Source organism: Sphingomonas aerophila (assembly GCF_014199305.1).
GTDB classification, from domain to species: Bacteria; Pseudomonadota; Alphaproteobacteria; order Sphingomonadales; family Sphingomonadaceae; genus Sphingomonas; species Sphingomonas aerophila.
In genome coordinates this window covers 57,672-107,822 of the sequence record NZ_JACIJK010000012.1, presented here as the reverse complement: position 1 = coordinate 107,822, position 50,151 = coordinate 57,672, and the positions used below count along the sequence as shown (strand labels likewise).

The 50,151-nt window shown below is 62.6% G+C and carries 46 protein-coding genes and 2 pseudogenes (1 of these 48 cut by a window edge); 23 read left to right on the top strand and 25 right to left on the bottom strand.

Annotated features, from left to right (window positions below; translation table 11 throughout):
• Positions 1-269, bottom strand: a 269-nt coding sequence (locus tag FHS94_RS16985) for a recombinase family protein (RefSeq protein WP_184060086.1), incomplete at its 3' end; no start/stop codon positions are given.
• A gap of 1,040 nt (positions 270-1,309) precedes the next feature.
• On the opposite strand from FHS94_RS16985, the gene FHS94_RS19965 reads away from it, so the two are divergent.
• From FHS94_RS19965 to FHS94_RS19220, 4 genes are all read left to right on the top strand, one after another.
• Positions 1,310-1,585: a DUF6959 family protein gene (locus FHS94_RS19965; RefSeq protein ID WP_425506200.1), complete on the top strand. Its 276-nt coding sequence runs from the start codon at positions 1,310-1,312 to the stop codon at positions 1,583-1,585.
• 301 nt (positions 1,586-1,886) lie between these two features.
• Positions 1,887-2,195: a hypothetical protein gene (locus tag FHS94_RS19225; protein ID WP_221234846.1), complete on the top strand. Its 309-nt coding sequence runs from the start codon at positions 1,887-1,889 to the stop codon at positions 2,193-2,195.
• 486 nt (positions 2,196-2,681) lie between these two features.
• Positions 2,682-2,804: a hypothetical protein gene (locus tag FHS94_RS19720; RefSeq protein ID WP_281396927.1), complete on the top strand. Its 123-nt coding sequence runs from the start codon at positions 2,682-2,684 to the stop codon at positions 2,802-2,804.
• Between the two features lie 79 nt (positions 2,805-2,883).
• Entirely contained in the window at positions 2,884-3,282 is a 399-nt protein-coding gene (locus FHS94_RS19220) for a hypothetical protein (protein WP_221234845.1), read from the top strand.
• Positions 3,283-4,032: 750 nt separating this feature from the next.
• On the opposite strand, the gene FHS94_RS16975 is transcribed toward FHS94_RS19220, so the two are convergent.
• Positions 4,033-4,419: a DUF6334 family protein gene (locus FHS94_RS16975; RefSeq protein ID WP_184060082.1), complete on the bottom strand. Its 387-nt coding sequence runs from the start codon at positions 4,417-4,419 to the stop codon at positions 4,033-4,035.
• A 99-nt stretch (positions 4,420-4,518) separates the two neighbouring features.
• Complete coding sequence (locus FHS94_RS19215; RefSeq protein ID WP_221234843.1) at positions 4,519-4,881, bottom strand: hypothetical protein; 363 nt, start codon at positions 4,879-4,881, stop codon at positions 4,519-4,521.
• Positions 4,882-5,043: 162 nt separating this feature from the next.
• Here FHS94_RS19215 and FHS94_RS19210 point away from each other — a divergent pair, with 162 nt between their 5' ends.
• Positions 5,044-5,745 (top strand): GFA family protein, encoded by a 702-nt coding sequence (locus tag FHS94_RS19210; RefSeq protein ID WP_221234842.1) that lies wholly within the window; start codon positions 5,044-5,046, stop codon positions 5,743-5,745.
• A complete protein-coding gene (locus FHS94_RS19495) occupies positions 5,738-6,370 on the top strand; it encodes a YdeI/OmpD-associated family protein (RefSeq protein ID WP_184060080.1) in 633 nt (210 codons plus the stop codon). The genes FHS94_RS19210 and FHS94_RS19495 overlap by 8 nt, the downstream gene beginning before the upstream one ends.
• A 1-nt stretch (position 6,371) precedes the next feature.
• On the opposite strand, the gene FHS94_RS16960 is transcribed toward FHS94_RS19495, so the two are convergent.
• On the bottom strand, positions 6,372-7,193 hold the full coding sequence (locus tag FHS94_RS16960) for a LytTR family transcriptional regulator DNA-binding domain-containing protein (RefSeq protein WP_184060078.1): 822 nt from the start codon (positions 7,191-7,193) through the stop codon (positions 6,372-6,374).
• 153 nt (positions 7,194-7,346) lie between these two features.
• Here FHS94_RS16960 and FHS94_RS16955 point away from each other — a divergent pair, with 153 nt between their 5' ends.
• Positions 7,347-8,531, top strand: a complete 1,185-nt coding sequence (locus FHS94_RS16955; RefSeq protein ID WP_184060076.1) for an acyltransferase family protein — start codon at positions 7,347-7,349, stop codon at positions 8,529-8,531.
• Positions 8,532-8,728: 197 nt separating this feature from the next.
• Positions 8,729-9,163: a GFA family protein gene (locus FHS94_RS16950; protein WP_184060074.1), complete on the top strand. Its 435-nt coding sequence runs from the start codon at positions 8,729-8,731 to the stop codon at positions 9,161-9,163.
• 868 nt (positions 9,164-10,031) lie between these two features.
• Here FHS94_RS16950 and FHS94_RS16945 read toward each other — a convergent pair.
• The 5 genes from FHS94_RS16945 to FHS94_RS16925 are packed head-to-tail and all read right to left on the bottom strand — an operon-like array spanning position 10,032 to position 16,474.
• Entirely contained in the window at positions 10,032-10,988 is a 957-nt protein-coding gene (locus FHS94_RS16945) for an N-acetylglucosamine kinase (RefSeq protein WP_184060072.1), read from the bottom strand.
• Positions 10,985-12,124, bottom strand: coding sequence for an SIS domain-containing protein (locus FHS94_RS16940; protein WP_184060070.1), 1,140 nt, complete (start codon positions 12,122-12,124; stop codon positions 10,985-10,987). Before FHS94_RS16940 ends, FHS94_RS16945 begins: the two co-directional genes overlap by 4 nt.
• Positions 12,117-13,397: a D-tagatose-bisphosphate aldolase, class II, non-catalytic subunit gene (locus tag FHS94_RS16935; RefSeq protein ID WP_184060068.1), complete on the bottom strand. Its 1,281-nt coding sequence runs from the start codon at positions 13,395-13,397 to the stop codon at positions 12,117-12,119. Before FHS94_RS16935 ends, FHS94_RS16940 begins: the two co-directional genes overlap by 8 nt.
• A 60-nt stretch (positions 13,398-13,457) precedes the next feature.
• The gene (locus tag FHS94_RS16930) at positions 13,458-14,393 is read right to left on the bottom strand and encodes a DMT family transporter (RefSeq protein WP_184060066.1); all 936 of its coding nucleotides are present in this window, start codon (positions 14,391-14,393) and stop codon (positions 13,458-13,460) included.
• Positions 14,390-16,474 (bottom strand): glycoside hydrolase family 36 protein, encoded by a 2,085-nt coding sequence (locus FHS94_RS16925; protein WP_184060064.1) that lies wholly within the window; start codon positions 16,472-16,474, stop codon positions 14,390-14,392. Before FHS94_RS16925 ends, FHS94_RS16930 begins: the two co-directional genes overlap by 4 nt.
• 130 nt (positions 16,475-16,604) lie before the next feature.
• Here FHS94_RS16925 and FHS94_RS16920 point away from each other — a divergent pair, with 130 nt between their 5' ends.
• Complete coding sequence (locus FHS94_RS16920) at positions 16,605-17,732, top strand: amidohydrolase family protein (protein WP_184060062.1); 1,128 nt, start codon at positions 16,605-16,607, stop codon at positions 17,730-17,732.
• Positions 17,733-17,758: 26 nt separating this feature from the next.
• Here the strand turns inward: FHS94_RS16920 and agaR are convergent, their stop codons facing one another.
• Positions 17,759-18,538, bottom strand: coding sequence for a transcriptional repressor AgaR (gene agaR / locus FHS94_RS16915; protein WP_184060060.1), 780 nt, complete (start codon positions 18,536-18,538; stop codon positions 17,759-17,761).
• A 229-nt stretch (positions 18,539-18,767) separates the two neighbouring features.
• Here agaR and FHS94_RS16910 point away from each other — a divergent pair, with 229 nt between their 5' ends.
• The gene (locus FHS94_RS16910; protein ID WP_184060058.1) at positions 18,768-21,650 is read left to right on the top strand and encodes a TonB-dependent receptor; all 2,883 of its coding nucleotides are present in this window, start codon (positions 18,768-18,770) and stop codon (positions 21,648-21,650) included.
• Positions 21,651-21,740: 90 nt separating this feature from the next.
• Here FHS94_RS16910 and FHS94_RS16905 read toward each other — a convergent pair whose 3' ends face one another.
• The 4 genes from FHS94_RS16905 to FHS94_RS16890 are packed head-to-tail and all read right to left on the bottom strand — an operon-like array spanning position 21,741 to position 26,682.
• Entirely contained in the window at positions 21,741-22,865 is a 1,125-nt protein-coding gene (locus FHS94_RS16905; protein WP_184060056.1) for an amidohydrolase family protein, read from the bottom strand.
• 23 nt (positions 22,866-22,888) lie between these two features.
• Positions 22,889-24,448, bottom strand: coding sequence for a hypothetical protein (locus FHS94_RS16900; protein ID WP_184060054.1), 1,560 nt, complete (start codon positions 24,446-24,448; stop codon positions 22,889-22,891).
• 19 nt (positions 24,449-24,467) lie between these two features.
• A complete protein-coding gene (locus FHS94_RS16895) occupies positions 24,468-25,925 on the bottom strand; it encodes a flavin monoamine oxidase family protein (protein ID WP_184060052.1) in 1,458 nt (485 codons plus the stop codon).
• 22 nt (positions 25,926-25,947) lie between these two features.
• Entirely contained in the window at positions 25,948-26,682 is a 735-nt protein-coding gene (locus tag FHS94_RS16890) for a c-type cytochrome (RefSeq protein WP_184060050.1), read from the bottom strand.
• Between the two features lie 1,017 nt (positions 26,683-27,699).
• On the opposite strand from FHS94_RS16890, the gene FHS94_RS16885 reads away from it, so the two are divergent.
• From FHS94_RS16885 to FHS94_RS16865, 5 genes are all read left to right on the top strand, one after another.
• The gene (locus tag FHS94_RS16885) at positions 27,700-28,812 is read left to right on the top strand and encodes a Shedu anti-phage system protein SduA domain-containing protein (protein WP_221234839.1); all 1,113 of its coding nucleotides are present in this window, start codon (positions 27,700-27,702) and stop codon (positions 28,810-28,812) included.
• Between the two features lie 144 nt (positions 28,813-28,956).
• Positions 28,957-30,084: a TIGR02391 family protein gene (locus tag FHS94_RS16880; RefSeq protein WP_184060046.1), complete on the top strand. Its 1,128-nt coding sequence runs from the start codon at positions 28,957-28,959 to the stop codon at positions 30,082-30,084.
• Between the two features lie 359 nt (positions 30,085-30,443).
• Positions 30,444-30,956 (top strand): DUF3489 domain-containing protein, encoded by a 513-nt coding sequence (locus FHS94_RS16875; RefSeq protein WP_184060044.1) that lies wholly within the window; start codon positions 30,444-30,446, stop codon positions 30,954-30,956.
• Complete coding sequence (locus FHS94_RS16870) at positions 30,956-31,369, top strand: DUF2924 domain-containing protein (protein ID WP_184060042.1); 414 nt, start codon at positions 30,956-30,958, stop codon at positions 31,367-31,369. The genes FHS94_RS16875 and FHS94_RS16870 overlap by 1 nt, the downstream gene beginning before the upstream one ends.
• Positions 31,366-33,060: a recombinase family protein gene (locus FHS94_RS16865; RefSeq protein WP_184060040.1), complete on the top strand. Its 1,695-nt coding sequence runs from the start codon at positions 31,366-31,368 to the stop codon at positions 33,058-33,060. Before FHS94_RS16870 ends, FHS94_RS16865 begins: the two co-directional genes overlap by 4 nt.
• A 23-nt stretch (positions 33,061-33,083) precedes the next feature.
• Here the strand turns inward: FHS94_RS16865 and FHS94_RS16860 are convergent, their stop codons facing one another.
• The 3 genes from FHS94_RS16860 to FHS94_RS16850 form a co-directional block, all read right to left on the bottom strand.
• Positions 33,084-33,314: a hypothetical protein gene (locus FHS94_RS16860; RefSeq protein WP_184060037.1), complete on the bottom strand. Its 231-nt coding sequence runs from the start codon at positions 33,312-33,314 to the stop codon at positions 33,084-33,086.
• A gap of 50 nt (positions 33,315-33,364) precedes the next feature.
• Complete coding sequence (locus FHS94_RS16855) at positions 33,365-33,559, bottom strand: hypothetical protein (protein ID WP_184060035.1); 195 nt, start codon at positions 33,557-33,559, stop codon at positions 33,365-33,367.
• A gap of 77 nt (positions 33,560-33,636) precedes the next feature.
• A complete protein-coding gene (locus FHS94_RS16850; protein WP_184060033.1) occupies positions 33,637-33,840 on the bottom strand; it encodes a helix-turn-helix domain-containing protein in 204 nt (67 codons plus the stop codon).
• Between the two features lie 6 nt (positions 33,841-33,846).
• On the opposite strand from FHS94_RS16850, the gene FHS94_RS16845 reads away from it, so the two are divergent.
• Complete coding sequence (locus FHS94_RS16845; RefSeq protein ID WP_184060031.1) at positions 33,847-34,488, top strand: hypothetical protein; 642 nt, start codon at positions 33,847-33,849, stop codon at positions 34,486-34,488.
• Positions 34,489-34,535: 47 nt separating this feature from the next.
• Here FHS94_RS16845 and FHS94_RS16840 read toward each other — a convergent pair whose 3' ends face one another.
• The 3 genes from FHS94_RS16840 to FHS94_RS16830 are packed head-to-tail and all read right to left on the bottom strand — an operon-like array spanning position 34,536 to position 37,831.
• Complete coding sequence (locus FHS94_RS16840; protein ID WP_184060029.1) at positions 34,536-36,011, bottom strand: hypothetical protein; 1,476 nt, start codon at positions 36,009-36,011, stop codon at positions 34,536-34,538.
• The gene (locus FHS94_RS16835) at positions 36,004-36,429 is read right to left on the bottom strand and encodes a DUF5681 domain-containing protein (protein WP_184060027.1); all 426 of its coding nucleotides are present in this window, start codon (positions 36,427-36,429) and stop codon (positions 36,004-36,006) included. The genes FHS94_RS16840 and FHS94_RS16835 overlap by 8 nt, the downstream gene beginning before the upstream one ends.
• 10 nt (positions 36,430-36,439) lie before the next feature.
• Positions 36,440-37,831, bottom strand: a complete 1,392-nt coding sequence (locus FHS94_RS16830; RefSeq protein ID WP_184060026.1) for a site-specific DNA-methyltransferase — start codon at positions 37,829-37,831, stop codon at positions 36,440-36,442.
• Between the two features lie 546 nt (positions 37,832-38,377).
• Between FHS94_RS16830 and FHS94_RS16825 the strand changes: the two genes are divergently transcribed.
• The 7 genes and pseudogenes from FHS94_RS16825 to FHS94_RS16800 all read left to right on the top strand — a co-directional run.
• A complete protein-coding gene (locus FHS94_RS16825) occupies positions 38,378-39,847 on the top strand; it encodes a tyrosine-type recombinase/integrase (protein WP_343055338.1) in 1,470 nt (489 codons plus the stop codon).
• Positions 39,848-39,871: 24 nt separating this feature from the next.
• A complete protein-coding gene (locus FHS94_RS16820; protein ID WP_184060024.1) occupies positions 39,872-40,600 on the top strand; it encodes a hypothetical protein in 729 nt (242 codons plus the stop codon).
• Positions 40,601-40,697: 97 nt separating this feature from the next.
• Complete coding sequence (locus tag FHS94_RS16815; protein WP_184060022.1) at positions 40,698-40,871, top strand: helix-turn-helix domain-containing protein; 174 nt, start codon at positions 40,698-40,700, stop codon at positions 40,869-40,871.
• A pseudogene (locus tag FHS94_RS19960) lies at positions 40,871-41,104 on the top strand (CHC2 zinc finger domain-containing protein); the annotation flags it as partial. The gene FHS94_RS16815 and the pseudogene FHS94_RS19960, both read left to right, overlap by 1 nt.
• A gap of 3 nt (positions 41,105-41,107) precedes the next feature.
• Positions 41,108-41,854, top strand: a complete 747-nt coding sequence (locus tag FHS94_RS16810) for a DUF7146 domain-containing protein (protein ID WP_246348737.1) — start codon at positions 41,108-41,110, stop codon at positions 41,852-41,854.
• A complete protein-coding gene (locus tag FHS94_RS16805; protein ID WP_184060018.1) occupies positions 41,851-43,401 on the top strand; it encodes a DUF3987 domain-containing protein in 1,551 nt (516 codons plus the stop codon). The genes FHS94_RS16810 and FHS94_RS16805 overlap by 4 nt, the downstream gene beginning before the upstream one ends.
• A 503-nt stretch (positions 43,402-43,904) precedes the next feature.
• Positions 43,905-44,106, top strand: a pseudogene (locus tag FHS94_RS16800) (transposase); the annotation flags it as partial.
• A gap of 113 nt (positions 44,107-44,219) precedes the next feature.
• Here the strand turns inward: FHS94_RS16800 and FHS94_RS16795 are convergent.
• The 5 genes in view from FHS94_RS16795 to FHS94_RS16775 are tightly spaced (at most 33 nt apart) and all read right to left on the bottom strand, a layout consistent with a single transcriptional unit that may run on beyond the window.
• Positions 44,220-44,666, bottom strand: coding sequence for a DUF488 domain-containing protein (locus tag FHS94_RS16795; RefSeq protein ID WP_184060016.1), 447 nt, complete (start codon positions 44,664-44,666; stop codon positions 44,220-44,222).
• Positions 44,653-45,288: a DUF488 domain-containing protein gene (locus tag FHS94_RS19955; RefSeq protein ID WP_184060014.1), complete on the bottom strand. Its 636-nt coding sequence runs from the start codon at positions 45,286-45,288 to the stop codon at positions 44,653-44,655. The genes FHS94_RS16795 and FHS94_RS19955 overlap by 14 nt, the downstream gene beginning before the upstream one ends.
• A gap of 13 nt (positions 45,289-45,301) precedes the next feature.
• Positions 45,302-45,985: a dual OB domain-containing protein gene (locus FHS94_RS16785; protein ID WP_184060012.1), complete on the bottom strand. Its 684-nt coding sequence runs from the start codon at positions 45,983-45,985 to the stop codon at positions 45,302-45,304.
• 33 nt (positions 45,986-46,018) lie between these two features.
• The gene (locus tag FHS94_RS16780) at positions 46,019-48,757 is read right to left on the bottom strand and encodes a site-specific DNA-methyltransferase (protein WP_184060010.1); all 2,739 of its coding nucleotides are present in this window, start codon (positions 48,755-48,757) and stop codon (positions 46,019-46,021) included.
• A gap of 11 nt (positions 48,758-48,768) precedes the next feature.
• Positions 48,769-50,151, bottom strand: the final stretch of a protein-coding gene (locus FHS94_RS16775; protein WP_425506199.1) for a BPTD_3080 family restriction endonuclease. 1,677 nt of this gene lie beyond the right edge of the window; only the last 1,383 of its 3,060 coding nucleotides appear in the window; its start codon lies off the right edge, out of view; its stop codon occupies positions 48,769-48,771.

Below are 50,151 nucleotides of genomic sequence, written 5' to 3'. Positions count from 1 at the left end.
AGTGACCGAAAATCAACTTTGCGGGCCGACAGGTCGGCCGCCAGTTCGATCAGGCCCTGGATGGAGCGGCCAAGCCGATCGAGCTTCCAGATCACCAGCGTGTCGCCCGCTCGGACAAATTCGAGCGCTTCGGCAAGCCCCGGCCGGTTGACCCTCGCGCCGCTCGCCTTGTCGGTGAACAGCTTTTCGCATCCGGCCTTGGTCAGCGCATCCGTTTGCAGGGCCAGGTCCTGATCGGCTGTCGAGACGCGCGCGTAGCCAATCAGCATCTGTCCCGAAACTCCATCTCAAACCGTCAATTTCGGGATTCCTATTTCGGGAACATATTTTGGGAAAGCCAAACCTGCCATTTGAGTGCTTTTCCGCACTGGCCTCGACTGTCCCAATGAAGGTTCCTTTGTGGGACGACCGCAACGAACCTTTTCAGTGAAACCGCCGTTCGGCTGTCGCCCACTTGCAGGACATCCCGACCTACGCGCACACTTGGTCTATGCGGCCCTTGATCGTTCCTGCCATCGCACTCTGGCTAGGCGCATGCAGCGAGCCGAACCCTCCCTCGCTGCGCGAAATAACGGTTTGGGCACCGGGTCTTGAGATAATCATCGACGGTCAGGGAGGTGGCCGTTTCTTTAATCGACCAGACGGGAAGCACGGACGCTTCTCGCTAACCTCGACACAGTCCCAAGACTTTGTTCGGCGCTTGGAAGTGTTTCGGCGATCTCCTGAAACGATCGGGCAAGGACATGAGGGAGTACGTCCTGCGCGGCGCTTCCTGCAAGGGACCTTACGTTACGGACAAACGGTGGCATTTCATTTCGCTGGTCTGGCGCACAAGGCGATCAGTTTTATTCTGTGGATTATGGCTGCGATCGCGACAGGTACGCGGCGAGGAACACGGAGCTTCAGGCGATACTGAAGTCCCTTCCGGTTCCCGCGCCAAACAGCTTGCCGTGATCGCGACGCTCAGCACGGCTTGCGGCAATATCGGCTCCGCCCAAGCCTAGCCGTTGCTGACCCAATCTTAGCATCCTGATTGCGGACGACCTGGCAGGATGCAAGATCCCGGTGATGAAGGAAGTGCGAAGCGGTCCTGAGCACCAACGTAAGCGGACTGGCAGGGCTGTCCGATCGGCCCTGATAGTCACTGCTGTGTTGCTGATCGCAGCCTGCGCGATCCTGTGGCGGGCGGTCGCTACAAGCACCGACCTATGACTGAAACTGCCCGATAGCCAGCAGCTAGATGGGCTCTTTCGATCCCTGATTGCGGACAAGCGTTGCTACGTGGTCCAAAGGATTGCACGCGGTCACCATGCGAACAGCAGCTATCGACATCCTGTCTGACACGACAAACTCAGCAGTGTTGCGGCATCCCGATCGTCGGTTTCCCGGCGTTCTGGTTCAAGGAGATACTCTCTACACGCTATGTCAGCGGGCGGACGGAGTATGTCGCGAGATTGGCCGAGCATCTTCGGGCTATAATGACGCAAACGAGCTCCGAAACGCGCTTCATTCGTTGCTCAGCCACTACAAGGCAGTGCTGGGGGAGCATGACATTCCGCTCCCATTCTCAGAACAACCTCTCTGATGCGCGACAGCTGACCGCAATTGCGGGCTGAAAGCGCACGGTCGCCTTTCCACCCAGCCTTGTCGTTCTCGGTCGGCAAAGCGGACGGGCTGTTAACGCCTCAATTGCAGACATTCCGCTCCAGTGCGAAGGTGCTTGGATGAGGAGCCTTTGGGTAATCGTCGCTGTCTTTGCGCTGGCAGGGTGTAGCCCAGAGCAACCGAACGCAGACCAATTCGTAAAAGCTCAAGCAAGCTCTCGGCTAGGGTCTACAAGCACTTGGAAACTCGATCCTGTGTTGTCCGCCACGGTTATCCAGCGGATGCGTGATCGCGCCTACATCTTCTGCAGACAGAACAAAGAATTGAACAAGGAATGTGAGGCGCAGCAGGATTATTCTATCTTTGAGTATGCCAATGCGTTTCGAGTGGTGCGTCTGTTTCGGTCAGAGCGATCCCCTTCTTTTCCTTTCGCGATGGCGCATCAGCGGGACCTAACTGCGTTCCAGCGGGTTCGCGACTACTGCCAAGCAACATATCAGGATCAGGGATCGGACGACGCTCGCGGCCTAGGACCTTGCATGGCGGCGGGCACGGGTGCGGACTTTTTCGGGGTCCTGCCGGTATCGTGAGCGGCAGCTACCCCCCCAATTGCGGAGGTTGGCGTGATCTGAAAGGCTGACCCTGATGCCGAATGCCGATCGCCAGTGGGCTCTCTCAAACCCAGGACCCCTCGCACTTCTACTATGGCTTGAGCCATGGGCGGAGGAGTTTGACGTCCCGGCTCGATCAACCGTGATGTTGAGGAGCCCCGGCGAAGCGGATGAACCAATTGGTGAAGTGGAATGGACACCCGATCATCTGGTGATTTGGGCAAGCGGGCCGACTGTAGAGGTTCTGATCGACGGTAAACGACAGGCGGGTGGGTCGGCATCGATCCCAATTCCTGAAGGGCTAACGAGGAAGATTTTGAACATCGCATTCGCGGGTCAGCCCGCCGCACGCCTTGGCGGTGCGACCAATGAAGGGAGCGCGAGGATCTCCTGGTGGCAGCGTCTGAGAGGACGTCTGGGCTTGTAGCGCATGCCTGCACTTACGCCCAATCTCAGACATTCCTAGTGAGCACGACCATTTATTCGCAGGCGGTCACGACAGTTGCCTACGTTGTCGGCGCTGCGGCTATTGCTGCGCTGGTGGCTGCGCTGGGATGGGTTCGTCGTCCGCTGTTCTACGTCGGCTAACCCGCCCAGTCTCCGACATTCACATAGGCTACGTGCGGTACCGATTGAGAATGTCCGTTTTTCGCAGCATTGTCGGCGTATGAAGGTCCTAAGCCTCGTCTGGGGGCCCGTGTTGCTCGTATCCCTGCCCGCTGCGGCGCAGATGTCGGGTCAAGAGACCTCGGCGCTTGTAATAAGCCTGCCCGGCCTTCCCAACCCGCCCGAGCGCGATCAGAATGCTGGACAACTTTATAGGGGAACATGGCGCTGGGTCGACCAGAAGGGCCGAGCGACACCTGTCGAGCCGGTCCGAGCTTTGAGCGAAGCAGCACTGGGTTGCGGAGAGCGACGCTTTAGATGGCGTGGCTTGAACTACGACCACGGCAATGAAATGCTGATTACAAACGATCAAGCAAGCCAACGCGTGCTTACGTGTATCGCGCGCAAGGTTCCTTTTGACTTCTATGCTCGTGTCGAACGGACGACCGGCGTCCGCTAACCTTGCCTTGGTTTACCAGAGCAGCCCGTCCGACATCCTTCCAGATCCAGACAGTCCCGAAATACCATCCCAATCGGGACGGCTGGCGCGGCTGGGTGCGCCCAGAATGCGACGTTCTCGTCGTTCGCATTCCACCTAGATACTTTGGTCTCCAGCCAATAGAGATGGCCGGTATTCCCGTGCCGGAGGGGCGATGATAGATACCGTAGGTCCAAGGCTACTCTCCGGTGAGCGCATTGTATGGGAGGGGCGGCCTTCAACCGGGCTAGTACTTCGTCCCATGGATGTGTTTCTGATACCGTTCAGCTTGGTATGGGGCGGCTTCGCCATATTCTGGAACGTTAGCGCTTGGACCACAGCAGACCTGTCTTTCAACCTCTTTGGGTTACCGTTCCTAATAGTTGGCATATATGTGATATTCGGGCGATTTCTAGTCGACATGAGTCTTCGGCGTAATTTGTCGTACTTCGTCACGAATAAACGCATTCTTATTGAAAGACGGAGCACCGGATCGAATACTAAGTCGCTGGATGTTGATCGCCTCCCCGCGCTCGAACTTGATGAACGACCAGACGGCTCCGGATCCATCCGCTTCGGCACGTCGGGCGGATGGTTTGCGGGCAGCAACAATTTCGGCATATGGCAACCGACGTTCGATCCCATACCCCAGTTTATTCGAATTCCGAATGTCCGGTCTGTTTACGAGATCATCCAGAAACAGACAGAGCGCTAGCGCCCAACTACGGTCGTTCAGCAGGTCGCGATGATGTGCTTGATCGTGAGCGTGGAGGCCTCGCCAAGGAAGCAGACTTGCGGGTTGACGCCAGAAAACGACAGAGTGAACATGTCGAGGTAGCCAAGGTAGTTCCTGCCTATCCAGCACCATCCGAGCGCAGAACCGACGACGTCGGCGATTTCCGCGACCTTAGTCCAGTCGCTCGGAAGGTCAGAGGCACCTTCCAAGGTGACGACGATTTCATCGGTGTTGTCATCAACTCGAAGCACGATGGCACGATCTTCAATCACAAGGGCAATCGAAGCCCAACCGGCAGGCCCGTCTCTGCGGCCCACGACCCTGCTCACAATCCGGCCGTGAACTTCCTCATAGTCGAACTGGAGCAATGTGCGGTCGGCCACGCGGCCCCATAGCCCAATAGCGGAACGGCAGCTAACCACCCAAACCTGGACAGTCCCAAAGTAGCATCCCAATCGGGACAGCCTTTCAGTGCCGCGTATCTACGAGACGGACAGGGTTCTGATTGCCTCCTGAAGTCGCCAGCCCTGCGCGGTTCGAACGTAGCGCGCCTCGAAATCTGCCCCGCAAAGGCCGGTGCAGGAATATCCCATGTGGACGACAGCCGTTCTCAGATCTGCGCTCACTTGGGGAACGTCGATGAAGTAGATAAACGCTTCCCGAACCTTCTTTCCTGGTATCGGGGCGCCGACTTTCGCTCGCGCTCGAGCCTCATTGTCCGCCAGAGGATAGCCGGCGGGGAGATCGGCCGATAGCTCAGGGCACGCCGCCAACAGGTCGCGGCGATCTGGCCTGACGCCGCCATAGTAGGTGTCAAAGCCGGGATTGTGATTGATGCTTGGCATGTCGCGCAAAGCAACACGTCCCACCTCGCAGGTGGCGGCGGACTTAGCCGTGCTCAGAGGGGAAGCAGCAGCTAGCAGGCCAAAGATCAAAGGGTGCTGTCAAACGTAACGCACCGAGGATCCGGAAGCCGGAATTTACGGCTCCTTTAGCTAGGTCCGGGCATGCCGTTCGTGCTGTCAGTGCTGCGGACTTGCTCGGCTCGGTTCTGGGAACACTGGCGTCTGCCTGCCGATCGGCCGGCAAACGGGGCAGAAACTCGCGTCAAAGGCGCCCGGTGCAGTTGCTTTGACAGCACCCTTGCGGAAGAAGCTGGTGCACGCGCGTTGCGCTGCTGGGCAATAGAAGTTGCCAGCTCATCCGGTCACATTTCAGGTGATCATGACGTGGCAGAGGCGCTACAAACGATAGGCGATGAAAGCTCAGCCGAACATCGGGAAGCCGACATGACAGTCGAACACCGAACGTTGAGCGGCAGCTGCCTGTGCGGGTCCGTGACCTATGAAGTCGCCGACACTTTCGAGTACGCCATGAACTGCCATTGCTCGCAATGCCGGCGCGCGACCGGATCGGCTTTCAAGCCGCTGGCAGGCACGAAGGCGTCTCGGCTCACGCTCACGAGCGGAGATGTTGAGCTCCTGCGGTATGGCAACGTGGAGGAAGGCCATGACGCCCGTTGCCGTGCCTGCGGGTCGCTCCTGTACTCGCTCGTACGGGACGGCAACTATGTGCATGTCGCGATGGGCACGCTTGTTGACGAGCCGTCGATAAGGCCAAACATGCATATCTTCGTTGGATCGAAAGCGCCGTGGTTCCACATTACCGATGGGCTGCCGCAGTTCGACGGGCTCCCCGACCATGGCTGACGATCGCTCGCCGCTGCTGACCTTTCCCGACGCCGCGTCGTTCGATGAATGGCTTGACGAACTCGGGGCCACGTCACCGGGCGCTTGGCTCCGCTTTGCGAAGCAGGGCGCGCCTGAAGAGACGGTCAGCAAGTCGGAGGCGATCGACTGCGCGCTGGCTCATGGCTGGGTCGACGGCCAACTTGGCCGCATTGACAAGCACTACTTCAAGACCCGCTTCACGCCGCGCAGGGCGAAGAGCATCTGGTCACAGGTCAATCGTGAGCGGGTCGAGCGCCTCGAGGCCGCCGGTCGCATGCGATCGGCAGGGCGTACGCAAGTGGAGCAGGCCAAGGCCGACGGACGATGGGCGGCAGCCTACGCCCGCCAGAGCGAGATGACGCCTGATGCCGACTTCATCGCTGCGCTCGATGCCGAGCCCGCTGCTCGGACCCTGTTCGATACGCTGGATGCGGCCAACCGGTTCGCGATCCTGTTCCGCATCCAGCAGGCGTCGTCGCCGGCGAAACGGGCCGGCAAGGTAGGTGAGTTGGTGACGATGCTGAGCCGAGGCGAGACGATCCACCCGCGCAAGGAGAAGCGAGGAACCGCTCGCGGTCGTTCCCCGCGATCGTCAGCGGACTGATTTAGACTACGGTCTCGCCAGACCAACGCCTAAGATTGTCGCGATAGCGCCTGCTGCCGCGCATGGTGGCGCCACTCGCGAGGCCGATGGCAAAGTCGCCGGAGCGCTCGACCTCCAGTGCCCGGATCGCATCAGCCCGCACGATGAGCCCGCGATGGACGCGGACGAACCCTTCACCCAACTCGTCCTCCATGCCGGCGAGCGTGGCGCGGTGCAGGAGCGTTCGCCCGGCCCAGGCGATCTCGACGTAGTTTCCCGCCGAGGCGACGCTCTCGACTTCGTGGATCGGCACCGAGTTCCGTGTCGGTCCGTCTGTCACGACGAGATGCCTGGGAGCTTTGGTCGACGAAGCCGCCGGCGTCGATGCTGGCGCATCGGCTTGGCGGTCGATCATCCAGCGCACAACCAGTGCGATCGCGACGAACTGGACGAAGGTGACGAGGTCCTTGCGGTACTCGTAGGCGATGCGGTCGCCGATCACGCCGAAGAAGCGGTATGGGCCCTCGCCGGTCGCGGCATAGTAGATGTGGCGCAGGGCCACCATGACGACGATGTGCCACGCCGAGGCGAGTACGCTCGCAAGCAACGCGGCGACAGCTATGACGGGCCAACGGAAGCGTGGTGACCGCAGCTTCCCTGTGGTCCACCAGAAGGTCGGTACGAGGCTCAGCCAGCCAACGATGCTCGACCACTCCCAGGACCAGACGAGATGGTCGGGCACGCTCGCATGGGCCGCCCTGAGATCGCTGATCGTCGACTCTGCGTTCGCGACCAGCACCATCAGCAGGACGATGACGAACCCCGAGGCGGCGAGCAGCGCCACTCGGCGCTGCGCCCCGTTCATCCCGCCCCAGCCGCCGCTCGTCACTGGCGGGCCGGGCGTCGTCCCTGCCGACCCGCCTGCCACCCCACGAGCATAGCGGTGCGCGACGACCCCGACCAGCGTGCCTGCCGACCCATATCACGGAGGCGATGCATGGAACGGCACTACGGGATGGACTGGCTCCGGATAGGCGCATTCGGCCTGCTGATCCTCTACCACATCGGCATGGTTTTCGTGCCCTGGGGCTTTCAGGTGAAGACCGCCCACCCGCTCGCCTGGGTCGAGATCCCAATGTTCCTGACCAACCCGTGGCGGCTGACGCTGTTGTTCGTCGTGTCCGGTTACGCAAGCCGCGCGCTGCTGGCCAAGGCGGGAAGCGCAGGTGCGTTCCTAAGGAGCCGCAGCACCAGGTTGCTCATCCCGCTGCTGTTCGGCGTAGCGGTGATCGTGCCGCCGCAAGCCTGGATCGAACTGACAACTCAGCACGGCTACGCGCGCGGCTACCTCGACTTCCTGGCGCACGATTACTTCCGCTTTCGCTTCCTCGATGGCATCGCGCTGCCGACCTACAACCATCTCTGGTTCGTCGCCTACCTGTGGGTCTACAGCGTCGGCCTCGCCATTGGCGTGGCGATCGTCGGCGGCGCCCGGCTGCAGGCGCTGTTCGACCCTGTGTTCGGCGGCTGGCGAGCGCTGGTCATCCCGGCCGCCTATATCGTGCTGCTCGAGACTGTGCTGTTTCACCAGGTCGAGGACACTCACGACTTCGTCGGCGACGGAGTCGCGCACCTCCGCTACGTGCCAGCCTTCCTGTTCGGTTTCGCGATGGCCCGCTCGCCCATAGTGATGGCGGCGTTCGCCCGCCACTGGCGGACGTCGGGCGCGGTGGCGCTGGCTTGCTTCGCCACCATCGCCGCCCTCCTGCTCGCCTGGCCGGACTTCACGTTCCCGGACTCGCCCGCCGTGCTCTGGACCTATCGCGTAGCGCGCCATCTCGAGACCTGGACCGCGATTGCGGCGCTCATCGGCATCGCCGAACGCTTGTTGAACCACGATCACCGCTGGCGCTCGACACTCGCCGAGGCGACCTTCCCCTTCTACATCGTACATCAGACGATCATCGTCCTGGTCGAGGGAGCGCTGCTGCCGCTACACGTTGGCCCGCTGGTTGAGTTCGCAATCCTGGTCGTGACGACCGTCGCTTGCTGCTGGATCTTCTACGTCGCGGGCGTACGCATCGGATGGCTGCGGCCCCTGATCGGCCTCAAGGGAAGTGCCTTGCGGTCCAATCCATCCCAAGGTTCGTCGGGAGCGGCACGAATGTTGTCGGTGCGATGAGAGAGGTGCACAGGCGACAGGCTTGCGCGCATGACCCAGTTGCCGCCCCTTCAGGTCCGCTCCGGCGCCTCCCGGTATCGCCGTTTGTCACGTTTCACGCGAGAGACGCTTCTTGCTTCGTGCACCTTTCCCCTCGGCGGATCGCTCCAGCCAAGCTACTCAGGCACCGGGATAGCAGCTGAACAGAGGTCAAAGCGGTGACGGTCAGGGGCAAGTGCCGATGCGGCGCATGTAGCTACCATATTGCGATAGACGCCTTGCCCCGCGTTTATGCGTGTCACTGCCACGTGTGTCAGCGATGGACGGGTAGCGCCTTTAGTGTGCAGGCACTCGTGCCAGAAGATCGGCTAGTCGTGACCGGGCCAATATCCATCCAAGAAGTCATAACCGAGGATCGTACATCAACCCAACGGTTCTGCAGCACCTGCTACGGGCGTATCTACAACACCAACACTCGCCGACCCGGGGTCGCGGTGGTGCGCGCCGGCACGTTTGACCGATCAGAGGAACTCGACTGCGTTGCGCACATCTTCACGGCTTATCGCCAGCGCTGGGTCGTTATCCCGGCCAACGTGGCAAGCTGGCCAGAGGCCGCGCCGCCAGATGATTTCGTGCGGGCGCTGACCGTCTAGCTCTCTACGGACGAAGTCCCGCGCACACGGAACCGAACGCAGGGAACCGCGATGACCCAGTTGCGGTCATTCAGGCCGCTGAGGGCCCTATCCAGAAGCGGACATCCGTTCAGCCGCCATCACGGAGCGGTTTCAAGTTTGATGATATTGCTCGATCTCATCTAACCGAAGGGTGATCGCTCTGCTGGGCAGATGGATAGTTAGTCTCAGCCGTTCATCTTCGTTGAAACGAGCGGCCTTGACCAACAGGCCACGGATGGCTGCGCGACCGACCACCCTGTCGCCGCCGAGCCAGCCACTGCCAAGCGCGACCTCAGGTGCCAGGATGAGGAGACCATAAGCGTCAGGTGCGAAATGCTCGATTATGACGACGGTGCCCTTCCTGCCGTGATCGCGGCTTACCTCTAGACTGAGGATCTCGGTCTGGCGACCAGCGGGCGTTTGGACCTATAACCAGCCGTTCGATCCGGGCCTCTGGCGCGCCAGCTTCGGTCATTCGTTCAGGTGGACGCCAAGGTCTGTCCCACGCGGTTGAGGTGGACTGTCCGCGCACGCGCTTCATTGCCGAGCTTTATGGCGCGTCGGCATGGAGATACGCGCCGTTGAAGTCCCCAGCCCTGCGCAGCGCCGCCATGTCCGGCAAGGTCACCCGCCGGGCTTCGATGACCACCAAACCGTCCGCTCGACGTTCTGGCAGATCACTGCGGTTCTGAAGCGACTGCTCTTGCGCGGCGTCGCGTCGGCGCGGCCGCCACAACGCTGGACGGCGGGGCCGCTGTGGACCTGCTCCGGACCGCGATGCGTCTCATCGGCGGCGGCGGTTTGAGCCTCGGCGGACGCTCGAGGAAGCAACGTCGATCGGCATAGCCTAGTGCGAGATCTCCACGTGCGATTCGGCCGCCAGTTTTCGTGCGTAGAGCGCGGCGCCTTGAGCAGGGCTAGCCCGCGGGGTCACCGGGCTGAACCGGCCGGTCGCGCCGACTATTTCCACGAATCGCGAGTAGACGCGCGTGGCGTTGTTGAGAATGCTGCCCGACCAGGACAGCGGCACCGCTTGGTCGGCGGCGAAGCCCAGCTCCTCCCGGATCGCGGCCGCGATCGCGGCCAGGTGCGCCGCCGCACGATCCAGGACAGCCAGCGCCTGCTCGTCACCATCGTCGGCGGCGGCGACCACCAGCGGCGCGAGCCCGGCGATGTCCGCCCGAGCCATCGCTGGCGGCCCCATGATCCGCTGGCACAGGTCGATATCGTGCTTCAACCCGAGCTCTGCGCGCAACCGCTCGTGAAGCGGGCCTCGGGGCAGGCGCCCGTCGCTCATTCGTGAAAAAATCGTCAGCCCGCGCAGCGCAATCCAATAGGCTGAGCCTTCGTCGCTGAACACTTCGCCCCAGCCACCCGCGCGCGCAGCGCGGCCGCGGTGTTGGCCGTAACCGATCGAGCCGGTGCCTGCGACGATGTTGATGCCGTCCTCGCAGCCGAGTGACCCTGCCCAGCCGCATACCATGTCGTTTTCGCAGCGGTACCGCCGGTGACCGAGCATCGCGCCGCACGCGGCGTCGAGCTGGGGGTCGATCGTCATGTCCTCGCCGAACGCAGGCAGCCCGAAGAAAGCGTAGGCAAGATCGGCCGGCGCGACGCCAGCCTCGGCGCAGGCGGCCGACACCCCCTCCTGCAGTCGGCGCAGCACCTCGGGCAGCCCGATCTCCGGATGATAGGTGGAGCCGGTCTTGACCGCCGCGCGTCGGCGGCCCTCCTCATCGATGCAAACGAACTCGGTCTTGGTGCCGCCGCCGTCGACGCCGAGGAACACCGGCGTCGCGCTCATGCGTCCGCCGCGTATATACGGACGCCCTCGACGACGCGATTGACGGTGCCGGTGCGGTTGGGCTGGTCGGGCGTAAGTCCCAGCGCCTCCGACACGCGCAGTCCGAACAGTTGCGCAGGCACGATGAACGGGAACAGCAGGTCGCAATCGGATGCATGCGCCAGTCCCTCGACCGTGACCGTGTCGCCACCCTCACCGGATGTCGCGATCACCACGACCGCGCCCGAGCGTCCGTCGCCGCGCAGCTCTTCGACGATGTCGCGGTCGTAGCGTGCGGTGAGCGGATCATTCGACACGAACACGACTATGAGGGTGCTTGAGGTGACGATCGTCTTGGGCCCGTGACGGAACCCCATGGCGGTGTCGAAGGCGGTGACGACCGCGCCGTCGCTCAGCTCCATCAGCTTCAGCGCGGCCTCGCGCGCCAGCCCCTTGAAGACGCCGCTGCCGAGGTAGACGACCCGGTCGAACCCGCGCCCGGCGAGATCGCTGACGATCGGGTCGGCCCGGTCGAGCACCTGCGCCACCGCATCAGCGATCGCGGGCACGCGCGCGCCCACCCCGCCGACGCCGCCGAACACCGACAAGGCTGCCAGCATCATAGCAGTGAAGCTGGAGGTCATAGCGAACCCGCGATCGTGGGTCTCCTCGGGCAGCAGCAGCACGAACGCGCGCTCGCCCCCGCGCGCCGCCAGGGCGCCGTCGGGATTGCAGGTGATGATGAGGTGGTGAACCTCGTCGAGCGCGGCGTCGGCGACGTCGATCGCCGCCAAGCTCTCCGGGCTGTTGCCCGACCGGCCGAACGACACGAGCAGCAACGGCGTCCCACGCCGGAGGTACAGGTCGGGCGCGCTGACTATATCGGTCGTCGGTACCGACTCGATCGGGCGCCCGGCGAGCTGCGACAGGTATGGCGCAAGGGTGTCGCCGATAAAGGCGGAGGTGCCGGCGCCGGTCAGCACCACGCGCATGGCCGGCCGGGCCAGCAGCGGCGCGATGAACGCCTCGATCGCGGTGCGATGCGCCTCCACGATCGCCTGCGTTGCGCCGAGCGTGGCGGGCTGCTGGCGGATCTCGCGCTCCGTCCAGGTTTCGCCATCCGTAGTCGGCGCAATGGCGAGCAAGGTATCAGGCATGGGGGTGGCAGGCTCCGTGATAGGCGTCGAGCGTCGCGCCGATGTGCGCGACGACGAGGTCGGCGGGGTCGAGTGTCGCGGTGCCGTGGCGCACGGCATTGTAGGCGATCGGCAGGTACTGGCTGACCAGCGCCAGCGTCGGCGGCTGGTCGCGCAGGTTTGCGAACAGCCGCTCCTGCGCCTCGACCAGCGCCGGGGTTGCCCAATAATAACGGATGCGGTCCGATAGGCTGTACTGGAGCTGGAGGTCGAGCGCCTCGCCTTGCGCATGATAGTATTTGCGCCAGTTGCGCGGGTCGGCATGCATCTGCGCCATGGTCGCCGAGCGCAATCCGGCACGCTCGCCCGCCGGGACCGTCTCCGCTTCGATCGCGTCGAGGGCCCAGAACGCCTCGCGCAGCGCGAAGGTTACGCCCGGCCCCACCTTGAGGATCGCGAAGTGATCGCGAACGAGTGCGGCGAGCGCCTCGGCCGTCTGGTAGTCGGTCGAATGCGCCTCGTATACGATGCGCTCCACCGGTTCGATCGCGCGGCTCAGCGCGGTGGCGCGCTCGGGAAGATAGTCGATCACCTTGTCGTGGTCGAACTCCACGCCCGGCTGCACCACCGTCGCGATTACCCGCTCCCACGCGCCGTCGAGCCCAGCCTCGGCGAAAAGCCGCTGGTGCATGTCGAGCGTCGCCAACGCCGCCGCGGGCGTGGTGACGGCCAGCTCGCCGAGATCCTCGGCGGCGCCGCCCGGAACTGGCACCTCAGTGCCGATCACGTAGACCGGCGCGTCGGCTGGATCCGTGACTGCCGCCTCGCTCGCGGCACACAGCCGCGCCGCGCGCTCGGCGATCGTCGCCTCGGGCAGCGGCACAGGGTCGTCGGCGCAACTCATGGAGCAGTCGAGGTGGATCTTGCGGAAGCCCGCGCGAACATAATCGGCGACCAACACCTCCGCCTTAGCCATCGCCTCGTCGGCGGAAAGCGCGGTCCAGGCGTTGGGGCCGAGATGATCACCGCCGAGCACCAGCCGCTCGGCCGAAAACCCGGCCGCCGCAGCGATACCGTGCACGAATTTGTGGAAGTCGGCGGGGACCATGCCGGTATAGCCGCCGTCCTGGTTGACCTGGTTCGAGGTCGCCTCGATCAGCACCAGCTCCTGCCCGGTGCGCAGCGCGTGACGCAGCGTCGCTTCGATCACCAGCGGGTGGGCCGAGCAGACCGACGTGATGCCAACCCGCTCCCCCGCCTTGTGTCGCGCCATGATGTCTCGAATCGTCAGCACGGTTACCCCCTCGGTCGGTCAGGCCCGTCTACACGCGAAACGAACCGATCCAAAACGAAACTAAGCGTTCGCAACTTCTGGTTGCGAGATTTCTGCGTCCGGGTCGGTCGTGTCCGGCTCGATCGCGAGCAGCATGGACGCGACCAGCGCCAACCCTATGCCGACGATTTTGAGCGCGCCTGGCACCACACCGAGCACCACAAGCGACAGCAGGGCGGTGGCGAGCGGGGCCCCGGCATTGGCGAGCGGCGCGACGATGATCGCTTTTCCGTAGCGGAACGCGAACACCAGCGTCAGCGCGCCGATCGCGTTGAGCACCTGGACCAGCGCAGCGAGCCCGGGCCCGTCGAGCCCCCAGTTGATCGGTCGCGACACGTCGGTCATCGCCCACGCGATCGGGACTACGAGCAATCCGCTCAGCGTCATGTATACGAAAATGCTCTCGGCCGACATGACGTGGTTGGCCGCCTTCATGAAGAAGGCCTGCACGCCCCAGCACAGCATCACGAGGATGGCCGGCAGCAGCCACGCCGCCGCCGCTCCGCCGCTGCCGCCTGGCGCGAAGTCGAAGGTCGGCAGCGCGCACAGCGCGAGGACGATGCCGATCGCGCCGAGGCGGCCGGTCCGCTCTCCCAGCAGCGCGAACGACATGGCGATGGTGACAACCGGCGACAACGAGATTACCGGAAAGATCAGGTAGGCCGGCCCGCGCGCGACCGCGTAGAACAGAATGAGCTGCCCCGCCGCGCCCAGCAGGCCGACTGCCAAGCCATAGCCGATCGCCCGAATGCCGCGATCGAGCCGCCATTGCGCCATCGACAGCACGATCAGCGCGGGCGGCACCATGGTCAACGCCCAGACGCAATAGACGAGCGTCTCGGGAAAGCCGTGCTCGGGCGCCAGACCCGAGAAGGCACCCCACACCCCCCACAGCACGACCGTGGCCAGCGCGTGGCTGAGCCAGGCGCGCGGCGCAGGAGCGGTGACCGCGCTCATGCCACGACCGGCGTTGCGGTGACGAGCATGAATCGCTCGAACGTCGCCGAGATGCGATTCCTCCCGGCGGTCGCACGGCCGAGCGAACGGCCGGTAAAGGCGTCGGCGAGCGCGTAACTGCCCGTTCCAAGCCCGCGCAGTTCGATCGGGCCGTCCCATTGCTTGGCATAGAAGGCATAGTGCATCGCCCCGTTCTTGGCGACCGCGTGCCCCTCCGGCTTGTCGAAGCCGAGATCGTACAGCCCGCCCAGGTAGGTGCCCTCCGCCAGCCGGTTGGCGCGATAGAGCTCGAGCCAGTGACGCCACACCTTCTCCTTCTCGGAGGTCAGGACGAAGCCGCCGGGCGGCAGCGTGTCGGTCGGGTGCGACGTCGGCTTGGGCCAGGTGAATTTGGTCGAGGGGATGGCGCCGATGCCATAGGTGGAGGCGAAGTCGTCGCCGCCCTCAGACAATTCGACGTGATCGCCCGAATACGGAGCGGAGGGCCCCATCAATGCCTTGAACGTCTTGCCCTTAAGGCGGACCTGCCAAGACGACTCGGGGTCCGACGCCGGGGTGTTGTTCATCGCCGGAATGTTGTGGAACGCGAAGCTGTCGCCACAGGGGCAGATCTCCACCACCGACTGCGGATTGGCGGCGATCGCCTCATCGTAGATGGCCTTCCAGAAATCCTGGAGCTTCTCGTACGACTCTTCGGGCCGGGCATGCTTGTGCGCGGGGTTGTAGCAGGGAGCGACGCCGTTGAGGTGCTGGCCATCGAGCTTCAGTCCCTCGAAGCCCCAGTCGGCGATGATGCGCCGCACGATACCACGAAAATGGTCCACCGTCGGCTGGTAGGCGGGGCAGAGCGTGAACGCGCTCCACCAGCTGACGTTCTGCGCGGCGCCGTCCCGATCGAGCAGCAGCATATCGGGGCGGTCGCGCAGCAGGTCAGTGCCCGGGTCGGCGGCGAGCGGCGCAAGCCACAGTCGAGGGCGCATACCGTCGGCCTTGATCCGCTTGACGAACGCCCGCATGTCGGCGTCGCCGTTCGGGTACTTAACCGGATCGAGCTTCCAGTCGCCCTCCGACGTCTGCCAGCCGTCGTCGAGCACCGCCCACTCGAAGCCCAGCTCCTTGGCTTTGGGCAGCGTGCCGTAAACCTCGGCGGGGGTGTAGTTGCGCTCGTAACCCCAGGCGCACCAGATCGGGCCGTAGCTGCTCGCCGGGATGGCCGGCGCCGCCAGCCCGCGCTCCGCCATCAACCGGCGATACGCGTCGAGCGGTCGGAAGTGGTCGCCGCGGTGTGCCATCACGAAGGCAGGGGGCAGCGTGAAGGTGGCGCCGGGGGCGAGCACCACCGGCTGGTCGCCGCTCATGCCGATGCGGGTCCCGTCCGGCTGCGCCGCCACGGGCAACGACACCAGCCGAGGCACCGTGTCGACATGCCCCACCGCCAACCCAACGTCGCGCCGCCACACCACCGCGACGGGAGTGCCGCCACCATAGTCGGAGCCGTTCATCCCCATGAAGTTGTGCTGCTCGAAGCCCGGCGCGACCGGCTGCACCCAGTCGCGTCGGTTGGGGTAGGACGCGCCCGCGAAGCTCCACGCGCCATCTTGGTGCGACAGCAGGTCGTGCGTAACGGCCCGCCACCCGGCGATCGCCAGCGGCGCAGTGCCGGTATTGCGGTAGGTGAAGTCGATCAGCGCTAGGCCGGGATATCTATTTAGGAACGTGATGACGATTTGCTGTTCCAGCGTCCCCTGCGCCGTCGCGCGCAGCCGGTGACGACGGCCCGCGCCGTGCGGCCCAGAGGCAGCCTCCTCCGCATGGTCGAGAAGCGTGAACCGGTCGATTGTCCGCCCGTCGACCAGCCGCACCGCGGCCGCCGGAGCGACGGGGGTGATCGCCCGGCCGTTGAAGCTGAGCCGCGACGCCATCGCCGCGTCGAAGTCGATCGTCAGCGTGCCGTCTGACAGCCGCGCGCCGGGCGCCGTCGCGGCGAGCAGGCGCCCCGGCAGCGCCGCGGCGCCGACCACCGCTGCCCCCGACAGCAGACGCGCGATTGCGGCACGACGGGTGACCTGATGCTGCGGCATGCCTTGCTCTCCTGTCGCCACGCTATTGCGACGGCGGGTCTGAATTCGATTATGCTTGCACGCCGCCGGGCTGCATGCAAACAAAATGCACGAAGTGGCAGCGCGTTTTGTTTCGTTTGAGGAGCTGAGGATGCCAAATAGGTCTGCGTGGCTCGCCCTGGTTTCGGCCTGCGCCCTGACGGTGGGCGCCGCCCCCGCCCCGTCGCCGGCCACCTATAGCGAGCAGGATTTTGATCGGCTGCCGAAGTTCGACGCGCACTTTCATGCCAATCGCTACGACCCCGGCGCGCTCGCCACCGCGCGCCGCGACCGGTTCGAGCTCCTGTCGATCAACGTCGATTATCCCGACTTCCCGCCGTTGCCGGAACAGGCAGCCATCGCCGAGCGGATGCGTGGCGATGACTCGATCCACTTCCAGTTCACCACCGCCTTTTCGATGGATGGTTTCGGTACCCCCGGTTGGTCCGAGCGCACAATCCGGACGATCGACGCAGCAGTCGCCAAGGGCGCGGTGGCGGTGAAGGTGTGGAAGAACATCGGCATGATCGCCAGCGACTCCGCGGGCAAGCGCGTCTTCCTAGACGATCCCCGCTTCGACCCGGTCATGAAGCATTTGGAGGAGCGCGGCATTCCGCTGATCGCCCACCAGGGCGAGCCCAAGAACTGCTGGCTGCCGCTCGATCAGATGACGACCGACAACGATCGGGAGTATTTCAGGGAACACCCCGAATACTACATGTATCTCCACCCCAACGAGCCGAGCTATGAGCAGCTAATGTCGGCGCGCGATCGTTTCGTGGCGCGGCATCCCAGGCTCGCGTTCGACGGCGCGCATATGGCCAGCCTCGAGTGGAGCGTCGACGAGCTCGCCCGCTTCTTTGATCGTTATCCCAATGCGGTGGTCGACCTCGCTGCGCGGCTCTCAAATCTGCAGGTCCAGTCGAACGCTGACCTGCCCAAGGTGCGTGCCTTCTTTATCAAGTACCAGGATCGGATCATGTACGGCACCGACCTGACCGACAGCCCGCCAGACCCGCATGCGCGAGCGCAGAACCCGCCGGCGACCGACGACTTTCCAGGGCAGGAAGACCGCGTCTGGCGCGCTGACTGGCGCTACCTCGCCACCCCGCTCAGCCAGCATGTCGATGCGATCAATGCGGATGCGAAGGGGCTGGGACTGCCGCGCGAGGTGATCAACAAGATCTACTGGGCCAACGCCCACCGCTTCTTCCGACTGACCCCGCCGTCAAAGGTGTAGGCAGGCGCCTACCGCCTCGGCGCCCGTCACGCGCTGTGAATGCGAAAATTGAGCCGCTCGCCGGCGACACGGATCGCCTCGGGCGGCTCGCCGTCAGTGACGAGTTCGTCGATGTCAGCGACGCTCATGATGCGGTGCAGGCAGACCCGACCGAACTTGGACTGATCGGTCACCGCGATCACCTGCGCGGCGGCCTGCACCATGCGGCGGTTGAGCATCGCCTCCGGCTCATAATGCGTCGTCACGCCGCGCTCGACGTCGAGCCCGTCGACTCCCAGAAACAGCTTGTCGACATGGAGGTCGTCGAACGCGCCCACCGTCTGGGCCCCATACAGCGCGCGGTTGCGCCGCCGCAGCGTGCCGCCGAGCAGCACCAGCGTGATCCGTTCCTTGTCGGCTAGGACGGAGGCGACCTCCAGGTCGTTGGTCAGAACGGTGATCGTCTCGTCGTCGGGCAGATGATGTGCGATCTGCAGTGTCGTGGTGCCAGAGTCGAGCACGATCGAGTCCCCCGGCGCTACCATGGCCGCTGCCATCCGACCGATCCGAGCTTTCTCGGCCGAGTTGATCGCGTTCTTGGCCTCGAGCGGCGGCTCGATCGCGAAGCTCACCGCATCGGACGCGATTGCACCGCCGTAGGAGCGCTCGGCGACGCCGCGCTTGGCTAGAAAATGGAGGTCCTTGCGAATCGTCTGCATCGACACGCCGAACCGCTCGGCGAGCGGCGCAACCTGCACGCTGCCGCGCTCGCGCACTAACGCGCTGATCTGCTGCCTACGTTCACTGGTGTCTCGAATGGCCGGCACGGCACTGCTCCCTTTGGTCAACTGGTAACAGCGCGCCCGCCGATCGACAACATAACCGATTTCTTTCGTTTCTTTCCGTTTGACACTGCGCCTTACCGCTAGTTACAGAAACGCAATAAAGCGAGCGGACAGAGCTCGTGAGGGTAGCGGATACAGCGGAGGAGCGACGAGGATGATTGGTGTCGGACATTGGCGCCGTGGCATCCGGGCGGGCGTCAGCCTGGCCGCAATGCTGATCGCATCGCAGGCCGCGGCTCAAACCGCCCCAGACCAGACCGCATCGGGCCAGTCGACGACCGGAACCGCCCCGTCGCAGGCGGAGCCGTCGTCGACCGCGCCGTCGCAGAACCAGCAACCCTATCCTGGCACTCCCGTCCAGTCCGGCCCCGGTCAGTCGGGCGACCCCGCCGACGTCGCGGGAGACGGCACCGGCCAGCAGGACGTCGTCGTTCGTGGCGTTCGCGGCAGCCTGCTGCGCTCGATCAACACCAAGCGCGATGCGGGAACGATCGTGGACGCGATCTCGGCGGAAGAGCTGGGCAAGTTTCCCAATCGCAACGTCGCGGAGGCGCTGGCGAACATCCCGGGCGTGACGGTTGGCCGTGACGGGCGCGGCGAGGGCCGCAACGTCACCATCCGCGGTCTCGGCGAGGACTTTGCGCTGACGACGCTTAACGGCCGCATCCTGCCGACCGACAGCGCCGGCCGAGCCTTCGCCTTCGACGTCCTGCCGTCCGAGGTGATCTCGGGCGCTGAGGTGCAGAAAGCGGTTCAATCGTCGCAGCTCGAGGGCAGTATCGGCGGCGGCATCGATCTGCGCACCGCGCGTCCGTTCGACCATCGCGGCTTCCACGCCGCGGGCTCGATAGAGGGTCAATACAACCAGTTCGCCAAGAAGGGCGGCTTCAAGGCGTCGGGCGTCGCCAGCACCACCTTCGCCAATGACACGATGGGCATCCTGATCTCGGGCACCTACAACAAATACAAGTTCCGCACCGACAATCTCGGCGAGTATTCGGCGACCGACACGTTCGACCTGGCGACCGTCGACGGCCAGCGCACGGTGGTGGCGGCGCCCGACGGCGGCGGGGTCATCGTCCCCTACTTCTACAGCGTCGGCTATGTGGTTGGCGAACGCCAGCGCTGGGGCGGTTCGGCTGCCTACCAGTGGAAGCCGTCCGATCGTTTCGAGTTCCGGCTCGACGGCCTATACAGCAACTACACCGACCTCGAGCAGAACCACCGCGTCTCGGTCGGCCTGACCCCGCTCGACGACGACGGCAACGTCCGCTGGGACCTGAACAGCGTCAAGGTCGACAGCAACAAGGTCGCCACCAACTACACCGTCAATAACGCGACGATCGACGTGCTCGGCACCGATGAGCCGCGCCGGTCGATCACCTATCAGGTCGGCGGCCACATCGACTGGAACCCAGTCGACCCGTTCAAGGTCGCGGCCGACGTCTACTACGGCAAAGCCACCAACGATACCGGCGGCCAGAACCGCTTCGTCGTCGCCGGCGTCCCCGGCTCGCGCGCGGTCGTCGCTACCCGCGAGGGCGGCATCCCGGACCTGCTGCTGACCATTCCCAACGCTGACGGCACGATCGGCACTCGGACATTGGAGCAGGCCGGCAACGACGACCTGCGCGCCCACTACATCGGCATTCAGGGCGAGAACATCTCCGACCGCACCCAAGGCGCGAAGCTCGACCTGGAATACGAAGTCGACAACGGGACTCTGAAGTCGCTCTCGTTCGGCGGCGCCTATACCGACCGCCGCAAGCAGGTCGACGCGATCGACAACCAGTACACGACCGCGCAGAACTTCGGCGGCTACCCGTTCGCCTTCTCGGCGATCGGCGCCAACGTGGTTCAACCGCCGGAAGTGACCGGGATCCTGCCCAAACTGTCGGGCGATTTTACGCGCAACATCCCGATCTTCGACATCGACACGTACCTGTCGTCGCTCAGCAAGGCGGAGAACAACCCCAACGTCCTCAATCCGAACACCGGCTTGCCCTATCCCACCGGCTACGCCACCCAGCAGATCGTGCCCGACCTGCTGGCGTCTTACCTTATTAAGGAGAAGACCTGGAACGGCTACTTCCAATTTAACCTGGAGGGGAAGCGCTGGCGCGGCGACATCGGCGGCCGGTTCGTCAGCACCAAGGTGGACTCGCTCGGTTACGGCACCACCGTGCGCAGCTACGTGGTAGTTGGAGTCGGCACCGCCAACGTCGTGCTCAATCCGATCGCGCCGATCACCGGCGGCGGCGACTATACCCGGCTGCTGCCCTCGGCCAATTTCGCCTACGATCTCGCCGACGGCCTGAAGCTGCGCCTCGCCGCCTCGCAGGCGATCTCGCGCCCGACCTTCGGGCAGCTCTCCTCAGCGGTCGACTACTCGGCGGCGCAGTCGAACACTCCCGTCGTCACCGACGCGGGCAACCCGAACCTCAAGCCCGTCTCGGCGGACCAGGCCGACATCTCGCTCGAATACATCCCCAACAACCGGCTCGCGATCACGGCCGCCGCCTTCTACAAGCATCTCACCAACTTCGTGACCACGCAGGCGGTGCCTTTCGTGCTCGTGCCCACCAATCAGGTGGCGGGCGCCCCGACCAGCTTCCAGTTCACTGAGGTGAAGTACGTCAACGGCGACAGCGCCAAGGTGTACGGCGTCGAGGTGGGCGGCCAGTATTTCCTAGACAACGGCCTCGGCGTCCAGGCGAACGCGACCTACAATCACTCGACCCAAACGCTGGGTGGCGCGTCGGCCGGCAGCCTGGCCGGCGCGGTTCCCTTCTCCGCCAACGCCAAGATCTTCTACGAGAAGCACGGCATCAACGCATCCGTATCATACCAATTCCAGTCGCGCTTCGAGGTCGGCCCGGCGCTGTACATCAACACGCTGCGGGACAAGCAGGACCCGTATCATGAGCTGGCGGCGAGCGTGGCGTACGACATCCTGCCGCAGCTCACCGTCTACGTGCAGGGCTCGAACCTGCTCGACTCGGCGGTGAAGCGCTTCGCCACCTACCGCAACGTGCCGTCCTTCTACGAATATACCGGCCGCGCCTTCTTCTTCGGCTTGCGCGCCCGCATGTAGTGATCGGCCGGAAACGTCACTTCGTGGCGGCGCCGGACCTGCTCGCTTCGGATCTCGGCAAGGGCCCGCTTGATGCGGGCCCTTCGTCGTTCAGCTCGCCGTTCGGCCGTCCAGGCGAAAGATGCGGCGGGCATTCGCGTAATAGATCTTGTCTATCACTGCCCTGGGCAGCGCCAGCCCGCGCGCATCGGCATTGATCGCGTCGACGTGCTGGCTGAGCGGCGTCGCGAGATAACGCCAGTCGGACCGCCAGAACGTCTCCGCTTCCTGCCGGAACTCCGCTGCGGCCGCAGCGCCCGGTGCCGGCGCGCCCGGCGCCGGCGGGCTGATCTTCAGGTCGGTGCCGTAGAGCAGGCGGTCCTGGTACTTGATCATGAAGCCGCGCACCTTGCGGTAATCGACGTTTGACTGGACCTGCAGATTGGACAGCCGGGCAGCAAGGTCGACGTTCGCGTTGGGATAGCGATCAAGGAACTGCGCGAGCCGGTCGACGCTCCATTCGAGGCTCGCCATGTGCGCGCCGACGAAGGTCAGGTGCGGGTGCCGCGCGACGAAGCTGTCGCGGGCCGCCATCAGCGTTTCGTAGGCGGGCTCGTCGGGATGCAGGTACATGTAATAGCGCGGGTGCTCGCGGAAGTAGCTCCGGTCGTTCTCCGTCGTCATCTGGTCGAGCGGCAGCCAGCAATCCTTGGGCTCGCCCTGATGCGCGATCAGGACCAGGCCGCGCTCCTCGATGTGGCGCATCACGCCGTCGAACCGCGGGTCGTCGAGAAAGATACGCTTGCCCGCCTGGTCCCGCGCGACCATGCCGATGTTCTTCCACACCTTCACGCCGACCACGCCGTGCGCGACTGCGTCGTCGATCGCGCGTTTGGTCCGCTCGGTCCAGCCCGGCGTGCCGAAACCCTGCATCGAGAAGGCGGTGGCGAAGTGGAAACGCGCCGGGTCGCGGGCGAGCAGCTTGTACGCGGCCGCGACCTCCAGCGAGAGCGGCGGGCCGTCGGGATAGTCGACGGCGATCGACAGCAGTTCGAAGCCGTCGCGCCGAGCGACCGAGAGGAAACGATCGTCGGCGACGAAGTCGTGGACGTGCGCGTCGAGCTTGCGGACCCGCGCGAAATCCGTCTCGCTGTAGGTTGCGACGGGCACGGGCGGCGGCGCGGCGCCGAGCATTGCCCATGCCGCGGCGGTCGGGAAGAGCTTTCGCACGCGCATGGCAGGTCTCCGGGTGAGTGGCGTCAGGTCGGCAGGTTCTGCTTGAGCGTCAATGAGCCGTCCGGGCTGAGTGGTTGCTGGCACGCCCAGCGCACCGGTCGCCGCACGCCCTTGATCTCGATCTCCGCGCGCAGCCTGAGCCCCGCCCAGTCGCGCTTGCCCGGCCACGCGAGCATCGCCTGGCGAATCCCGGTCGGCTTGGGATAACCGGGGTCGACGCTGCCGCTCGCCAGAACGGTACCGGCCGGGTCGGCGACGGTCAGCCGCAGCACGCCCGGCACTCCGGCGACGCCATCATTGGCGAGCCCGACGACGATGCCGCTGCTGCCGTCGCGCTCAAACGACCAGATGAAGGCGGGGTAGACCCGATAGCCTATACGCCGCGCGATGCGGTCGATCGGTTCGGGAAACTTCTCGTAATAGCTGAGCACATTGGCGGCCGCTTCGTCGTGCCAGTTCCACACCGACCAATAGTTCGCGCCGACCGCCAGCACATGGGCGACGATCTGCTCGTTCAGAGTCACGCCGTCGACCACCTTCGTCCGGTCCGGACTGCCCCTGGTCATGCCGACCTCGCTCAGCGCCGCGGTCCAGGCCGGGCGGTTGCTCAATGCCTCGATCTGGGTATTTTCGATGAAGATGGTGTCGCTGCGGATCCAATTGCCGCTGCGCACCGTGCGGTCGAGCATCTCGGCATTGCCGACGCGATTGAAGTCGGGCTGCGTGTTGGTGACGAGCGGCGTCTTGGTCCAGTGCCGCAGCTGCACCTCGAGCATCCGCATCATGGTCGCGCGGGCGACGGTGTCGGAGGGGAAGACGTTTCCTTCGAATGGCCAATGATGTCCTTCGCCCCAGAAGCCGTACATCATCGTGTCCATGTATTCGATGTCAGGGCTGCCGTTCAGCTGCTCGGCCAACAGCGCGTTAAGCTCCTCGAACGCCACTTGATATGCAGGCGCGTCGTAGCGCGGCATCGCGTGCTTCTTGCGGTGGCGGATCTCGCGGCGGTCGCCGGGCCAGCTGCCATTGAGCGGGACGTAGGGGACCTTCTCCATCAGGAACGCAGGCATGCCCGGCGCCGCGACGTCCGGGTTCTCGAGCATGATGCGGAACCCCACTCGCTTGCCCTGCCGGCGCGCGGCCTCGACCGCGATGTGCCACCAGTCTGGCAGATCGAGCCGGCCGGCCCGCGACTGCACCTCGTGCCAGTTCGGCCGCAGGTAGATCGTTTGGGTGAAGGGCAGCGCGACGATGTCGCCGATCGAGCGCTCGAGCGATTGGCCCGGCAGTCGCGGCGGGCCAGTGTCGCCGGACACATAGGCGGTCAGCCCCATTCCGTAGTTGGGCACGATGTCGCGCGACGGCGAGGTCGCCATGACGACGCTCCCCCCCGGCGCGTTGGCATCCGCGCCGTAGTTGGTGAACGGCCCCTGGTAGAGCCGATCGGGCACAGGCAGAACGCCGCCGAAATCGTGCCCCTCCCAGCCATGCTCCAGGATCTGCGCGGGCGCGACATCGGCATACCCGCCCGCCGCGGCAACCCCCGCTGCGGCGCTCGCGCGCAGCATCTCGCGCCGGTTCATCGCCGCTCCTCCCCTTGCATCATGTGGCGACGATCTCCTGCGCGACCCGTGCGGCGGAGCGCACGCACGACTCCATCCCGCGGCTCAGCGGGTCGGCATAGGTGCCCGCGAAGTAGAGGCGGCCATTCGGCTTCATGATCTCCGGCCAGAAGCGGTGCAGTTCGCCTACCGGCAGCGCTTCCATCTCGCAGGTCGGCGCGAGCGTGTCCTTGGTCCAATCAAAGGTCAGCGCCTGGACGATGGTGTCCTTCTTCCCCGGATAGACCTCTCGGAAGGCGGCGAGCACGCGTTGCGGCGACACGCCACCGGGTCCGAACGCCTTCAGCAAGACTCGTGTCGAGCCCACTGTCTCGGGCAGCACCCAAATCGACTGTATGTCCGGATGCTCGAACTCCATGGACAGATTGGCGAGGCCGTCGTCGAGCCAGAACTTCGTCTCCGCCTCGAAGACGAAGAACGGGTGCGAGCTGAAGCTGAGATTGTCGACGACGTACTGCTTGGCTGGCGAGAGCGAAGGCGTCACAACAATGCGGCGGAACACCGGCAGCGAGATGCAGTTGACCAGGTAGTCCGCCCTCATCGTCTCCGGCGTGTCACTGCCGTAGGCGGTGTAGCTGACCGTCACGCCGTTCGTGTCGTGGTCGATCGCGGTGATTGGGTGATTGAGCTTCAGCCGGGCGCCCAGGCGCGCGGCGAAGGCCTTCGGCATCGCCTCGTTGCCACCCGCGAGGTGAAAGGTCTTGCCTTCCGACAGCGGGATGCCGCGCGCCTTCATGACGGCGAACCGCCAGACGCTGTAGAGCGCGTTGACGTGCTCCCCGCCAAGATACTTGCGCGTGAACTGGGACGCACCCTGGCGCGCGTAGAGCGTGTCGAGATCGATCGTGTCGAGATCGTCCATGCCATTGCCGAACGGCTGGCTCGGGTCGCGGAAGCGCGAGATGTGATCGGCGAGAAAGAGCGAGGGCAGCTCGTGCCAAGGGTTCTCCGCCAAGAACGCCACCTCGCGCGGGTTGCAGCCGAGGGCCGCCAGCACCGCCGGATCGGCGAGCATTGCCTCGGTGTGGAACTTGCCGCCGATCATCCGAAGTCGACCGTTGTTGGCCGGCAGCGGCGAACCTTCCGCGCCTGGATAGGCGATCAGCGGCAGCTTGAACGCGTCGACGTAGCGCATGAACTGCTCGTAGCCAGGGCGCGTGATGTGGTCGGCGCCGTAATCGGCGTACATCCCGTCCGATAGCCCGTCGCGGCCGGTATAGACGTGCCCACCATAGCGGCCGGACGCCTCCAATACGGTGACGTCGATCCCGTGCTGCATCAGCTCGTAGGCGCAGCACAGCCCGGTGATCCCGGCACCGGCGACGATCACAGACCGTCTGCCTGCGCGCGGCGGCAGCGTCTGTGCGCCGGCTCCGGTCGCCGCGACCAGCGAGGCGCCCAGCCCTGCGATCGTTTTCAGGAGAGTGCGTCGCTGCATCACGGCTCCAGGCAAGGGCTGATCACGGGTGCGCAGCGCCCGTGACGATGATCCGATCGGCTCCAGCGCCAGTGCGGCGCGTGTCGCCTGCCTTGAGCGGCCCGGCGTAGAAGGCGGTGGCGACAATGCCTGCCCGCGGCCCCGGCCGGCCCACCGGGATCATGCGAAAATTGCCGGTTGTGCCAACGCCATACTGGACCGCGGCATCGTTACCATGGCTGATGATCCATTCCGCGACCGCTCGGGCCTGTGCCGCGGAGACATCCGGGTGTGGCGGCATCGCGCTCGCACCCCAGACGCCGCTGCTGCCCCGAACGATGTTGGCCGCGATCGCGGCGGCGGCGCCCGACTTGCCCGCATAACGCGCGCCGATCGCGGCATAGGACGGGCCGGCTCCCCGCGCATTGAAGTCGTGGCAGCCAGCGCAATTGGACTGACTGATAGTGACCAACGCGTCGGGAAGCTCGTGGCCGAGCTGCGCCGCGACCGCGACGTCAGGCACGTAGCGGGCCTCGAGAACGACAGCGTTGGGTTCAAGCTCGCCAAATTTGGTCGACTTGCCATCGTACACCGCGGCGATGCTGTAGGCGACCTGGCTATGCCACGGTCGGCTGGCGCCGCTGACCGGGCTTATAAAATTGATTTCGAGAAGCGGTCCCGCCGCCACCGCGTACTCTACGTCAGTAGCCGCGAGAACGACGGCTCCGGCGATCGCCAGCACCGACAAGCCCCCTGGTGCGTGCTTCCACACCTGCATTAATCTCTCCCGCAGGACTGGGCCGCTTAGCGCTGCGTCAGCCTTGGTCTGGAGGTTTAACCGAAAGACAGCGCATTTCAATATAGACGTGAAAACTTTATAACGAACGATAGCGCGAGATAACGCAACTTTTCTGGTACTGAATTATAACTTTTTGGTCCTAACGCCTGTTCACCTTTCGTCGGCACGGAAAATCCGCTGCGACATCGGCTGGCTTGTTTTCTGCTGGTTCAGCGGGTGGCTGGTGCGCTTTGCTGTGGGGCCTGCTCGGGATGGCTTCCTGCATCGTCACGTAGAGCGGGGTCACGATCTGGCTCGCCGCGAAAGAGGTTGCGCTGTCCCGCGATCGTAACGGCTATGAGCTGCCGTCGCCCGGAGACAGCCGCTTACCCTCGCCGGCGTTACCCTGATCGTGATAACGGTTCCCGGCATCGTCGAAGTGATTTCAGGTCCTGGCTAAGTGCAACGGCGCTGGTGCTCGCCATCAAGGGCGCGTGGCGGGACGATGGGTGAGGCCGGCGTGCGTCGGCTAAGAGGGTGATTGGGCGGTGCCTTGTTGCTGCATACTGCAGTATTTCCGCTCGGGCGTGGCTTGGTGATCAAGCTACTGCTGCGGCTCTCTCGCGCCGGTCTCTTCAGGTTTGAGATAGGCGCGGCGGACCGCCTGAAGTAAACTGACACTGGTTCTGAACGGTCGCGACCTGGCACTTTTAGAAGGTTCGATTTTTGCCTTTCTACTCTTCGCGAACGGCACCTTGCGACATGAAGGAAAAGCAACAATTGAGCACAGCCGCAAGCACGATGACTAACGACAAGTGGTCGGTATCCGACCGGCAGCTTGCGGCAGCTCAGACCCATACCCGGTCGTTCACGGTACTCAGACGGATTGCCAACTGTCGCCCGTTGTTAAGGCCGACCTGACACGCACGCCTCGAGCGACAGCCTTTCACGCATCAGATCTCGCGGTCCAAGCGTTTCCATCTTTGCACCGCTTACCACCTGCTATCTATTTGGGCGATGATCGATCCAGAGCATGAGCGGGACAACTCCGTGCCTACCATCATCCACTCCACACGTCCGGACCCATCGCTCCATCCGGAACTGCCGCAGGTGAACAGCATCGTGCTCAGCGAGGGCCCGAGGGTCCGACGCGAGCTGGTCCACTATCCTGTCCACAGTCGAAATACCGGGGAGTTCAAGACCAACCAGATCACCTTCCGCTCGCGGAAGAACGTGGGTGGTAACTGGCAGAACGAACCCGCGAAGTCGTTCACGCTCGATGGCGACGATCAGATCCGAATGGCGGTGCGCTTTATCTCGACTGCTTGCACCGGGAGCATACCCGACCTCGCCGGCGATTTCTTGATGGTGCCCGCCGCGCGCGGGTTTGACGCAGGGGAGATCCAGGCAGCGCTCGACGAACTCGGGGCATCCGGTCAGACGGACGTCCTCGCCGGCCTGCTGCGCCGGGTGGCGCGCGAGCGGGGTGCAGCGGTCGAGCTGTTCAAGCGCGTTATCGCAGACCCCGATGCGTTCGCGGCCGCAGCGGCGACCTTGAATCTCGCCCGGTACAGCCAGGAGCTGAAGCGAATGGAGGCGCTGATCGACGCCGACGCTAGGGAGCAGGACTTCCAGACGCTGCTCGGGCAAAATCCATGGATGTTCGGCTCAGAGTACAGCGAGCACTTGGCGGATGAGCGGCGCCTCACGCGCGACACGCAGCAGGACTTCCTGCTTCGCCGAACGACGGACGGCTACGTCGAAGTTATCGAGATAAAGACGCCGCTGACCGGCGTCGGCCTCTTCCGCTTCGACAAGTCGCGCAAGGCCCACTTCGCCGGACAGGATCTGTCAGCGGCCGTTGGGCAGGTCTCAAGGTACATCGAGGAACTCGAAGCCGACCGGTTGGCGATCAAGGCACGGGACGGCATCGACACGTTGAAGATCCGAGCCAAGATCATCATCGGCCGGGACCTCGATGAGGAGCAGCAGGTCGCCCTTCGCCGCTTCAACGGCCATCTCCACCGAATCGAGGTCATCACCTTCGACCAGCTGGTCTCGGTCGCCCGCCGCGTGACCGAGCACCTGCGATCCGTCGTCTCGCATCAGCGCGCGGCCAATGGCCTGTGAGCGGCGGAGGGCAGACCGGGGCGGTATGGCTGGTGGATCCGTTCGACGACCACTGACCCAGGAGAGGCGCCGCCCCGTCGAAGCAGGCGAGATGCTGTGCTGAACGCCGGTTACCATCGCGGCGTCGTTCATTAGGACAGGCCTATGGCACGGATCAGTCAGTCGGACCTGCGGATCGTGGAGGACGCGCTGGGTAGCGCGTCCGGCTACGTCGCGGACTTCACCAACGCCACCTTCAGCAGCTTCTTCGCGAAGGAAGTGGGCGCTGCGATATATGGCCATGCGTACGCCAAGTACGGCACCAGCAAGGGCAAGCGGCTTCGCGCCTTCCTCGAAGAGGCGGACGATGCCATCGCCCTAAAGGCCCTACGCGCTCTCCGAGCCTACGTCGCATCGACGGGTTGGAGGCCCGACGGGCAGTCACCCGAGGAGCACAAGGTAACCGGCGAGAGGTTCGATGAACTGATCGAACGCTTCAGCCGACCACGGGAGAGCGGCCTCGGCCAGCAGGACCCGCTGGCCTGGCTGGTGCGCGTCCAGAGGAAGCTGCGTGAGATCCAGCAGATCGCGTTCAAGGCGTACGACGACTCGAACGATACCGAGACCAAGGACGTCCCGGACGGAATCAAGCAGGCGCTTTCAGCCCATTACGCGGTGTTGAAGGAGCAGCTACCGCCCGACTTCCCGCCGAGCGCAATCGGGGACATGGGTCGCCACATACATTTCTCCGATCACGCCGATATGCGCAGCATCGCAGGGTGGGACGTCCCGGACCTGATGGCCAAGGCGGAGAAATACGCGCTCGAAGCCAAAGCAGCAGAGATCGACGACGATCCGCGCGACGTCCTAAACCTCATCGACGAGATGTTCCGCTCGTCCGTCGAGCAGGAACTGAGCGCTACCGCGCCCGATTACCACATGCTCGTGCTGAAGTGCTGCCTGCTGCTCGGCAAGCGCTTCGCGGACAAGACGGGGCTGGAGGACGATCTCAGCTCGTACGGCAAGGCCTTCGGGCCGAAGTCACCCATGCTCTTAGTGCCAGTCGACCTCAAGACCGCGACGCGGCAGAGCCAGCAGCAGGGTGCCATGTTCCTGTTCCAGGGATACCGCTCGTTCCTCCGCAACACGCACGCGCATGACATTGCTGAGGGGGATCGGGACTTCTCACTCCAGGCGATCGTATTCCTGTCAATGCTCGCGGAAGTGCTCGCTGCGGCGACCGTCGTCGCGGAGACTGAGGAGCAGCCGGCCACCACAAGCGCGAGCAGCTGAAATTCCGTTAACCGAGCGCTGGCGGGCCAGAGCCGATAGAGACGCTAAGATGTTGAAGACCTCACGGCCGGCCAGAGTTTCTGAACGAGTGGCTGATTAGGAAGACTCGGCGGCACAAAGCGGACTGGCCGCTTTCCACCCAAAAAGCGCCCGCTCACGCGGTCAGCGACAGTTGAAATCTGACTGCAAGTTTCTGCTTCTCCGCTGCACATTCCATTCGACTTCCGTTCGCACCGGAGCGACAGCGTTGGCACACGAACGACGGGCGACGCGGTCGCCCCTGCCCCAGGTGACGCGCTCACCGGGGCTCTGGCCGGTGGGGCAGCAAGGTGCTGCTCCGAACCGGAGTTTTCAGCATCATGATCAAGCTCACCGACACGCAAGCCATTCTGCTGGCCGCGGCGTCCCAGCGCCCTGACGGCAGCCTGGTGCCGATACATGCCAGCATCAAGCCAGGTGGCGGCGCCGCCAAAGCCATCGCCAACCTCCTTCGGGACAAGCTGGCCGAGGAACGGGAAACGACCAACGAGGTCGCGGTGCGCCGCGTCGACGGGGACATCCGGTACGGCGTTTTCATCACGGATGCTGGGCTCACCGCGATCGGCATCACGGGTGACGGCGACCAGGCGGGCGCCGGAACTGTACAGCTTCCCGAGATCGTCGATGTAGAGAAAGCGCCCACCAAGATCGCGACCGTGCTGGCGCTGCTGGATCGTGCGGAGGGCTCGCCAATGGCCACTCTGACCGAAGCCACCGGTTGGCTACCGCACACGATCCGGGCCGCGATGACGGGCCTGCGCAAGAAGGGGCACCCGGTCCAGCGGATCAAGCGCGATGGCATGACCTGCTACCGGCTGTTTGGTGCCAAGTGATGGATGCGGCAGCTAGCATCACCGAGCTCGATGAGCTGGGCTCAGCCGACCTGCGCCAGCGCTGGCACGCGCTGGTCGGGACCCCTGCCCCCAAGGTCAGCCCCAAGATGCTGCGCCTCGCACTCGCCTGGGAGGGTCAGGCGCGCGCGGCGGGCGGGCTCGCCCGCGCCACGACCCAAACGCTTGACCAGCTTGGCCGCGGCCAGACGCGAACACAGGCGGCGACCGCGGGCATGCGTTTGGTGCGCGAGTGGGGCGGCCGCGTCCATGTTGTCACCGTCGGCGAGGACCAGATCATCCGCTGGGACAATCGCGAATGGCGTTCACTGTCGGAGGTCGCCCGCGCGATCACGGGCACACGCTGGTCGGGACCGGCGTTCTTTGGGCTCAAGAAGAAGGCTGCAGCAGCATGAAGACGGTCCGCTGCGCCATCTACACCCGCAAGTCGTCAGACGAGGGACTGGAGCAAAGCTTCAACAGCCTCGATGCTCAGCGCGAGGCGTGTGCCGCGTACATCCTCAGCCAGGCAAGTGAGGGCTGGACGGCACTGCCCGAGGTCTACGACGATGGCGGGCTCTCGGGCGGCACGCTGGAGCGCCCTGCCCTGCAGCGCCTGCTCGCCGAGGTAGCCGCGGGCCGGGTCGACATCATCGTCGTCTACAAGGTCGACCGGCTGACCCGCTCGCTGTTTGACTTTGCCAAGCTGGTCGAGACCTTCGATGCCGCGGGCACCAGCTTCGTCTCGGTGACCCAGTCGTTCAACACGACCACCAGCATGGGGCGGCTGACGCTCAACATGCTGCTGAGCTTTGCGCAGTTCGAGCGCGAGGTCACCGCCGAGCGCATTCGAGACAAGATTGCAGCGTCCAAAGCGAGGGGCATGTGGATGGGGGGCACCCCGCCGCTCGGCTATGCGCCTGATGACCGCAGCCTGGTGATTGTCGACGAGCAGGCAGCGCTCATTCGACACCTGTTCGCGCGCTATCTTGTGCTCGGCAGTGTGCGTCTGCTCGAGGAAGAGCTGGCCAGCACCGGCATTACTGTTCCCAAGCGCGTGACCATTGGCGGTAAGCCGCTCGGCGGTGGCGCGTTCACGCGGGGGCAGCTCTATCAGGTTCTCAAGAACGTCACCTACACCGGCAAGATTGGCCACAAGGACAATGTCTACCCAGGCCTCCATGCAGCAATCGTCGATGACGTGACCTTCGCCGCGGTGCAGACCAAGCTGGCCGACCACCTCCAGGGTCATCGCAGCAAAGCGGGCGTTGCAGAGAGCAGCCCACTCGCTGGCAAGATCGTCGACGCCGATGGCGAGCCGCTGGTCGCCACCCATTCCAGCAAGCCTGTCGTGGGCGGCGGCGACGGAGGCAAGGTCAGACACCGCTACTATGTCAGCCGCGCCCTGCAGCAAGCGACGTCCGACACGGGGCTGAGGGTTCCAGCCCGTGAGATTGAGGCGCTGGTCGCCGAGCGCGTGCAGCAGCTGCTCCGTCAGCCGCTGGAGCTCGCCGCGGCCGCTTCATTCGACGTAGATGTTCACCAGGTTGCGGACCTTCATGCCCGCTGCGCGGAGCTGGCGGTGCAGGTCACTGAACGTCGCTCTCTGGCCCTCGCCGCCCTTGTCGGAACGGTAACGGTCGGCACTGGTGCTGTAACAGTCGCCTGCAACACCGCTGCACTCGCGGCTGCACTGGGCTTGGCCTGCCAGACAGGCGCGCCCGCCACCATCGAGGTCAGCTGCACGGCAAGGCTGACCCGCTCGGGCCGGGCGCTGCGGCTGGTGCAGGACAATGGCGCGCTCCCCCAAGCGGTGCCGGACCGCTCGCTGGTGCGCCTGCTGGTCCAGGCACGCCGCTGGTGGGGGGTGCTGCGCCAAGGCGAGATCAGCACGAGCGACCTCGCCGCGCGCGAAGGCGTAACAGCATCCTATCTCACCCGAGTGGTGCGCCTCGCCTTTCTCGCGCCTGCAGTGATCGAGGCAATCCTGGCGGGTCGGCAGCGCGCGGGAGTGACGGTGGCAAGCCTGACGCTTGAGGGCACCCTCTCGCCAGACTGGCAGGCGCAGGCAGACATGCTCCTTCCGGCTAAGCGGCGGGCAGGCTGACGCGCGCCGCGCGTCCCCGCCGGTCAGTCTTTCTCGACAAGCGAGTGGGACAGCCGCAACTCGTCGAGCAGCTTCTCGATGACTGCGTTCTCACGCCCGGTGCCATGCGGCTCGATGGACCAGTTGATGTCAGGGTGCGTAGCGCGGTCACGTACCCGGACCGGGCCGACTGCCAGGCGCCATCGCCGCGCGGAGCCGCCTTGCTTGCGCACCAGCGTTGCCACGATCAGGTCTTGTAGCTCGCTTGCTCGCACGGCGGTCGCCTCTGGCAAAGCGCGCGAGCACTGGCAAGAGAAGCGCTCCACTAGCTCGACAAGCGCTCGCGACGCTCGATCACCTCGACGGCGGTGGCAATGGTAAGCAGACTGCTGGCGGTCTCGCGCAGCAAACCGACCAATACCGCTGAAACCTCGGTTTGCAGAATCAGGCGCGCAGACGCGTCCTCCATCAGCATGCCCGCGCTCGTCAGCAGCGTTCTGACCTTCTCTCTATCGTTCATGCGGCATTCGCCTCCTCGGCGACGACGAAGCCTCGACCTTGGCCGGAAGTCGACCCGCAGCTTTTCAGGCCGCTAGTTCAGGCGAGCAGGTCGCTCGCGGTTACCGCAAAGGGCACGGCAAGCTTTTCGACCACGCTGATCGTCGGGTTGCGCGCGCCCCGCTCGATGTCGCTGACATAGGTCCGATGAATGCCGGCACGGTCGGCATACTCCTCCTGGCTCCAGCCATGCTCGCCCCGAAGGCGGCGCAGATTGGCGGCAAGGCGTGAGCGGACATCCACGCCGGCATGAAGACCGCCCTGTCGACGTTCGATCTACAGACGATCAGTGACATTCCGGTTGATTTCCCAACGGCTTCGAGCATGAGCGGTGTCATTGATTGTCGACAAGGACGATCAGACGGGGGGAAGTCTTACGTGATGCAAAACAATCAGATGTCAGAAAATACACACCCGAATGGCGGCACTCAGCCCTTCCTGTCAGCCCCGATGGTCGCCGCGCCGGAGCACCGATCGCCTGCTCGCTGGAGCTTTGGCCGCCGTCTCCTCGCTGCTGTCGGCGTCATTGTCATCGGCTTCGTGCTCCTGGGCATCTACGGCATGTTGCATCCCAACCTCGAATATGAGGCCGCTCGCGAGGCAGAGGCGGCAGTTGCCTTGCAATTGCGAGATGCTGGAGCGGCCGAGTATCGCAACGTAAATGTCTATCACCTTCAGAGCGGTAAGTTGCTGGTATGTGGCGAGGTAAACGCTACCAATGCCTTTGGCGGACTAGCCGGCTTCACTCGGTTCATCAGTCCGGGAGGCGGCACTGCCCTTATTGAGGTCGTGGAGAACGATCGAGTGACCTTCGATGACCTTTGGGCCACCTGGGGCTGCACAGGCTCGAAAGGAGACCTCGTCGCAAGTGACGTCACCATTTTTGGATAAGATGAACTGAGACGGCCCAGGCGATGTGCGTCTTCGCTAAGGCGCCATCACCGCGGCCGCGGCGCGTTCGGCCGAGGCCGTTCTCTGCCCGCCGTCGCCGTTCGGGCACTGCGCCCCATCACCCAGTGAAGGAACTGCGTCACGCTATCGACCTGGTCATCATGGGCGAGATGCGGGAAGCCGGTCATCTCCCGCTTTAGCGCAGGCAGCCATGGCGCCGTTGTCGGGAACCGTACCTTGCCGCTGTAAAGACGTTCAACACCGACCGTGAGCCGGTCCTCCTTACTCATGTCCGGCGTGAAGGCGCGGCGCTCGCAGCTTGGCGCGTGATGCTCGGGCTCGCTGAGACACCGCTGATCACGTGAAAGATCAGCGAGCAGGGCGATCCCGACGCCAGCGTTTTCGACAAGGATTGTATCGGCTTGCCAACGCTTCCGCTCGCGCCGGACCAGCGCCAGGAGGTCAGCGTAAAGCTTGCGGACCTGTTTAACCTCGAGAAGAAGCCAATGTCCGTTGTGATGGCCCCACGTCGTGCACACAGAGTAGTCGGACTTCGGTCCGTCGCTAAGCGCTGTATCCCAAGATTGGACGACCCATTGCAGCCGGTCACGCGCCGGCGCCTCGTCATAGGTCTGGATCCGGTTCCACTCGATGAGGGCGCTGTCGGGCGGGGTTGGGTTCTGCTGGTACTGTGCCTCAAAATCGGAACCGCCCATCCCTTGTCGGATCTCGTCGAGAATAGCGCGCGGTTCGCTTCGCGGTTTCAACAGGTCGCCCGGTTGACGAACAAAGACCTGCCCGCTCGACAGCCTGAACTCCTGACGCTCCTCGGCGATCGCCGGCAGGTTCAGGTGCACAAAGCCAAGCTCCTTCAAATGGGCAGCAATGTCTTCCTCGTGGAGGCGCTGCTGAACCGCGATGATCGACCCGGCGGACTTATCGTTCAATCGGCTGACCAGCGTATTGCCATAAAAGTGCCGGGCCCGCTCGCGCGCGACCGGCGAGCGCGCGTCCGCCGCCTTCATTAGATCGTCGATGATGATCAAGTCGCCACCAAGACCGGTTAGCGTGCCGCCAAGCGAGCTACCCAGCCGAAAGCCATTCTGCCGGGTCCGATATTCGCGAATGGTATCGCGCTCGACATTGGTCGCCGTGTTGGGGAACACATGCGCATACCAGCCCGAGCGCGCGACCTTAAGGAAGTTACGCGAGTGATCCACCGTCAGGTCACGCGCATAGCTGACCGTCAGGATACGCTTGGTCGGGTCACGGCCCAACACCCAGGCCGGCAACGCGATGGAGGCCGTTACCGATTTGAGGTGCCTTGGCGGTATGGTGATCAACAGGCGCTTCACCTCGCCGCGCTCAACACGGGCGAGGTAGTCGCACAAGACTGGCAGGTATGTGCCTCGCTCCAGCGTTGCCGCTGGATCGAGGGTCGCGAACACCCGCTCAACGAAGGCCTGGAAGTCAGTCCGGCATACGATATTGAGCGCGGACGGAATGTCGGCAGGCCTATCCATGACCCGCGCCCCCGTCATCGAGCCTACGCAGATACGCGTCCAGAATCTCGCTTTCGCGCGCCGGATCGGTGTCCATGGGCGGCAGCTTGATCTCCGAGGAGCCCTCGTCGCCGTACTTGAGGATGGCCTCGATCGACTTGTGGTCACCTTTCAGCGCCTTTTCGACCAGGCGCATGATGATCGCCTCGCGTTTAGCGACCTTTGTCTGCCGTCCGCTAACGGTCGCGGTGATCGTCCGATCCAGCTCGCGCTGGATCAGGGTTGCAAAGTTCCTGGAGCCGCGCGGCCGTCCGCGCGGATTACCAGAGGTGCCGGGCTTGAACCGGTACTCTCGCGGTGGGCGTCCGCGCGCTGCGCTGCCATCATCCGGGTCGCAATCATGAACTTGCTGCGCGTCGTTCTCAGAAGGTTCTGACATGTCATCCTCCTCACGCCGCACGACGCGTGCGGACACGCGCAGGTGGAGAACTGACGACTGGGGTCTCGCCGATGCCGGTTCGCTCGGCGCGCACCTCCCGCCAGGTTTGCCCGGTGCTGGCGAGGCGAGCTTCCTTGCCCGAGTAATCCTGCCAGCGAACAAGGCTTGTATCCACGTAGCGCGGATCGAGATCCATCGCTGCGGCGAGTCGCCCGGTCTTCTCTGCCGCAATGATGGTGGTACCGCTGCCCGAAAAGAGATCGAGCACCAGATCACCGCGAGCGGTGCAGTCGAGCAATGCGTCGCTGACCAGTGCAAGTGGCTTCACCGTTGGGTGCATCTCACGGTCACGCTGCTTCTCGGCCCCGAAGCCGTTGACGCCAGGATAGTCCCAGACGTTGCTGCGGTTACGACCGTGCTTGCCGAGTTGGACCCGGTTGCAGTGAGCGGCCCCACTTTTGGCAAGTAGGAAGATCAGCTCATGCGCTGACCGATAAAAGCTGCCCATTCCCGGTCGCTTGGACCAGACAATCAGATTGAGAAGCTCGAATGCATTCGCATCCGCAGCGTCCAGGACGTTTCGCAGATTGCGGAAGTCCATACACACATAGGCAAGCCCGCCGGGCACCAACGCGTCATGAAACCTTGCCAGCGTTCCGGTCAGAAACTCGGTGAACTCCTCGTCCGACATTTCGCCCGAGGCGGAGACAAACTCGCCATGGTGTCCGGAGCCGGTCACATGCCCCTGGACCTTGCAATTATAGGGCGGGTCCGAGAACACCACCCGGGCTTTCTGCCCGCCCATTAGAACTTTGAGGGCTTCGGGACTGGTGGCATCTCCACAGAGGAGACGGTGGCTGCCCAGCAACCAGAGATCGCCGATCTGGCTGGTGACCCGCGCCGGCGGTGGGGACACGTCATCGCCGTGGTCAGCGGCACTGTCCTCGAACATGAGCGCGTCGATCTCGGGCGCTGAGAAGCCGGTCACGTCGAGGTCGAACGTCAGGTCGAGCTCGATCAGGTCCGCGAACTCGAGCGCCAAGATCTTGCGGTCGTAGCCCGCGAGGTCTGCAAGCTTGTTTTCGGCGAGAACGAACGCCCGCTTCTGGCCGGCACTGAGGTGCGACAGCGTCACGACCGGTACGATCGTCATGCCCAGCTGGATCGCAGCTTCGATTCGGGCATTGCCGGCCAGCACCTTGTCGTTCTCGTCGACCACGACGGGAACGGAGAAGCCGAATAATTGGATGCTCTCACCAATAAGGCGGAGCTGATCCTTGGAGTGGATGCGCGCCTTGCGCCCCAGCGCCGCGAGCGATGACGGTGCCACATAGCGAACATTAAGGGGCAATCCGGGAAGCAGATCGATCTGCTCCGAGCGCAAAGATACATCTTCAGTCATGACGATTTCCAGGAAACAAACAGTCGCGCCAGTCGACCAGCAGGTCATTACGTCAGGCTGCGGCTATTTCGGTGAGGGATGGTGGGCACGCGATCTACACAGACCAGCGGCATCGCCCATATTGTTCACGAGGCAGGTCACCTCGTCATCCCTCACCCATACGCTACCTCGATATCGCTTCCGAGCACGAAGATGTGGTGGCGAATAGGCTGCTTCAAGTAGGCCTTGTTAGCAATAATCCATTTGTTGCAGCGTAAGACCTACCCTGATCTGAAGCGGGTTTTTGGCTTCCCGAACCGGCTAAGCGTGAGAACTACGCGTCTCGCGCTGATCCGGCCCATACTGCGATGATGCAATTAGCCCTGTTATTCCTGCAAGAACAGGGCTCCGGATCGCGCGAGAGCCGTTCCGTACTGCCGGCATGGCGAGCGGAGAAAGAAGGCCGATCTAGCAGCCTCGCTCTCTCCGTGGTGGCTCTCCACGATACGAAATCACGCTCCCACGCTGCGCAGGAACGGCGGATTTGCGCGGATCTGAGGCAAATATGTGGGGAGCACTGGCGATAAGCCTGTCTCAGATGAGACTAGATGGCGGAGACGGAGTCCTTATAACTCTCGACCGCCTAAAGCCGCTGCTCGCCGCAGGCTCGTTGTTTTAACACGCTTTTACCCCACCACTCGTTCGCCGCTGACCGTTGACGATCCCACAGACCCGCCGCATAAAGTGGGAACCATAGTGGGAACAGGTGAGATGGCGACCGGCAAGCTGACAGCGTTGAAAGCGAAGGCACTGAAGGAGCCGGGTCGGCACAGCGACGGGAACGGGCTGGTCCTGTACATCAAGGAGAACGGCTCCAAGTCATGGGTTCTTCGCAGCCAGGTTGACGGAAAGCGTCGCGACTTCGGCCTTGGCTCTTTCAATGACGTGTCCCTTGCTGATGCCCGCGAGAAGGCTGACGAGCTACGCCGACAATATCGCAGCGGAACTGATCCAGTGGCAGCCAAGCGCGCCGCCAAGGCCCCTGCCCCGACGGTTCCCACATTCCGTGAAGCGGCTGAACAGGCTCACAAGGAGCACAAGGGCGGTTGGAAGAACGAGAAGCACAAGGCCCAGTGGATCTCATCACTGCAGGCCTATGCCTATCCCACCATCGGCGACATGCCGGTCGACCAGATTGAGGGACCAGCCATCCGCGACCTGCTTGCCGAGATTTGGCTGAGCAAGCCGGAGACCGCCAGCCGGGTGAAACAGCGGATCGGCGCGACTCTCGATTGGGCCTACGCCAAGGGCTACCGCAAATCGGAAGCACCAATGCGGTCGGTGACCAAAGGCCTGCCTCGCCAGCCCAAGAAGGACAACCACTTCGCCGCCCTGCCCTATGATCAGGCACCAGCGATGATGGCGAAGCTGGCAGAGACCGACACGGTAGGCCGACAGGCATTGCGCTTCCTGATCCTCACCGCCGCTCGGTCCGGAGAGGTCAGGGGCGCTTGCTGGCGCGAAATCGATTTAGACCAGCAGTTATGGACTATTCCCGGCGACCGGATGAAAGCGGGCAAAATGCACATTGTCCCACTCCGGCCTGCGGCGATCGCCATTCTGGAAAAGCTGAAGGCAGCATACGGCGACAACCCCGACCAACCACTCTTCCCGGGCAAAGCGAACAAGCCGCTTTCGGACATGACACTGACCAAGGTGCTGCGCGACGGCTTTGGTGATGAGATCACGGTCCATGGGTTCCGCTCAACCTTCCGCGACTGGGCAGCCGAGCAGACCGATGTCGCCGGTGATGTCGTCGAGGCCGCTCTGGCGCACACCGTCCAGAATAGGGTAGAGGCGGCCTACCGCCGGACCAATTATCTCGAAAAGCGACGGGTTCTCATGAGCATGTGGGGTAGCTTCCTACTCGGCGAAAACGAAGCAACAGAGGAGGTGGTGGCAACTGACAATGCTGACAATACGTCACGGAGCGCGGCTCCCGACCTGGCGCATGGCGTGGCGAGGTCAGCAGCGTAGATTGCCTGAAACGAGACCGCGGCGATGTCTGATAGCAAGCGACAGGATTGGTGGGAGCGGCGTCGCCCCGAGGCCGAGGATCGCCTCCGTCGTTTGATCAAGCGGGAGCGCGATGAGGACGCCGAGGCCAAGTTCGGCGGCGACTTTCATCCGGCCGAAATGTATCCCCTGGAAGGCCTGATCCACCATCCCTTTCCGCTCCGAATAGTGCGGATGTGCATGAGTGACGCAGACATAGCCTCGCTGCCTTACGATCAGCTCCGGTACTTCACCGACGAGGGTGGTTACATGGAGTCCATGGTGCCACCCGAACGCACTCGGCAAATCCTGCAAGTCGGACATCCTCCAGGCTGGACCGAAATAGATATCGAGCAGGGTCGCCGGCCTTCTTTGCTCGAAGAACAGCCAGCCAAGGCCCCCTCGACAGGATCCACCTTCCCCGCCGAGGGGTCGTTCGATGAGTACCCGCCACCGGCGTGGCACACAGCCCTATTCACCCGAGATGGCGAGCCACTCCCGCCGAGCACGAAAGGGTCACCAGCGCCCCCCCAGCGAAAGGCAAGTCCGGTTTCCAGCGCCGAACTGGAACGCTGGTGGAGTGCGCGAAAGAGCGATCCGGCGAATCACGACGCCACAGAAGAGGCTGATTTGATTGCAGCCAGAGCCGCCTTTCCGCAGAACTCCATTTCGCGGGAGAGGGTCCGCGAATTACGCGGCCCGCGAAAACGCGGTCCCAAGCCGTTTCGCGGCTAAGTGACCGCGGAATTCCCGCAGAAATAGACGGCGAAATACATCGCCAGCATCTGATCACCACCGAGCCAATCCCGGCCGGTTTCGAAAGGGTGATCAAATGCAACGGTTCTCAGTTTCTATAGATGAAGCGGCGCGAGCTATCGGCATCGGCCGCACCAAGCTGTATGAGCTAATCAACAGCGGAAGCCTTGACGTTATCCGTATCGGCTCGAGGACCTTGGTTAAGGTCCCCAGCATTGAGGCTATGCTCCAGCGGTCGGTAGTTTTTTAATGGCCGCCTTCCACACCTCGGATCGGGCCAGCGCCATCAAGGCTAACATCCCGCTCAGCACCGTAGCGAGCAACTACACTGAGCTTAGTCGGGCCGGTCGTGAGCTACGCGGCCGCTGCCCTTTTCACAACGACAACACGCCCAGCTTCTACGTCAATGACGAGAAAGGGACGTTTCATTGCTTTGGCTGCCAAGCTGGCGGCGACGTGATCGACTTTATTCAGAGGATTGAAAACATGAACTTTACCGACGCTTGCGACCTCCTCGAGGGCAATAGCAACATCGCCATCCGCAAGGTACCAAATCCTGCGCAGCCGAATTCCAAGGCGGAGGACGCACGACGCATCTGGAACGCCGCAACCTCCATTGTAGGCACGCCGGCTGACGTGTACCTCGCAAGGCGCGGCATCCCTTTGAGCAGGATCGCCCTTCAACCCAATCTCCGCTTTGCCAAGTTGAAGTTCGACGGCTCTGAAGCATTGCACCCTGCCCTTGTTGCGGCCGTTCGCGATGTCCGGGGAGAGATCACTGGCATCCAGCGGACCTACTTGACTGAAGAAGGTGAAAAGCTGTGCGTTGATGCGAAGCGATCATTGGGCACCATCCGCGGCGGCGCAATCCGTTTGTCATCGGGCGGGGACGAGGATGATCTTGGCGCGATTTACCTGTGTGAGGGCCTGGAAGACGGGCTGAGTTTGCTTCGGCTTCAGGGTGACGCCCCCGTCTGGGTCGCGGCTGGAGCCGGGATGATGGAAGCAGTTAAGCTGCCTGCCACAACCACAAACGTCCGGATTGTGCCCGACAACGATTTCGCGGGTCGGAGCGCCGCGCTGCGAGCAGGAGTCAAGTTCACCAAGCAAGGCGTGTTCGTCCACCTCAACCGGCTTCCCGATGAGTTCAAGGACTACAACGAGTTCCTGTTGCATCATCTGGCATCGCCTGTTTCGCCGGAAGCAGACCCGGGCGAGGAGTCGGGGGCATGATGGAGGTATTGGGGACAACGGCACAGCCAGTGACAGCGGAGATGGCATGGGCTGAACCCGTTCCACTTCCATCGACTCTGTTGGCTGTTGACCCGTTCGACGATGAGATGCTCCCCACCGGTTTACGCCGGTGGGTGGTCGACATCGCTGAACGCATGAACGTGCCAGTCGACTTCGTTGCCATCCCGGCGATGATCGCGGCGGCATCGCTCATCGGCAGGCGCATTGGCATTCGCCCTCAGGCGCATACCAACTGGACCGAAGCCGCAAACCTGTGGGGGGCCATTACTGGCCCCCCCGGGACCCTCAAGTCGCCTGCTACGCGGGAAGCCTTCGCCGCCCTGCATTTGTTCGAACGAGAAGCGGCCGTGCGCAACGAGGCCGCTCTGGAAGAGCTAAAGCCATTGCAGCAGCTTTACGAGATGCAGGAACGCGAAGCGAAGCGGGCGGCGTCCAGCATTCTCAAGGATGCGGAAGATCCGACGTTCGCACGCTTCAGTGCGCTCGACATCCTGCGGGAACTGGAGGAACCAACGCCACCACGCCAGATCAGGTACATCACCAACGATGCCACGCCCGAGAAGCTAGGCGAGCTGTGTCGGGACAACCCGGACGGTTTGCTGATCCATCGTGATGAACTCCTCACCATGTTCACTGATCTGGACCAGGAAGAAAGAGCCAGTGGACGCGGGTTCCTCATGACCGGGTGGGGAGGTCTGGACGGTTACACTGTTGATCGGATCATCCGCGGCACCATTCGCATCGAAGCGGTAAACCTGTCGCTGTATGGCACCACGCAACCCAGCCGGCTGCTATCGTACATGCGGTCCTCGCTGAAGCAGCATGACGATGGGCTTGTGCAGCGCCTCCAGCTGCTCGTCTGGCCAGACTTCAGTGTAGCCTGGACGAACAACGATCGTGCGGCGAACGAGGCTGCGCGGGACGAGGCAATGGCATGCTTTCGCGCACTCCATAGCCTGTCACCAGAGTGGGCAGAGGCACAGAGCAACGCGAATGACGGCAGCGGCGCCATTCCGTTCCTGCGGTTTTCACCCGAGGCACTGGAGCAGTTCGACCGCTGGCGTGCGAAACTGGAGGCACAGGTAGCAGAGCTGGACATCGCGGACCCTTTCAGGGGCCATCTGTCCAAGTACCGTGGTCTGGCGCCACGGCTTGCCCTCGTATGCCATCTCGCCTCTGGCGGAGTGGGGCCTGTGACTACGTCCGCTTGGGTCATGGCCGAGCTTTGGACCATGTACTTGAAGAGCCATGCTCGGCGCATCTATGCAGCTTTGGAAACCGACAATACTGACATTGCTCACAAGATCATGGCCCGCGTTCGCAGGGATGAGCTTCCAGCAAACTTCACCTCCCGCGACATCTACCGAAGTTGTTGGTCCGGTTTGAAGGACCGCGAACAGGTCGAACGAGGGCTGCAAATCCTTGTCGACTACGATTGGCTAAGCGTGGAGCGTGTACTGACTGGCGGAAAACCGAAGCTTCTTTATACCGCGAATCCAAGGGCGATGAAGAAGACGGTGCATTGATGTTGGGCAGGGTGGCTAAGCGGCTGCCCTGCCCATTTGTCGTGAGGCGAATTCCGTCCATCAGCCGATGGGGTACGGTGCCCCCATGATGGGGTTGCCGATGGGGTAGTTGGTGGTGTCTGAAACACGGCCGAAGTGACGCGAGTCTGTGGATTCCGGCACAGACTACCCGCGTCCTCGCCTACCGAACCAGAGAGCGAGAGGATGGGGTTCAATCCGGTTACCCTGACTGGCGAGAAACGCACGGCGCTAATGGACCGACCTCGTCCATGGTGACCGGAACAGGACGGCCTGGCCGTGACTAGCTGAGCGAAACTGATTAAGGGTCGAAGGCGAGCAGACCGGGATCAACCCACTCGACTTAATTGGGAGGTTTGATCGTCATTGCTCTGGCGTTGGCACGCGCGAACGATCGAATTGGAGGCGATTGTGTTGAAAAGGGCTGGCTTGCAGTAGTGTCGGTGGTCTGATTCAATCGTCTCGAGGCGACCGGAGACGGGCCGATGATGGGCGAGCGGACGGGTGGCGCAGGAGGCGCTGTTCTACAGCGTCAGCCTGGAGCGGCATGTCCCGGCCGACCATCTGCTTCGCTCGATCGATCGGTTCGTGGACCTGTCGGACATCCGCGAGGAGCTGAAGCCCTTCTACAGTGAGACCGGTCGCCCCTCGATCGAGCCGGAGTTGATGATCCGGATGCTCAAGGTCGTCTCAACGGCTCGCTATACGCACTTGAACGACGCAGCGATGAGGGAGGTTTGCGATCTGATAGGATCCCTGATCGAGGCCTGCTGCAACCGCGCGTTCCACAAACCCGGCGCTCATAAATGACGGACGCTCAGTTCGTTTCCCCAGCGATCATTGAGATACTCTACTACCAACCTCCGATGACAATGATGGGGCGTGTCCTCTGAACACAAGAGGCAAGCGCCATCAAACATGCTTGGCTTGAACTTGCTTTCAATCTTTCGACTGCTCATAAGGTCTAAAAACTGCCCCTCATAGACCTGCCAGTCTCCCTTCATCTTTTTGAAGGCCTTAAGCATCCCGTCTGTCGGCGCAAGAAGCGGCTGATGAACGTATCTGATACCTCCGATTTTTTTGAGAAAGTATGCCAAGTCGTCAGACTTAGCGAATCCTGCAAGCTGCGAGGTGTTGTGCAGACGCACGTCTACGACCGTCCGGACTCCAGCAGCCAGTAACCGCTCGAAAAACCGCTCCGCGTTGGACTTCGTGAACCCTATTGTTGTTACGTTAGCTCCCGGCATCTCGACTCTGACCTCCTAACGATTTACTCGGATGAGAAGCTAACTTTGAGTACGCCACCTTCCTCGCTCGCGCCCTATACGCGTCAATCAATAGCTCAGAACGGGGGGCGAACATATCCGCGTGCGACTTATCGGCCATGTCCAGAAGTTGATCCTCGATCCACTCATGACCTACCGTCCGGCTTTCCGAGAGAACATGAAGCACTTCCGCCCCGATCTCGACAAGCGACCGTCCGACCAGAAGGCACCGATGGCAGTCAAGTGGATTTTTCTCGGAACACATCATTGCGATGTTATATGTTTTTGCGCCTTGGAAGACTCTTTCCAGCCCGAGCGCAAAGGCGGGAACACGCGCCATCTTCTCGTAATCGGCTACCCCGTCAGTAAACAGATCGTCAGAGGAGGGGCGGCCTCCTAATTCCTTGCCCAGGAAAACGTACGCGATGTTATCAGTCGCCAAAGCCGCCTTAAGTGATTCGCGGTTGAAATGAGGAAACGCCCGTGAGTACGGGGCGCTCCGCACATCCGCTATAGCGGTAATCTGGGCAGTTCGTAGGCGCTCTAGGAACGCCTCGTAACTAAGCGTCGAGTGTCCAACACTCCAAATTTGTGTGGCAGTCATGACCTTCCGCTATTCACTCGTTCGGACGGATAACCGCAGCTATGAGCTTGTACGCATGCCCCTGATACGGCTCGCCCAGGCTTATGCACAAGAGTGCTTGACCGATCTGATGCCTACCGTCCGGCAAAGCAAGGTACCGAGCCTCATAGCGCGGGTCAGTTATGGAGAGGAGATAGGGCGCTTGGCGATACGTAAAGTACCCCCTCACCCTCCGCTTACCATTGCCGAACGCTGCTCCCTCAACAGACACACGAACCTCTAGGTCATTGACCTCGATCAGGCGCAGCGAACCGCCAGCAGGGTCCGCTTCATCCTCAGCGACCCGGTCGTTCGTTCCGTTGTAGCTGGACGAACGATTGGTCCAAAGTGGCAGGTTATCGAGAGCGGCACGCGCCTCGGCATAGCTGGCACGCCGCTGTAGGCGCCAGTAGTACTCGGCATCGATCAGATGATTTTCGGTCTGAAAGGCGTGCGGACGAGGCTCCATCATCGGAATTGTGACGACATCCAGAACTCGGACGTCGTTGCCGTCCTGATATCGCCTGTCGTCAAAGGAGATCTCGTGACTTTGGCGGCTACTTATCGGACGAATCCAGTTTCCGGTTCCGGCGCCTGTGATCTCCTTTCCTGCTATACACCTACCACTAGTTTTTCTTGAATTCGCGAGGCATATAATTGTGCTTTCGTAGTTTGGCATTCTCCCATCCCCCTCGGCTCTCGCCAGGCCTGCTCAGCGAACGCGAAAAACTTTTTGAACCTCATCTCCGAAGTGATTGATCACTTTGACGCAAATCTTGCCAGTGTCCGGTCTAGCGAAAGGACGAGACGTCGCGGTGTAGAGGCTCTCCCAAGCCTCCTTGTCCACCTCAGAGCCAAGCGCTCTCTTCAACGCAGCGTACGGGTCCGACTCCTTGCCGTTCAAAAAGTACGCGTGTCGAACGAAGAAGCTTTCATCATCATATGCATCGTCGATGAACCAGCAAGCTACGTCGTCACGTGGATCCGCCGAGGAGCGTAGCTCACCGGTGGTTGGGTCGAAGATGTCCACCCCCAGGATTTCGACCTCATACTTCTGACCGGCAACGGGCCTAACTTCTATGTCCGGCTCCCCGAACACCACGAACATATTGCTTGCACCGGTGTTCTTAAGCCGATCTCCGACCCTGATGTCTTGGTTCATCCTGGCTTTGAGCACTATTAAATCTCGCGTGTCGAAGCGGGATTCGTCCGTCTCAGGTGCGAATTGGAAGCCACAGACAACAAGAACATCAAAAAGACCACGAAGCGCCTCTTTTTGAGCCTGCACCATGAAGTCACGCCCGACAGCGTCGTACTCCGGCCCAACCGCGACCGCGACTCTCTGGACTTTGCCCTTTTTGTCCTCATAACGACCTTCGTACGACACCCAGCCGTCACCGGGTCTAGGAGCTAGACTCTCAAAGGTTATATGCTCGTCCTTTTTGGTGTTGCGGACACCTGCGCGACGAAGGTGCTCTACTACAACTTTTCCGAAGTCGGTCTGCTCTTGACTGCGGAAGCGCACAACGTTCTGCCGATCAGGCTCCAGTGTCTCGGCCAAATAGGGATCGTCCTCTCCTACAGGGATGACCCGATGTGGGGAGAGGCTCTCAAACGTAAACGGACCGGCGACCCTGGTGCGCTTTCGATCCACGTAAGGGCGATCAAAGAGCAACTCAAGCTCAGCGTTCTTGGCAACTGACTCGTCTAACGCAAGCTGGCGCGCCCGGCGAGTACCCCAATGTTCTGCGAGAACCCGCGAAGCCTCCCCGTTCCAATCATCCCTTGGTTGGCGCGGAACGGACCACTCTGTCCATTCGGAGACACCAGTGAGCGAAGCAAGCTCGCCCAGTTGCGCCGCAATGAGCGCAGCATAGCTCTCGTGAATGACATCTATTTGCTTGTTTGCTCCAATGCCCTTCAGTGTCACGTGCGGCACACGCTCGTATACAAACCCGCGCCTTATGTCTCGATTGTATCGAGTAGGCGGCAGCCGCTTCTTCCCAGGCGGCAGAAGCTCGTTTTCCTTCTCAAGCCCTTCTTCAGAGTCTTGCAGTAGGTAGAATGGATATGATGCGCCCATCATGCGCGCTCGCGCAAGGGTCAAAGCCACACGGCTGGTATCAATTGCGATCCACCGCCGACCCCATTGCTCAGCCACATAGGGGATGGTGCCTGATCCACAGGTCGGATCGAGCACCAAGTCGCCCGGGTCGGTTGCCATGAGTATGCATCGTTCCACAACCTTTGGAGCGGTCTGGACGACATAAACCTTGCCTGTCGCGCCGCCCACATCACTCCAGTAGGAGCCGAGGGATTGCACCGGATAGTCATCGTGGAAGTAGCGCATCCTGATCTGCGCTTTCTGTCGGACGAGCCTTCCCGCACGTCCGACGCGAGCTAATTCGTCGGTCGTCACGCCCCAGTGCCTGAGCGCGCCCGGGTGGAACGTAGCTCCTTCGAACTCAAAAGGTACTGTAGTAGTTTCTCTGAACCCGTCCGAGGTAAGAGGATATGGTGAGAAGTCCCCCCGATCGATCGTCGTTAGATCTGCCTGCCGCAATGCTGACTTGCTCCGCATCAGAAATAAACGACGGAATTTGGCTTGGGCCTTGTCTTTCGCGAACCAAAGAATGTAGTCAACGTTCGACTGGATGAAATCTCCCGTCTGACTCCCCGTCTTTTGAATGGAGATTTGCACAACAAAGTTTTGCCGGCCAAACACCTCATCCATAAGGCCGCGGACCAGATGGGCATTATCCTCGCCCATCTGCAAGAATATTGAGCCTGTGTCACTGAGGAGGTCACGCGCAACGAGCAACCGATCTCTAAGATACGAAAGATACGAGTTTACGCCATCACGCCATGTATCCCTGAATGCTTGTATGACCTCCGGTTCTCGCGACCTATCCTCCCGCTTACCGTCGGTAACTTTTCGAGAGTCGGTCCGAGGCTGAAAGTTCGAGTTGAACTGAATTCCAAAGGGAGGATCAAAGTATATGCATTGAACTTGCCCGCGCAACGCTTCGCGCTCGGCAAAGCTTGCCATCACAAGCAGACTGTCCCCTAGAACCAATCGATTGGTCCAATTCTGGTCGTGCTCATAGAATTCCGTCCGCGCCTTTTGATCCGCTGGACGGCCATTGAAATCGCCAAAAAGATCCGGCTCCTCGCCTTCCCTCTTCCGTGCACGGGACTCGGCCTCTAGGCGCTCAATGATAGCCTTGGGGTGAATTTGCTCCTGAATATAGATCGGGGGAGCGTTCACCGTGAGACTACTGAGGTCCTCCTCGTCCTTGCCGCGCCACATTAGCTGAGGATCGAGGTCTTTATTTCGGGGGTAGCGAACGACCCTAGGCCCGATCTTTTCCTCGTCGGCCCACGCCTGCTGTTCAGCAGTTGGTATCATGCTCCGCTTGGCGCCAGGATGCTTATAGATGTCTATTGTCATTGAGGCTGCTCTTACGCTGCTAGTGCGGCATTACCGCTCGACAAGTGACTGCGAATACGACTGCCGAACGTGTAAGGATTGTCGAGTTCCAGGAAGTCCCACCTCCCGTACCGACCAAGCGCGTTCACACCTGGCACCCATCGTGTCCGCATCGTGTCAGCCTTTGCAAGGTCCTGGTCGTCCTTCCAGCCCTTAACCTCAACTACTAGGTTGAGAGGCTGCGCGGAAACTGAGCCGTCCGAGACTTTGAGAATGAAGTCTGGGCGATACCAATGCACTTCACCCTTATATTCATAAGGGACCTCAAATCCCAAATTATGGTTTTTTACATACGCGATCACGATGTCGCGGCATTCCATCTCCATTGCAGCTAAGAATGCCTTCTCCCAGTCTCCGTCACAGACCGCATAGTCCACCTGACACATCCTAGGATTAGTCTGAAACAAGTCGGTCTTCGAAGTCTGAAAGTTCACGTCTCGACTTGATCCAAGCTCATTGTAGGAGTTTACAATTGCGCGCACGTGCTGAGTCCTCGGATCGGCGGGAGAACATGCTCTCGCAATACGCTCAGCAGCCTTTTGGGCCATAGGACGCCACAAGAATAGGCGCTTCAGTTCCTCATGCCCGTATGTTTCTAGGCACTCCTCAAACCATCGCTCGGTTATTCTAAGTAGCTCTCCAAACCGGTGAAGAGGAACGGTTCCGTGAGGGTTCTGATCGGGCAATTGGCCGGGGACAACTAGCTTTGGCTTGGCATCCTCTTTGAAGTATCTCGTCAGGGCGAAACCGGCAACAGCGTAGTACACAGACTTCATTCGCTGCGCCTTGTAGTTTTCAAGCGAGAGCGTGATTCCCTCTCCGACTATCGGCTCTACAAATGTCTCCGTCGGAACGTCGCTCGGATTGAGCTCAAGCCGGGACTCGCTGGTGAACGTCGCAACGAGTGGGCCTGCCGGGTACACAACACGGTAGCCCAATACGTTCGGGAAGGTCACCTCTGCCGCCTTCCGCTCCTCCCAAGCCCGCACTCGCGTCATCTTCGGCGGAGGCTTGATAACGGGGGCGCTTGCGTCTTGCGTGAAATCGAACGGAATGCCGAGAATGTCAGCGTACTCAGGTAAAAGCAGACCGTCTTCGCCCGGGGTATAACTAACCCTGCGCAACCCACGTCCGACCACCTGCTCGCAGAGAAGCTGGGTACCAAATGCCCTAACGCCGAGGATGTGAGAGACCGTATTGGCGTCCCATCCCTCGGTCAGCATGGCAACTGAAACGACGCACCGAACTCCCGCACCTAGCTTACCGGGCTGTCCGACGGTGTTCATGACTTCGCGCAGTATCTCAGCGTCGGATAGCGCCATCGCTGCGGCCGCACCGTTCCTTCGTTCGACCTC

What these genes read in the sequence shown, in the direction of transcription:
- FHS94_RS19965 (WP_425506200.1), top strand. Translation starts at nt 1,310, where the DNA reads ATGCGAACAGCAGCTATCGACATCCTGTCTGACACGACAAACTCAGCA.
- FHS94_RS16810 (WP_246348737.1), top strand. Translation starts at nt 41,108, where the DNA reads ATGAACTTTACCGACGCTTGCGACCTCCTCGAGGGCAATAGCAACATC.
- FHS94_RS16885 (WP_221234839.1), top strand. Translation starts at nt 27,700, where the DNA reads ATGATCGATCCAGAGCATGAGCGGGACAACTCCGTGCCTACCATCATC.
- FHS94_RS16890 (WP_184060050.1), bottom strand. Translation starts at nt 26,682, where the DNA reads ATGCAGGTGTGGAAGCACGCACCAGGGGGCTTGTCGGTGCTGGCGATC.
- FHS94_RS16855 (WP_184060035.1), bottom strand. Translation starts at nt 33,559, where the DNA reads ATGAACGATAGAGAGAAGGTCAGAACGCTGCTGACGAGCGCGGGCATG.
- FHS94_RS16955 (WP_184060076.1), top strand. Translation starts at nt 7,347, where the DNA reads ATGGAACGGCACTACGGGATGGACTGGCTCCGGATAGGCGCATTCGGC.
- FHS94_RS16870 (WP_184060042.1), top strand. Translation starts at nt 30,956, where the DNA reads ATGGATGCGGCAGCTAGCATCACCGAGCTCGATGAGCTGGGCTCAGCC.
- FHS94_RS19225 (WP_221234846.1), top strand. Translation starts at nt 1,887, where the DNA reads ATGCGTGATCGCGCCTACATCTTCTGCAGACAGAACAAAGAATTGAAC.
- FHS94_RS16780 (WP_184060010.1), bottom strand. Translation starts at nt 48,757, where the DNA reads ATGACAATAGACATCTATAAGCATCCTGGCGCCAAGCGGAGCATGATA.
- FHS94_RS16930 (WP_184060066.1), bottom strand. Translation starts at nt 14,393, where the DNA reads ATGAGCGCGGTCACCGCTCCTGCGCCGCGCGCCTGGCTCAGCCACGCG.
- FHS94_RS19495 (WP_184060080.1), top strand. Translation starts at nt 5,738, where the DNA reads ATGGCTGACGATCGCTCGCCGCTGCTGACCTTTCCCGACGCCGCGTCG.
- FHS94_RS16865 (WP_184060040.1), top strand. Translation starts at nt 31,366, where the DNA reads ATGAAGACGGTCCGCTGCGCCATCTACACCCGCAAGTCGTCAGACGAG.
- FHS94_RS16900 (WP_184060054.1), bottom strand. Translation starts at nt 24,448, where the DNA reads ATGAACCGGCGCGAGATGCTGCGCGCGAGCGCCGCAGCGGGGGTTGCC.
- FHS94_RS16835 (WP_184060027.1), bottom strand. Translation starts at nt 36,429, where the DNA reads ATGTCAGAACCTTCTGAGAACGACGCGCAGCAAGTTCATGATTGCGAC.
- FHS94_RS16945 (WP_184060072.1), bottom strand. Translation starts at nt 10,988, where the DNA reads ATGAGCGCGACGCCGGTGTTCCTCGGCGTCGACGGCGGCGGCACCAAG.
- FHS94_RS16925 (WP_184060064.1), bottom strand. Translation starts at nt 16,474, where the DNA reads ATGCCGCAGCATCAGGTCACCCGTCGTGCCGCAATCGCGCGTCTGCTG.
- FHS94_RS16830 (WP_184060026.1), bottom strand. Translation starts at nt 37,831, where the DNA reads ATGACTGAAGATGTATCTTTGCGCTCGGAGCAGATCGATCTGCTTCCC.
- FHS94_RS16815 (WP_184060022.1), top strand. Translation starts at nt 40,698, where the DNA reads ATGCAACGGTTCTCAGTTTCTATAGATGAAGCGGCGCGAGCTATCGGC.
- FHS94_RS19220 (WP_221234845.1), top strand. Translation starts at nt 2,884, where the DNA reads ATGAAGGTCCTAAGCCTCGTCTGGGGGCCCGTGTTGCTCGTATCCCTG.
- FHS94_RS16805 (WP_184060018.1), top strand. Translation starts at nt 41,851, where the DNA reads ATGATGGAGGTATTGGGGACAACGGCACAGCCAGTGACAGCGGAGATG.
- FHS94_RS16845 (WP_184060031.1), top strand. Translation starts at nt 33,847, where the DNA reads ATGAAGACCGCCCTGTCGACGTTCGATCTACAGACGATCAGTGACATT.
- FHS94_RS19215 (WP_221234843.1), bottom strand. Translation starts at nt 4,881, where the DNA reads ATGCCAAGCATCAATCACAATCCCGGCTTTGACACCTACTATGGCGGC.
- FHS94_RS16840 (WP_184060029.1), bottom strand. Translation starts at nt 36,011, where the DNA reads ATGGATAGGCCTGCCGACATTCCGTCCGCGCTCAATATCGTATGCCGG.
- FHS94_RS19955 (WP_184060014.1), bottom strand. Translation starts at nt 45,288, where the DNA reads ATGACTGCCACACAAATTTGGAGTGTTGGACACTCGACGCTTAGTTAC.
- FHS94_RS16875 (WP_184060044.1), top strand. Translation starts at nt 30,444, where the DNA reads ATGATCAAGCTCACCGACACGCAAGCCATTCTGCTGGCCGCGGCGTCC.
- FHS94_RS16895 (WP_184060052.1), bottom strand. Translation starts at nt 25,925, where the DNA reads ATGCAGCGACGCACTCTCCTGAAAACGATCGCAGGGCTGGGCGCCTCG.
- FHS94_RS16905 (WP_184060056.1), bottom strand. Translation starts at nt 22,865, where the DNA reads ATGCGCGTGCGAAAGCTCTTCCCGACCGCCGCGGCATGGGCAATGCTC.
- FHS94_RS16910 (WP_184060058.1), top strand. Translation starts at nt 18,768, where the DNA reads ATGCTGATCGCATCGCAGGCCGCGGCTCAAACCGCCCCAGACCAGACC.
- FHS94_RS16795 (WP_184060016.1), bottom strand. Translation starts at nt 44,666, where the DNA reads ATGCCGGGAGCTAACGTAACAACAATAGGGTTCACGAAGTCCAACGCG.
- FHS94_RS16920 (WP_184060062.1), top strand. Translation starts at nt 16,605, where the DNA reads ATGCCAAATAGGTCTGCGTGGCTCGCCCTGGTTTCGGCCTGCGCCCTG.
- FHS94_RS16880 (WP_184060046.1), top strand. Translation starts at nt 28,957, where the DNA reads ATGGCACGGATCAGTCAGTCGGACCTGCGGATCGTGGAGGACGCGCTG.
- FHS94_RS19210 (WP_221234842.1), top strand. Translation starts at nt 5,044, where the DNA reads ATGCCGTTCGTGCTGTCAGTGCTGCGGACTTGCTCGGCTCGGTTCTGG.
- FHS94_RS16940 (WP_184060070.1), bottom strand. Translation starts at nt 12,124, where the DNA reads ATGCCTGATACCTTGCTCGCCATTGCGCCGACTACGGATGGCGAAACC.
- FHS94_RS16820 (WP_184060024.1), top strand. Translation starts at nt 39,872, where the DNA reads ATGTCTGATAGCAAGCGACAGGATTGGTGGGAGCGGCGTCGCCCCGAG.
- FHS94_RS16785 (WP_184060012.1), bottom strand. Translation starts at nt 45,985, where the DNA reads ATGCCAAACTACGAAAGCACAATTATATGCCTCGCGAATTCAAGAAAA.